Source organism: Lysinibacillus sp. RU7, from assembly GCF_057837305.1.
Map to the genome: position 1 here is coordinate 230,686 of NZ_JBYQFK010000001.1, position 54,346 is coordinate 285,031.

80 protein-coding genes and 1 pseudogene (2 of these 81 running past the window's edge) are annotated in these 54,346 nt (G+C 37.3%); 68 read left to right on the top strand and 13 right to left on the bottom strand.

Going from position 1 to position 54,346, the window contains the following annotated elements; all coding sequences use genetic code 11:
* The 6 genes from hrcA to AC3II9_RS01160 form a co-directional block, all read left to right on the top strand.
* Window positions 1-301 carry the end of a heat-inducible transcriptional repressor HrcA gene (hrcA, locus tag AC3II9_RS01135; RefSeq protein WP_489152645.1) on the top strand. Its footprint begins 722 nt before the window's first position, so only the last 301 of its 1,023 coding nucleotides appear in the window; the start codon falls outside the window, past its left edge; it ends in the stop codon at window positions 299-301.
* 18 nt (window positions 302-319) lie between these two features.
* A complete protein-coding gene (gene grpE / locus AC3II9_RS01140; RefSeq protein WP_489152646.1) occupies window positions 320-892 on the top strand; it encodes a nucleotide exchange factor GrpE in 573 nt (190 codons plus the stop codon).
* Window positions 893-952: 60 nt separating this feature from the next.
* Entirely contained in the window at window positions 953-2,797 is a 1,845-nt protein-coding gene (gene dnaK / locus AC3II9_RS01145; RefSeq protein WP_489152647.1) for a molecular chaperone DnaK, read from the top strand.
* A 175-nt stretch (window positions 2,798-2,972) separates the two neighbouring features.
* Complete coding sequence (gene dnaJ / locus AC3II9_RS01150; RefSeq protein ID WP_489152648.1) at window positions 2,973-4,091, top strand: molecular chaperone DnaJ; 1,119 nt, start codon at window positions 2,973-2,975, stop codon at window positions 4,089-4,091.
* 17 nt (window positions 4,092-4,108) lie between these two features.
* Window positions 4,109-5,050 carry a 50S ribosomal protein L11 methyltransferase gene (prmA, locus tag AC3II9_RS01155; protein WP_489152649.1) on the top strand — a complete coding sequence of 314 codons (942 nt, stop codon included), beginning with the start codon at window positions 4,109-4,111 and terminating at the stop codon, window positions 5,048-5,050.
* Between the two features lie 177 nt (window positions 5,051-5,227).
* Window positions 5,228-5,971, top strand: coding sequence for a 16S rRNA (uracil(1498)-N(3))-methyltransferase (locus AC3II9_RS01160; RefSeq protein ID WP_489152650.1), 744 nt, complete (start codon window positions 5,228-5,230; stop codon window positions 5,969-5,971).
* 136 nt (window positions 5,972-6,107) lie between these two features.
* Here AC3II9_RS01160 and AC3II9_RS01165 read toward each other — a convergent pair whose 3' ends face one another.
* From AC3II9_RS01165 to AC3II9_RS01175, 3 genes are all read right to left on the bottom strand, one after another.
* Complete coding sequence (locus tag AC3II9_RS01165; RefSeq protein WP_489152651.1) at window positions 6,108-8,012, bottom strand: recombinase family protein; 1,905 nt, start codon at window positions 8,010-8,012, stop codon at window positions 6,108-6,110.
* 153 nt (window positions 8,013-8,165) lie between these two features.
* Window positions 8,166-8,666, bottom strand: a complete 501-nt coding sequence (locus tag AC3II9_RS01170; RefSeq protein ID WP_489152652.1) for a helix-turn-helix domain-containing protein — start codon at window positions 8,664-8,666, stop codon at window positions 8,166-8,168.
* A 347-nt stretch (window positions 8,667-9,013) separates the two neighbouring features.
* Window positions 9,014-9,364 carry a hypothetical protein gene (locus AC3II9_RS01175; protein WP_489152653.1) on the bottom strand — a complete coding sequence of 117 codons (351 nt, stop codon included), beginning with the start codon at window positions 9,362-9,364 and terminating at the stop codon, window positions 9,014-9,016.
* 100 nt (window positions 9,365-9,464) lie between these two features.
* Between AC3II9_RS01175 and AC3II9_RS01180 the strand changes: the two genes are divergently transcribed.
* Window positions 9,465-9,758 carry a hypothetical protein gene (locus AC3II9_RS01180; RefSeq protein ID WP_489152654.1) on the top strand — a complete coding sequence of 98 codons (294 nt, stop codon included), beginning with the start codon at window positions 9,465-9,467 and terminating at the stop codon, window positions 9,756-9,758.
* Here AC3II9_RS01180 and AC3II9_RS01185 read toward each other — a convergent pair.
* Window positions 9,730-10,098 carry a hypothetical protein gene (locus AC3II9_RS01185; protein ID WP_489152655.1) on the bottom strand — a complete coding sequence of 123 codons (369 nt, stop codon included), beginning with the start codon at window positions 10,096-10,098 and terminating at the stop codon, window positions 9,730-9,732. The genes AC3II9_RS01180 and AC3II9_RS01185 overlap by 29 nt on opposite strands.
* A 132-nt stretch (window positions 10,099-10,230) precedes the next feature.
* Here AC3II9_RS01185 and AC3II9_RS01190 point away from each other — a divergent pair, with 132 nt between their 5' ends.
* On the top strand, window positions 10,231-10,383 hold the full coding sequence (locus tag AC3II9_RS01190) for a hypothetical protein (protein ID WP_489152656.1): 153 nt from the start codon (window positions 10,231-10,233) through the stop codon (window positions 10,381-10,383).
* A 115-nt stretch (window positions 10,384-10,498) separates the two neighbouring features.
* Window positions 10,499-10,630, top strand: a complete 132-nt coding sequence (locus tag AC3II9_RS01195) for a hypothetical protein (RefSeq protein ID WP_489152657.1) — start codon at window positions 10,499-10,501, stop codon at window positions 10,628-10,630.
* Here AC3II9_RS01195 and AC3II9_RS01200 read toward each other — a convergent pair.
* Complete coding sequence (locus tag AC3II9_RS01200; RefSeq protein WP_489152658.1) at window positions 10,625-11,320, bottom strand: toll/interleukin-1 receptor domain-containing protein; 696 nt, start codon at window positions 11,318-11,320, stop codon at window positions 10,625-10,627. The two genes, AC3II9_RS01195 and AC3II9_RS01200, sit on opposite strands and share 6 nt — an antisense overlap.
* A 217-nt stretch (window positions 11,321-11,537) precedes the next feature.
* Between AC3II9_RS01200 and AC3II9_RS01205 the strand changes: the two genes are divergently transcribed.
* Window positions 11,538-11,723 carry a hypothetical protein gene (locus AC3II9_RS01205; protein WP_489152659.1) on the top strand — a complete coding sequence of 62 codons (186 nt, stop codon included), beginning with the start codon at window positions 11,538-11,540 and terminating at the stop codon, window positions 11,721-11,723.
* Here the strand turns inward: AC3II9_RS01205 and AC3II9_RS01210 are convergent.
* Window positions 11,713-11,946: a hypothetical protein gene (locus AC3II9_RS01210; protein ID WP_489152660.1), complete on the bottom strand. Its 234-nt coding sequence runs from the start codon at window positions 11,944-11,946 to the stop codon at window positions 11,713-11,715. The genes AC3II9_RS01205 and AC3II9_RS01210 overlap by 11 nt on opposite strands.
* Window positions 11,947-12,187: 241 nt before the next feature.
* On the bottom strand, window positions 12,188-12,406 hold the full coding sequence (locus AC3II9_RS01215) for a hypothetical protein (protein WP_489152661.1): 219 nt from the start codon (window positions 12,404-12,406) through the stop codon (window positions 12,188-12,190).
* Window positions 12,407-12,464: 58 nt separating this feature from the next.
* Here AC3II9_RS01215 and AC3II9_RS01220 point away from each other — a divergent pair, with 58 nt between their 5' ends.
* The 12 genes from AC3II9_RS01220 (at window position 12,465) to AC3II9_RS01275 (ending at window position 18,000) form a co-directional block, all read left to right on the top strand.
* Complete coding sequence (locus AC3II9_RS01220; RefSeq protein ID WP_489152662.1) at window positions 12,465-12,644, top strand: hypothetical protein; 180 nt, start codon at window positions 12,465-12,467, stop codon at window positions 12,642-12,644.
* A gap of 25 nt (window positions 12,645-12,669) precedes the next feature.
* On the top strand, window positions 12,670-12,945 hold the full coding sequence (locus tag AC3II9_RS01225) for a hypothetical protein (protein ID WP_489152663.1): 276 nt from the start codon (window positions 12,670-12,672) through the stop codon (window positions 12,943-12,945).
* A gap of 2 nt (window positions 12,946-12,947) precedes the next feature.
* Window positions 12,948-13,205 carry an AbrB/MazE/SpoVT family DNA-binding domain-containing protein gene (locus tag AC3II9_RS01230; protein ID WP_489152664.1) on the top strand — a complete coding sequence of 86 codons (258 nt, stop codon included), beginning with the start codon at window positions 12,948-12,950 and terminating at the stop codon, window positions 13,203-13,205.
* 14 nt (window positions 13,206-13,219) lie between these two features.
* The gene (locus AC3II9_RS01235; RefSeq protein WP_489152665.1) at window positions 13,220-13,351 is read left to right on the top strand and encodes a hypothetical protein; all 132 of its coding nucleotides are present in this window, start codon (window positions 13,220-13,222) and stop codon (window positions 13,349-13,351) included.
* A gap of 277 nt (window positions 13,352-13,628) precedes the next feature.
* Complete coding sequence (locus tag AC3II9_RS01240) at window positions 13,629-14,570, top strand: rolling circle replication-associated protein (RefSeq protein WP_489152666.1); 942 nt, start codon at window positions 13,629-13,631, stop codon at window positions 14,568-14,570.
* Entirely contained in the window at window positions 14,521-15,285 is a 765-nt protein-coding gene (locus tag AC3II9_RS01245; protein WP_489152667.1) for a ParA family protein, read from the top strand. The genes AC3II9_RS01240 and AC3II9_RS01245 overlap by 50 nt, the downstream gene beginning before the upstream one ends.
* A 29-nt stretch (window positions 15,286-15,314) precedes the next feature.
* Window positions 15,315-16,283: a ParB/RepB/Spo0J family partition protein gene (locus AC3II9_RS01250; protein WP_489152668.1), complete on the top strand. Its 969-nt coding sequence runs from the start codon at window positions 15,315-15,317 to the stop codon at window positions 16,281-16,283.
* 39 nt (window positions 16,284-16,322) lie between these two features.
* Complete coding sequence (locus AC3II9_RS01255; RefSeq protein ID WP_489152669.1) at window positions 16,323-16,562, top strand: DUF2187 family protein; 240 nt, start codon at window positions 16,323-16,325, stop codon at window positions 16,560-16,562.
* 19 nt (window positions 16,563-16,581) lie between these two features.
* Window positions 16,582-16,830, top strand: coding sequence for a hypothetical protein (locus AC3II9_RS01260; RefSeq protein ID WP_489152670.1), 249 nt, complete (start codon window positions 16,582-16,584; stop codon window positions 16,828-16,830).
* Between the two features lie 15 nt (window positions 16,831-16,845).
* A complete protein-coding gene (locus tag AC3II9_RS01265; RefSeq protein WP_489152671.1) occupies window positions 16,846-16,983 on the top strand; it encodes a hypothetical protein in 138 nt (45 codons plus the stop codon).
* A 5-nt stretch (window positions 16,984-16,988) separates the two neighbouring features.
* Window positions 16,989-17,417: a hypothetical protein gene (locus AC3II9_RS01270; RefSeq protein ID WP_489152672.1), complete on the top strand. Its 429-nt coding sequence runs from the start codon at window positions 16,989-16,991 to the stop codon at window positions 17,415-17,417.
* A 13-nt stretch (window positions 17,418-17,430) separates the two neighbouring features.
* Window positions 17,431-18,000 (top strand): hypothetical protein, encoded by a 570-nt coding sequence (locus AC3II9_RS01275; RefSeq protein WP_489152673.1) that lies wholly within the window; start codon window positions 17,431-17,433, stop codon window positions 17,998-18,000.
* Window positions 18,001-18,305: 305 nt separating this feature from the next.
* Here the strand turns inward: AC3II9_RS01275 and AC3II9_RS01280 are convergent, their stop codons facing one another.
* Entirely contained in the window at window positions 18,306-18,446 is a 141-nt protein-coding gene (locus AC3II9_RS01280) for a hypothetical protein (RefSeq protein ID WP_489152767.1), read from the bottom strand.
* Between AC3II9_RS01280 and AC3II9_RS01285 the strand changes: the two genes are divergently transcribed.
* From AC3II9_RS01285 to AC3II9_RS01460, 36 genes are all read left to right on the top strand, one after another.
* Entirely contained in the window at window positions 18,409-18,615 is a 207-nt protein-coding gene (locus AC3II9_RS01285) for a hypothetical protein (RefSeq protein WP_489152674.1), read from the top strand. The two genes, AC3II9_RS01280 and AC3II9_RS01285, sit on opposite strands and share 38 nt — an antisense overlap.
* 115 nt (window positions 18,616-18,730) lie before the next feature.
* Window positions 18,731-18,916, top strand: a complete 186-nt coding sequence (locus AC3II9_RS01290; protein ID WP_489152675.1) for a hypothetical protein — start codon at window positions 18,731-18,733, stop codon at window positions 18,914-18,916.
* An 88-nt stretch (window positions 18,917-19,004) separates the two neighbouring features.
* Window positions 19,005-19,163, top strand: coding sequence for a hypothetical protein (locus AC3II9_RS01295; protein WP_489152676.1), 159 nt, complete (start codon window positions 19,005-19,007; stop codon window positions 19,161-19,163).
* 57 nt (window positions 19,164-19,220) lie between these two features.
* Window positions 19,221-19,376 (top strand): hypothetical protein, encoded by a 156-nt coding sequence (locus AC3II9_RS01300; RefSeq protein ID WP_489152677.1) that lies wholly within the window; start codon window positions 19,221-19,223, stop codon window positions 19,374-19,376.
* Window positions 19,377-19,400: 24 nt separating this feature from the next.
* Window positions 19,401-19,640: a hypothetical protein gene (locus AC3II9_RS01305; RefSeq protein ID WP_489152678.1), complete on the top strand. Its 240-nt coding sequence runs from the start codon at window positions 19,401-19,403 to the stop codon at window positions 19,638-19,640.
* Between the two features lie 51 nt (window positions 19,641-19,691).
* On the top strand, window positions 19,692-20,144 hold the full coding sequence (locus AC3II9_RS01310) for a hypothetical protein (RefSeq protein WP_489152679.1): 453 nt from the start codon (window positions 19,692-19,694) through the stop codon (window positions 20,142-20,144).
* Window positions 20,145-20,151: 7 nt separating this feature from the next.
* The gene (locus AC3II9_RS01315; RefSeq protein ID WP_489152680.1) at window positions 20,152-20,523 is read left to right on the top strand and encodes a hypothetical protein; all 372 of its coding nucleotides are present in this window, start codon (window positions 20,152-20,154) and stop codon (window positions 20,521-20,523) included.
* Between the two features lie 140 nt (window positions 20,524-20,663).
* Complete coding sequence (locus AC3II9_RS01320) at window positions 20,664-20,981, top strand: hypothetical protein (protein ID WP_489152681.1); 318 nt, start codon at window positions 20,664-20,666, stop codon at window positions 20,979-20,981.
* Window positions 20,982-21,295: 314 nt separating this feature from the next.
* Entirely contained in the window at window positions 21,296-21,676 is a 381-nt protein-coding gene (locus tag AC3II9_RS01325) for an HNH endonuclease (RefSeq protein ID WP_489152682.1), read from the top strand.
* 125 nt (window positions 21,677-21,801) lie between these two features.
* On the top strand, window positions 21,802-22,329 hold the full coding sequence (locus AC3II9_RS01330) for a phage terminase small subunit P27 family (protein WP_489152683.1): 528 nt from the start codon (window positions 21,802-21,804) through the stop codon (window positions 22,327-22,329).
* A complete protein-coding gene (locus AC3II9_RS01335; protein WP_489152684.1) occupies window positions 22,326-24,029 on the top strand; it encodes a terminase large subunit in 1,704 nt (567 codons plus the stop codon). Before AC3II9_RS01330 ends, AC3II9_RS01335 begins: the two co-directional genes overlap by 4 nt.
* 15 nt (window positions 24,030-24,044) lie before the next feature.
* Window positions 24,045-25,262: a phage portal protein gene (locus AC3II9_RS01340; protein WP_489152685.1), complete on the top strand. Its 1,218-nt coding sequence runs from the start codon at window positions 24,045-24,047 to the stop codon at window positions 25,260-25,262.
* Window positions 25,259-26,050: a head maturation protease, ClpP-related gene (locus AC3II9_RS01345; protein WP_489152686.1), complete on the top strand. Its 792-nt coding sequence runs from the start codon at window positions 25,259-25,261 to the stop codon at window positions 26,048-26,050. The genes AC3II9_RS01340 and AC3II9_RS01345 overlap by 4 nt, the downstream gene beginning before the upstream one ends.
* A gap of 144 nt (window positions 26,051-26,194) precedes the next feature.
* Entirely contained in the window at window positions 26,195-27,328 is a 1,134-nt protein-coding gene (locus AC3II9_RS01350) for a phage major capsid protein (RefSeq protein ID WP_489152768.1), read from the top strand.
* Between the two features lie 45 nt (window positions 27,329-27,373).
* The gene (locus AC3II9_RS01355; RefSeq protein WP_489152687.1) at window positions 27,374-27,604 is read left to right on the top strand and encodes a hypothetical protein; all 231 of its coding nucleotides are present in this window, start codon (window positions 27,374-27,376) and stop codon (window positions 27,602-27,604) included.
* The gene (locus AC3II9_RS01360; protein ID WP_489152688.1) at window positions 27,604-27,933 is read left to right on the top strand and encodes a head-tail connector protein; all 330 of its coding nucleotides are present in this window, start codon (window positions 27,604-27,606) and stop codon (window positions 27,931-27,933) included. The genes AC3II9_RS01355 and AC3II9_RS01360 overlap by 1 nt, the downstream gene beginning before the upstream one ends.
* Complete coding sequence (locus tag AC3II9_RS01365) at window positions 27,911-28,249, top strand: phage head closure protein (protein WP_489152689.1); 339 nt, start codon at window positions 27,911-27,913, stop codon at window positions 28,247-28,249. Before AC3II9_RS01360 ends, AC3II9_RS01365 begins: the two co-directional genes overlap by 23 nt.
* Window positions 28,250-28,672: an HK97-gp10 family putative phage morphogenesis protein gene (locus tag AC3II9_RS01370; protein ID WP_489152690.1), complete on the top strand. Its 423-nt coding sequence runs from the start codon at window positions 28,250-28,252 to the stop codon at window positions 28,670-28,672.
* On the top strand, window positions 28,669-29,013 hold the full coding sequence (locus AC3II9_RS01375; protein ID WP_489152691.1) for a hypothetical protein: 345 nt from the start codon (window positions 28,669-28,671) through the stop codon (window positions 29,011-29,013). The genes AC3II9_RS01370 and AC3II9_RS01375 overlap by 4 nt, the downstream gene beginning before the upstream one ends.
* An 18-nt stretch (window positions 29,014-29,031) precedes the next feature.
* On the top strand, window positions 29,032-29,616 hold the full coding sequence (locus AC3II9_RS01380) for a major tail protein (RefSeq protein ID WP_489152692.1): 585 nt from the start codon (window positions 29,032-29,034) through the stop codon (window positions 29,614-29,616).
* A gap of 72 nt (window positions 29,617-29,688) precedes the next feature.
* Complete coding sequence (gene gpG / locus AC3II9_RS01385; RefSeq protein ID WP_489152693.1) at window positions 29,689-30,006, top strand: phage tail assembly chaperone G; 318 nt, start codon at window positions 29,689-29,691, stop codon at window positions 30,004-30,006.
* A gap of 201 nt (window positions 30,007-30,207) precedes the next feature.
* The gene (locus tag AC3II9_RS01390) at window positions 30,208-36,204 is read left to right on the top strand and encodes a phage tail tape measure protein (protein ID WP_489152694.1); all 5,997 of its coding nucleotides are present in this window, start codon (window positions 30,208-30,210) and stop codon (window positions 36,202-36,204) included.
* An 11-nt stretch (window positions 36,205-36,215) separates the two neighbouring features.
* Window positions 36,216-37,106: a phage distal tail protein gene (locus AC3II9_RS01395; RefSeq protein WP_489152695.1), complete on the top strand. Its 891-nt coding sequence runs from the start codon at window positions 36,216-36,218 to the stop codon at window positions 37,104-37,106.
* Between the two features lie 8 nt (window positions 37,107-37,114).
* Window positions 37,115-38,227: a siphovirus ReqiPepy6 Gp37-like family protein gene (locus AC3II9_RS01400; protein ID WP_489152696.1), complete on the top strand. Its 1,113-nt coding sequence runs from the start codon at window positions 37,115-37,117 to the stop codon at window positions 38,225-38,227.
* Window positions 38,224-39,090: a hypothetical protein gene (locus AC3II9_RS01405; RefSeq protein WP_489152697.1), complete on the top strand. Its 867-nt coding sequence runs from the start codon at window positions 38,224-38,226 to the stop codon at window positions 39,088-39,090. The genes AC3II9_RS01400 and AC3II9_RS01405 overlap by 4 nt, the downstream gene beginning before the upstream one ends.
* On the top strand, window positions 39,090-39,674 hold the full coding sequence (locus tag AC3II9_RS01410; protein WP_489152698.1) for a hypothetical protein: 585 nt from the start codon (window positions 39,090-39,092) through the stop codon (window positions 39,672-39,674). The genes AC3II9_RS01405 and AC3II9_RS01410 overlap by 1 nt, the downstream gene beginning before the upstream one ends.
* On the top strand, window positions 39,674-39,856 hold the full coding sequence (locus AC3II9_RS01415; protein ID WP_489152699.1) for a hypothetical protein: 183 nt from the start codon (window positions 39,674-39,676) through the stop codon (window positions 39,854-39,856). The genes AC3II9_RS01410 and AC3II9_RS01415 overlap by 1 nt, the downstream gene beginning before the upstream one ends.
* A gap of 13 nt (window positions 39,857-39,869) precedes the next feature.
* Window positions 39,870-40,028 carry a hypothetical protein gene (locus AC3II9_RS01420; protein ID WP_489152700.1) on the top strand — a complete coding sequence of 53 codons (159 nt, stop codon included), beginning with the start codon at window positions 39,870-39,872 and terminating at the stop codon, window positions 40,026-40,028.
* A 103-nt stretch (window positions 40,029-40,131) separates the two neighbouring features.
* The gene (locus AC3II9_RS01425) at window positions 40,132-40,338 is read left to right on the top strand and encodes a hypothetical protein (RefSeq protein ID WP_489152701.1); all 207 of its coding nucleotides are present in this window, start codon (window positions 40,132-40,134) and stop codon (window positions 40,336-40,338) included.
* Between the two features lie 140 nt (window positions 40,339-40,478).
* Window positions 40,479-40,670, top strand: a complete 192-nt coding sequence (locus AC3II9_RS01430) for a hypothetical protein (protein ID WP_489152702.1) — start codon at window positions 40,479-40,481, stop codon at window positions 40,668-40,670.
* 51 nt (window positions 40,671-40,721) lie between these two features.
* Window positions 40,722-41,351, top strand: coding sequence for a hypothetical protein (locus tag AC3II9_RS01435; RefSeq protein WP_489152703.1), 630 nt, complete (start codon window positions 40,722-40,724; stop codon window positions 41,349-41,351).
* A gap of 73 nt (window positions 41,352-41,424) precedes the next feature.
* Window positions 41,425-41,649, top strand: a complete 225-nt coding sequence (locus AC3II9_RS01440; protein WP_489152704.1) for a hypothetical protein — start codon at window positions 41,425-41,427, stop codon at window positions 41,647-41,649.
* A gap of 162 nt (window positions 41,650-41,811) precedes the next feature.
* Window positions 41,812-42,012 (top strand): DUF4177 domain-containing protein, encoded by a 201-nt coding sequence (locus tag AC3II9_RS01445; protein WP_489152705.1) that lies wholly within the window; start codon window positions 41,812-41,814, stop codon window positions 42,010-42,012.
* A 104-nt stretch (window positions 42,013-42,116) separates the two neighbouring features.
* A complete protein-coding gene (locus AC3II9_RS01450) occupies window positions 42,117-42,539 on the top strand; it encodes a phage holin family protein (RefSeq protein ID WP_489152706.1) in 423 nt (140 codons plus the stop codon).
* On the top strand, window positions 42,536-43,309 hold the full coding sequence (locus AC3II9_RS01455) for an N-acetylmuramoyl-L-alanine amidase (RefSeq protein ID WP_489152707.1): 774 nt from the start codon (window positions 42,536-42,538) through the stop codon (window positions 43,307-43,309). The genes AC3II9_RS01450 and AC3II9_RS01455 overlap by 4 nt, the downstream gene beginning before the upstream one ends.
* A gap of 170 nt (window positions 43,310-43,479) precedes the next feature.
* A complete protein-coding gene (locus AC3II9_RS01460) occupies window positions 43,480-44,178 on the top strand; it encodes a hypothetical protein (RefSeq protein WP_489152708.1) in 699 nt (232 codons plus the stop codon).
* Between the two features lie 274 nt (window positions 44,179-44,452).
* On the opposite strand, the gene AC3II9_RS01465 is transcribed toward AC3II9_RS01460, so the two are convergent.
* Together AC3II9_RS01465 and AC3II9_RS01470 are read right to left on the bottom strand one after the other, a co-directional pair.
* Window positions 44,453-45,187: an Ltp family lipoprotein gene (locus AC3II9_RS01465; RefSeq protein WP_489152709.1), complete on the bottom strand. Its 735-nt coding sequence runs from the start codon at window positions 45,185-45,187 to the stop codon at window positions 44,453-44,455.
* Window positions 45,188-45,255: 68 nt separating this feature from the next.
* Complete coding sequence (locus AC3II9_RS01470) at window positions 45,256-45,477, bottom strand: helix-turn-helix domain-containing protein (RefSeq protein ID WP_391367115.1); 222 nt, start codon at window positions 45,475-45,477, stop codon at window positions 45,256-45,258.
* A gap of 171 nt (window positions 45,478-45,648) precedes the next feature.
* On the opposite strand from AC3II9_RS01470, the gene AC3II9_RS01475 reads away from it, so the two are divergent.
* The 9 genes and pseudogenes from AC3II9_RS01475 (at window position 45,649) to mtaB (ending at window position 51,731) form a co-directional block, all read left to right on the top strand.
* The gene (locus AC3II9_RS01475) at window positions 45,649-45,912 is read left to right on the top strand and encodes a hypothetical protein (protein WP_489152710.1); all 264 of its coding nucleotides are present in this window, start codon (window positions 45,649-45,651) and stop codon (window positions 45,910-45,912) included.
* A 77-nt stretch (window positions 45,913-45,989) separates the two neighbouring features.
* Window positions 45,990-46,244, top strand: coding sequence for a hypothetical protein (locus tag AC3II9_RS01480; RefSeq protein ID WP_489152711.1), 255 nt, complete (start codon window positions 45,990-45,992; stop codon window positions 46,242-46,244).
* Between the two features lie 71 nt (window positions 46,245-46,315).
* Complete coding sequence (locus tag AC3II9_RS01485; protein ID WP_489152712.1) at window positions 46,316-46,687, top strand: hypothetical protein; 372 nt, start codon at window positions 46,316-46,318, stop codon at window positions 46,685-46,687.
* Window positions 46,688-46,722: 35 nt separating this feature from the next.
* Window positions 46,723-47,616, top strand: coding sequence for a helix-turn-helix domain-containing protein (locus AC3II9_RS01490; RefSeq protein ID WP_489152769.1), 894 nt, complete (start codon window positions 46,723-46,725; stop codon window positions 47,614-47,616).
* A 249-nt stretch (window positions 47,617-47,865) separates the two neighbouring features.
* A complete protein-coding gene (locus AC3II9_RS01495; RefSeq protein ID WP_489152713.1) occupies window positions 47,866-49,164 on the top strand; it encodes an FtsK/SpoIIIE domain-containing protein in 1,299 nt (432 codons plus the stop codon).
* Window positions 49,165-49,168: 4 nt separating this feature from the next.
* Window positions 49,169-49,504: pseudogene (locus AC3II9_RS01500) on the top strand (replication-relaxation family protein); the annotation flags it as partial.
* Between the two features lie 3 nt (window positions 49,505-49,507).
* Window positions 49,508-49,696, top strand: a complete 189-nt coding sequence (locus tag AC3II9_RS01505; protein WP_489152771.1) for a hypothetical protein — start codon at window positions 49,508-49,510, stop codon at window positions 49,694-49,696.
* Between the two features lie 12 nt (window positions 49,697-49,708).
* A complete protein-coding gene (locus AC3II9_RS01510; protein WP_489152714.1) occupies window positions 49,709-50,275 on the top strand; it encodes a hypothetical protein in 567 nt (188 codons plus the stop codon).
* Between the two features lie 103 nt (window positions 50,276-50,378).
* Window positions 50,379-51,731: a tRNA (N(6)-L-threonylcarbamoyladenosine(37)-C(2))-methylthiotransferase MtaB gene (gene mtaB / locus AC3II9_RS01515; RefSeq protein ID WP_489152715.1), complete on the top strand. Its 1,353-nt coding sequence runs from the start codon at window positions 50,379-50,381 to the stop codon at window positions 51,729-51,731.
* Window positions 51,732-51,867: 136 nt separating this feature from the next.
* On the opposite strand, the gene AC3II9_RS01520 is transcribed toward mtaB, so the two are convergent.
* From AC3II9_RS01520 to AC3II9_RS01530, 3 genes are all read right to left on the bottom strand, one after another.
* Complete coding sequence (locus AC3II9_RS01520; RefSeq protein ID WP_489152716.1) at window positions 51,868-52,464, bottom strand: hypothetical protein; 597 nt, start codon at window positions 52,462-52,464, stop codon at window positions 51,868-51,870.
* A 191-nt stretch (window positions 52,465-52,655) separates the two neighbouring features.
* Window positions 52,656-53,177 carry a dihydrofolate reductase family protein gene (locus AC3II9_RS01525; RefSeq protein WP_489152717.1) on the bottom strand — a complete coding sequence of 174 codons (522 nt, stop codon included), beginning with the start codon at window positions 53,175-53,177 and terminating at the stop codon, window positions 52,656-52,658.
* 16 nt (window positions 53,178-53,193) lie between these two features.
* Window positions 53,194-54,012: a hypothetical protein gene (locus AC3II9_RS01530; protein WP_489152718.1), complete on the bottom strand. Its 819-nt coding sequence runs from the start codon at window positions 54,010-54,012 to the stop codon at window positions 53,194-53,196.
* Between the two features lie 213 nt (window positions 54,013-54,225).
* On the opposite strand from AC3II9_RS01530, the gene deoC reads away from it, so the two are divergent.
* A protein-coding gene (gene deoC, locus AC3II9_RS01535; RefSeq protein WP_489152719.1) for a deoxyribose-phosphate aldolase crosses the window boundary here: on the top strand, window positions 54,226-54,346 show its 5' portion. It continues 548 nt past the right edge of the window; the window shows 121 of its 669 coding nt (coding positions 1-121); the start codon lies at window positions 54,226-54,228; the stop codon falls past the right edge of the window.

Consider the following 54,346-nt stretch of genomic DNA (forward strand, 5'->3'; position numbering starts at 1 on the left):
CCAACCAGAGTTTCATGATTTAAATAAGGTCCGCATGTTGATGGATTTAATGGATAAGGAAAGTCAAATCCAAAACTTATTTAAGTCAAAAGATGCGAGTATTCAAATTCGCATTGGTTCGGAAAATAACCATTTAGCAATGGAAAACTGTAGTGTGATTACAGCATCATTTGGAGTTGGAGAAGAGAGTGGGTCTATTGCGATTATCGGTCCGACACGGATGGATTATCAACGTGTTGTCACGATTATTGATTTGATGCGCCGAGGGTTATCAAATGCCCTATCCCAGCGGAGTGACTGACTATAAGGAGGACATAAAGTGTCTAATACGACAAACGAAAAAGAAACAAAAGAAGAACTTGAGCAGCAGTTTACAGCTACAGAAGAAGTAGAAGATACAGAGCAAACAGAAGAAGTAGAAGAAACTGTTATCGATGAAAAAGAACAAACAATTGCTGAATTAACGGCAAAGCTTCAAGAAGAAGAAAACCGTTATTTACGTTTACGAGCAGATTATGACAACATGCTGCGCCGCAATAAGCTTGATCGCGAGGCGGCTGAAAAATACCGTGCGCAAAGCTTGTTAAATGACCTTTTGCCAGTGCTTGATAACTTAGAGCGTGCACTACAAGTACAAGTTACTTCTGAGGATGCCGTTTCATTATATAAAGGTGTTGAAATGGTACAGCGTCAATTTTTAGACGCTACAGCGCGTGAAGGTTTAGAGCAAATTGCCGCAGAAGGCGAAGCGTTTGATCCGAATGTGCATCAAGCGGTTATGCAAGAGCAAGATGGTGAAAAGGAAAGCGGTACGGTATTACGTGAGCTACAAAAAGGCTATAAGCTAAAAGATCGCGTATTACGTCCAGCAATGGTTTCTGTAAACGAATAGAACAATAACGAATAGATATAAACGCTACATAGGCGTTCAAATATTAGGAGGCAAATTCAAATGAGCAAAATTATTGGTATTGACTTAGGTACAACAAACTCTTGTGTCGCTGTATTAGAAGGCGGCGAACCAAAAGTAATTCCAAATCCAGAAGGTAACCGTACTACTCCATCTGTAGTAGCATTCAAAAACGGTGAAAAACAAGTTGGGGAAGTAGCAAAGCGTCAAGCAGTAACAAACCCAAATACAATTATCTCTATCAAATCAAAAATGGGTACTTCTGAAAAAGTAACGGTTGAAGATAAAGACTATACGCCACAAGAAGTATCAGCGATGATTTTACAATACTTAAAAGGCTATGCAGAAGAATACCTTGGCGAAAAAGTAACAAAAGCGGTTATTACAGTACCTGCTTACTTTAACGATGCACAGCGTCAAGCAACAAAAGATGCTGGTAAAATCGCTGGTTTAGAAGTTGAGCGTATCATTAACGAGCCAACTGCAGCAGCATTAGCATACGGTTTAGACAAACAAGACCAAGATCAAAAAATCTTAGTATTCGACCTTGGTGGTGGTACATTCGACGTTTCAATCCTTGAATTAGGTGACGGTGTATTTGAAGTATTAGCAACAGCAGGTGACAACAAGCTTGGTGGTGACGACTTCGACCAAAAAATCATTGATTTCTTAGTAGAAGAATTCCGCAAAGAAAATGGCATTGACTTATCAAAAGATAAAATGGCGATGCAACGTTTAAAAGATGCAGCTGAAAAAGCGAAAAAAGACTTATCAGGTGTGACAAATACACAAATTTCTTTACCATTCATCACAGCGGGTGCAGAAGGTCCACTTCACTTAGAAGTGTCTTTATCACGTGCGAAATTTGATGACTTAACACGCGATCTTGTAGAGCGTACAATCGTACCAACGCGTCAAGCTCTATCTGATGCTGGTCTTTCAGCTTCTGAACTTGACAAAGTCATTTTAGTTGGTGGTTCTACTCGTATTCCAGCAGTAGTAGAAGCAATCAAAAATGCAACAGGTCACGAGCCACACAAAGGTGTAAACCCTGACGAAGTAGTAGCGATGGGTGCTGCTGTTCAAGGTGGCGTATTAACAGGTGACGTGCAAGATATCGTATTATTAGACGTAACACCATTATCACTTGGTATCGAAACAATGGGTGGCGTGTTCACAAAATTAATCGATCGTAACACAACAATCCCAACATCTAAATCACAAGTGTTCTCAACAGCAGCTGATAACCAACCAGCTGTAGACATTCACGTATTACAAGGTGAACGTCCAATGGCAGCAGACAACAAAACATTAGGTCGCTTCCAATTATCAGATATTCCACCAGCACCACGTGGTATTCCACAAATCGAAGTAACATTCGATATCGACAAAAATGGTATTGTATCTGTAAAAGCAAAAGACCTTGGTACAAACAAAGAGCAAACAATCGTAATTCAATCTGACTCTGGCTTAACAGATGAAGAAATCGAACGCATGGTAAAAGATGCAGAAGCGAACGCGGAAGCAGATGCAAAACGTAAAGAAGAAGCAGAACTTCGTAACGAAGCGGACCAACTTGTCTTCCAAGTAGATAAAACAGTGACAGACCTTGGTGAGCAAATTTCAGAAGATGAGAAAAAATCGGTTGAAGATGCACGCGATGAACTGAAAAAAGCTTTAGAAGCGGGCGAAATCGAAGGCATCAAATCTGCAAAAGAAAAATTAGAAGGCATCCTACAACCACTTGTGATGAAAGTATATGAGCAAGCGGCAGCAGCAGCACAAGCAACTCAAGGTGCAGAAGGCTTTGACGGCGCAGCAGATGCTGGTAAAAAAGACGACGGCGTTGTAGATGCAGATTTTGAAGAAGTAAAAGACGACAAATAATTGTGAATGAAATAAAATGCTGAGCAACACTGCATCGGCAAGTGAGAAAGTCAAAGCCGCTTTTACGGACTTTGACTTTTTCACTGTAAAAATGCATGCGTGATGGATTGCGCATATACATCAAATTTTATACGTGTTAGAATATACGTTATGTAAAAAGAGCGGAGAGTGAACGATGAGTAAGCGCGATTATTATGAAGTGCTTGGCCTAGCTAAAGGGGCAAGTAAAGACGAGATTAAAAAAGCATATCGTAAGTTATCAAAACAGTATCACCCTGATATTAATAAAGAGCCGGGTGCGGATGAGAAGTTCAAGGAAATCGCAGAAGCGTATGAAGTATTGTCAGATGAACAAAAACGCGCACGCTACGACCAGTTCGGACATGAAGATCCACAAGCAGGCTTTGGCGGAGGCGGCTTTGGAGGCGGTTTTGGCGGCTTCGAAGATATTTTCTCTTCCTTCTTCGGTGGTGGTGGACGTCGTCAAGACCCAAATGCGCCGCGTAAAGGTGATGATTTACAGTTCCGCATGACAATTAGCTTTGAGGAAGCGATATTCGGTCAAGAAAAAGAAATTGAAATTCCGAAAGAAGAGAACTGTGAAACATGTAGTGGTACAGGTGCAAAGCCTGGTACAACACCTCAAAACTGTTCGCAATGTGGCGGATCAGGTGAAATTAACCAAGCGGTGGAGACACCATTTGGCCGTATGGTGAACCGTCGCTCATGTCCATCATGTCGTGGTGCAGGTAAAATTATTGTGGATAAATGTACAACATGTCGCGGTGCTGGAAAAGTGACAAATCGTAAAAAGATTAAAATTAATATTCCGGCTGGTGTCGATGATGGGCAACAACTGCGCGTAGCAGGTCAAGGGGAGCCAGGCATTAATGGCGGACCAGCAGGGGATTTATACATCGTCTTCACTGTACGTAATCATGAGTACTTTGAACGTGACGGAGACGATATTTACTACGAATTAAAATTAACGTTCCCACAAGCATCACTTGGCGATGAGATTGAGGTACCAACTGTTCATGGAAAAGTAAAGCTGAAAATTCCAGCGGGTACACAATCGGGTGCACAGTTCCGTATTAAAGATAAAGGTGTTAAAAATGTGCATGGCTACGGGCAAGGGCATCAATACGTTGTTGTCAAAGTAGTAACACCGACAAAATTAACAGAAAAGCAAAAACAGTTGCTGCGTGAATTTGCGGAAATTAGTGGCGATATTCCAGAAGAACATGGAAGCTCACTATTAGATAAAATTAAACGTAAAATTAAAGGCGAATAAAAAGGAGAAGATTGCAAGTGAAATGGACAGAGCTATCGATTTTAACGACGCATGAAGCTGTTGAAGCTGTTTCAAACATTTTACATGAGGCAGGCGCAAGTGGCGTTGTCATTGAAGACTCAAAAGAATTAACGAAAGAACGTATTGATCAGTTTGGAGAAATTTACGCATTAAACCCAGAAGATTTCCCAAAAAGTGGGGTTGTGGTGAAGGCGTATTTATCTGCAACGAGCTTTTTAGCAGAAACGGTAGAAGAAATTAAGCTTGCAATTGCTAACCTTATCAATTTCGATATCAATGTCGGTGAAAATATTTTAACGCTTTGTGAAGTGGATGAAGAAGACTGGGCTACGGCATGGAAGCAATATTATCATCCTGTCAAAATTTCGGAACGTTTTACAATTGTTCCGACATGGGAAGACTATACGCCAGTGAGTACAGATGAATTAATCATTGAACTGGATCCAGGGATGGCATTCGGTACAGGGACACATCCAACGACAGTGATGTGTTTACAAGCACTTGAAAAAGTCGTGCAAGCAGGCCAGACAGTTGTCGATGTAGGAACAGGTTCAGGCGTACTATCAATCGGTGCTGCATTACTTGGAGCAAAAAGTGTGCATGCTTTAGACCTTGACGAAGTAGCGGTTGCTTCTGCACGTGAAAACGTGACATTAAATAAAGTGGATCATATAGTCGAAGTATTCCACGGTAATTTACTCGATACAGTAAAAGAGCCTGCCGATATTGTCGTGGCGAACATTTTAGCAGAAATCATTATAACGTTTACAGATGATGCGTATTCGATTGTCAAACCGGGTGGCTTATATGTAACGAGCGGTATTATTGGTGCTAAAAAGGATGAAGTAAGGGCGGCACTTGAACAATCCGGCTTCACGATTGAAGAAGTATTAATGATGGAAGACTGGGTCGCAATCGTTGCACGTCGTCCACAATAAAATGTAGATAAAGCTTATGTAGACAAAGTCTTGGCGGGCTTTGTCTACTTTTTTAGTGAGGGTTTTACCGTTTTGGCGAGACTTTTCGAGGAAATGGCGAAACTTTTCAAAAAAGTGGCGAAACAATCGTACTATGACCAGTACTTTTAGCATTTTACGTATAAAGGAGGGATTTTCATGCAACGTTATTTTGTTGAACAACCCGTAACGGAAACAGGTGAATTTATGATAACGGGTGATAATGCTCGTCATATTGGTAAAGTAATGCGCATGACGGTTGGTGAAGAAATTATTGTTGTGCATAGCGGAGAAGCACAGATTTGTGAAATTACAGAAGTAGGAGCGGATATATTCGCAAAACCTACAGGAAAGACCATTCCTTCTCCAGAAATGCCCGTACATGTGACGATTGCTTGTGGCTTACCAAAGGGTGATAAATTAGAGTTAATCGCGCAAAAAGGGACAGAGCTTGGTATGTATGCGTTACTTCCATTTGCTGCTGAACGATCTATCGTGAAGTGGGATGACAAAAAAGGACGTAAAAATCAAGAGCGTCTTCAAAAAATCGCGCAAGAAGCGGCAGAACAATCACATCGTACATATGTACCAGAAGTGGAGATGCCGATTTCATTTAAACAGTTAGTAGCACGAGTAGCAGATTTTGATGTCGTATTCATTGCTGATGAGGAGGATGCAAAAGCATCTGAACGCACAAGGTTTGCGGATAAGCTAAAAAAAGTGTATGATAATAAATCGAAATCAATTTTATGTATTTTCGGTCCTGAAGGTGGTATTTCGCGCAAAGAAGCAGACGCTTTAGTCGCAGCGGGTGCGCAAATTATGAGCTTAGGACCTCGTATTTTACGAGCAGAAACAGCGCCTCTTTATGCGCTTTCTGCCATATCTTATGAATTTGAATGAAAGAGGTGTACAAGCCTTGTCAAAAGTGGCTTTTCACACATTAGGTTGTGCACAAGTAAATATAAATATGATTGCGTAGGAATACAGTAACATCAAGGCTTCAACGGCTTGGAAAAATCACTTAAAATGTCCGGTTTTAAGTGATTTTTTCGTTGTAATGATAACGTGTAGCTGTAGATTGTCCAGTTTTTATAACCATACCACGCTCAATTAATTCATTTAATAACGTAAAGATTCCATCACGAGAAATGTTAGTAGCCTTTTGAAGATCAGCTCGGGAAGCAGGTCCATTTGCTTTCAAGTAATCCAATACAGCACCTTCATAATTTCTGTATTGCATCCTAGTTGATGCAGTAGATTTGCTTTGTAAAAGTGACTTATATGCAAAGGTATGTGTGATACCATTCTTAAAAGTGATAGATTGTACACGCTTATCTAAAACGACAATTTTATCAATTATTGTGTGCATAAAATCAGATAATGCTTCTCGGCCAATTATATCCGATAAAGTACGATAATCTACATGACGTGCTTGCTGCATTTCCTTAGTAATTAAAAAGTGTTGGGCATTATCAACAAATGCGTCACTCGTTTTATCCTCGTTTTTCTGCTGCAATGTATTAATTTCAACTTCTATTTCTTCAAGGCGTTCTTGAAGGTCACGCTTCTTGAAGATATAGTCTTTCTGGCTAATGCCATCCTCATCAAACAAATACAAATCCTCTAAGCGTATTAGAGCCTTTTCATACTTTGTTTTTTCTTTTTGTAAACGCTCGATTTCCATATTAGGAATGTCAACTTCATCTTTTGAAGCAGCAGAATATTCTTGTCCAGACATACCGTTAGTAAGTGCGAAATAGGTTTCTTTTAAAGATTCGTTATCAACACCGACTACATCAATAAAAGCTTTACCTCGAAGTAAAGCTCGTTCCATATCACGTATGGAATGTCTAGGCGTTATGCGTTCTTGTAACCTAATTAGATTTGAAACATAGTTAAAAATAAACGGTCCAATAATAATATCGCTAACATAGTTACTACATCGTTTAGCACCACCGGATGTAACGCATGTATAACGAGAAGGACGATACCCATCTTTTCGAGCTGCATCTAAGCCAGCAGTTAATAAAGCGTTGCACTTACCACAGTAAAGCATTTTAGAAAATATATGTTTGTGGATATCGGCTCGCTGCACGTCAGTTAAACCTCTATAATTATCAGATAATAATTGATTAACTCGTTCAAATTGCTCCTTTTCGATGATACCAGGATGATTATTTTCAACGACAATCCATTCTTCTTTATTTTTTAACCTTCTACTTCCACTACTTTCACGCATGTTATAGCGATATGTCCCAATGTAAAAAGGATTGCGTAAAATATCGCGAACGGTCTTTGCTGTCCATTGCCCATTTCGTTTTGTAGCAATATTTTCTTCATGAAGACGATAGGCCACTTTTATTGTTGATCGTAAGGATTCATACAAGTTATAAATGTGTTGAACAATCTTTGATTCTTCCGGATCAATCACAGGGAATTTTTCTTCATCTGACCATACATATCCTAGCGGCACAGTTGCGCCATTCCATAAACCTTTTTCAGCGCGGGAAAGCATAATCGAAAATACACGTTCTGCAGTAAGTTTGCGCTCTAATTCAGCAAACACCAGGATTATTTTTAACATTGCTTCGCCCATTGCTGTAGATGTATCGAATTGTTCGTTTTTTGAAACAAACGTTACTTTATAATCTTTTAATTCCTCATACATTTCCGAGAAATCTTTAAGATTACGTGAAATCCTATCAATCTTCCATACAAGTAAATGTGTAAATTCTCCGTTGCGTATACGCTGCATCATTTGTTGATATTTGGGGCGATCAGTATTCTTGGCGGAGTAGCCAGCATCTTCAAAAATTTCTACATCCTCAATGTTCAATGCATACTTTGCGTAATTTTCTAACTCTTGGCGCTGGAAAGGCAAAGAATCCTTGTCTATTTGGTGCAACGTACTTACACGTACATATAATGCTGCCTTTTTCACTTCAATAACACCTTCCTAATAAGAAAAAAGTAGCAAATGAGCTACTCTCTTCTATGTAATTAATTTGCAAATTAACTATTTACTCATTTGCTAGATTATTTTTGCTTGTATCATAACGTTCTTATTTTTCTTACATCCAATATAAAAAACCTCTTAACCTATATCTTTCGCGTGCGAGGCTGATAACATTTGGGCTTTTTTCTCGTCTCTTAATTCTTGGCGAAGAATATCCAGATCTTTTTCAACTTCTGCCTCAATTTTATCCTCAACAACAGAAGCGGCAATTTCACTTTCATTCATCTTTGTAGCTAACGAGAGAATGTAGTTTTTAATAATTTTCCTATCATCGCTATCTAACTTTACATAATGTTCGATAATCATTTTATCGAAATTATCTAACCGATATTCACTTGCTAGTTCAGTAATGATGGTTGAATCATTTTCAATAAACATTTCACCGTAACCAGTGCGAAGCCAGTTTTCGTTGACGTTGAAAACCTTTTCTAACATCATGATATGTTTTTCGGTGACGCTTCTTGTCCCATTTTCTATGTTGGAAATACTAGATTTTGTGAGTCCAATTCTATTACCGAACTCCTCTTGCTTTAACTTCAACGCTTGGCGTAATTCTTTTATGCGTTCATTTTCAGTCAATCTATTCACCTCCCTTCCCGAAAACTATAACACAAAAAGGTTTCAAGAGAAAACTTTTTTGGATAAAATTGTTTACAAAGTTTCTTTTGTGTATTATATTGTATTCTATAGAAAACAAATTGTGCTATAAATTGTCACTTTGAAAACTAACTAATGCACATTATACCGAACCTATGAAGGTATAACTTATTGGGACTGATAGCTGATACGACGGTAGCAACGTTAATAGAAAAAGAAAGTGAGGTGCGAGATAGTGAAAGGTAATAAAAAATCCCCTTCGCTGGTGAAAACGAAAGGGATAGAACGATTGTATAAATTGGTGAATACTAGATTTCCTAATGATGTAATTATTCGAGTAAGCTACTCACGAACTCATCAAGAGTAGGGAGGAATTTATCGATAGTTGCATGTATCTGGTTACACAATTCATCCGAAAAACCATTTGTTTCGGCTGTATCAACCTTCTCTTTAAGTAAGATTAAGGCAATGTCTAATACTCTCATTTCATCTGCCGAAAAGCGGCTAGCTTTTACCTCGATTTTATTTATGGCTGATTTAGCTACTTTTTTGTTAAGAGCTCCAGCAGCGGGATCGTGTGTATATTGCTTAGCTGCTTTAGGAAATTCTTTGAGTGCGATAATGAAGACAGCTCGGTCGTTGTCGTTAATGTCACTCAATAAATTAGAGATTTCTTGCATGGTATAATTCACCTCACTTTCTAGGTTAATTATACCAAATAATAAAAGGACTGTAATACCGCCCCTATAACGGTATAACTTACTCAGACTCATAGCTTATATGACGGTAGCAACGTTAATAGAAAAGGAAAGTGAGGTGCAAGAGATGGGTGAAGAGTTGAATATTCAGGAAGCTCGTGAACGATATATGAAGTTACGTCATAAAATGCGTACGGATAGAGAGCAACTTATAAAGTACAAAGAAGCTTACTCATCAGGCGAGATGAGTAAGCAAGAGTATGACGCAATATTAGAGTCGTATAGAAAACAAACGCCTGTACTTAAAAGAGAAGGTTATACGATATTAGGTGCGATGTTGAGTGACGTTAAGAATTCATGTGGAGTTCATACGTAAAGTCATCCAAACGGCGAGTGAATATCTTTAAAGAAGTATACATTTTTTCTAACTCTTCTTTGCTGTATACAGCTGTTACTTCAGGTTCTTCCGTCATTATGTCTCTAATGAAAGAGTCTGTAGAGGTATGGAAGAGATCAAGCTCGTCAGACGAGAAGAATTGAACATTGGCACTGACTTTGTTTTTGAGTGAAGTGAACAACTTTCTTTCTTTAGTTTCTTGAGATGGGATGCCATTAGTATAGAGGCTAATATCTTCAAGGTATCTATCGAAAGCCCGGATAAATATTTCTCGGTCATAGTCAGTTGCATCGTGAAATATGGAATGTGTATTAATCAATTTGTATCACCTGCCTTTCTATGGGTGATTATACCAAATTAATCAATTAACGAACGGGATTTATTCAAATTCTAGCTGATAGCTTATATAACGGTAGCAACGTTTACTATTTTTCAATAGGAGGTGAGGGGGGTGGCTAATATGACCCTGCAAGAGAAGAAAGTAGATACAAAAGAGTTTGTGGAGATGTTGAGCAAATTGTCAGAGGAAGAAAAGTTCAGACTTTTTTACGTAATTAAAGGCGCTGTGCTTGTTAGTGAAAATAAAGATAAAAATTCAGCTTGAAAAGATACAAAATATCATAATGCGCTGTGATACCGAGCCAATGACGGTATAAATTATTCGGACTTATAGCTGATGTGACGGTAGCGACGTTAGATGTTTTTAGGGGAGTGAGAGAATGGAGCAGAAAGTTCAGGAATTCGAGAAGCGTATAGCAGCTTTGGAAGCGGAGTTAAAAGAGTACAAAGCCCAAATACAATATCTAATGGGCTTTGTGAAAGGATTGAGTTTGCATAAAAAACTATTATAGATTTTCGAATTTTTTTGCCATTTCAATAATTCCATCTGCTTTTGATGGATCATTCATTAGGATAGACAAGAAAGATTCCAACGCTTTATCTTGAGGGGAAACACTATTTTTTTGTATTTGACTAACTGCAAGGTCAACTGCTGTTGCAGCAACCTCATTATTTCTTGCAAGCATTATATTTTTCAAATCATTAATTTCGTCTTGGATTTTTAATAAGTGAGGTACTAGATTCGTTTGATGTGCTTCAGGCTGAGCTTCAGTATCGTTGTTTTCCGCAGAAAAATCAAACGACAGAATTGTTTCTTTTAACCGTTTTTTAGCATCTTCAGCTTTTTTTAAATTATCTGTCGCATAGTTGATAGTTCTCAAAGTAGCTAAATCAAATGGTATGTTTGTCCCTTCTTTCATAATAGGGATCAATGGTTTACCAAGTGCGTGTCGATAACCCATTTCATAAAAAGCATTAGGGTTGTGTTCTGACATATCAGCAATCACTAAATCTGCTTCGGAAAGGTGTTGATATATTGTGTTGTCAATTCTGTCGACACCAAACAGTTTATCAACTCGTGTAACCGTAAAACCAAGCTCATGACAAATTGGTTCAATAATAAACTCCAGTACAGTATCAGAGTTACTGCGAGTCTCAGAACCTTCGTTACCTATTGGACAAACAATAAAACATGTTTTCATATAAAATCCTCCTTATTTGTAATATTTTTCATTATATCAAATTAGGTCATGAGTCGTGAAGAGCATATCTATAAACAGCAGAGGAGCCAGCGCAGTGGTTGTCACATTCTTGTTTTAATGCGCTGTGATACCGAGCCAATGACGGTATAAATTATTCGGACTTATAGCTGATGTGACGGTAGCGACGTTAATAGAAAAAGAGAGTGAGGTGCAGTGGATGGGTGAAGAGAAGTCTGTAATTCAGGTTAAAAGAAATATAGATGATTCTGAGAAGCGGAAAATCACTTGGAAGATTATTCAGTTACTTCAAGAAGAAGAACTTTCGTATCAGCAAGCGGTAGATTTGCTGAGAGATACGAAAGTTCAGTTAAGAAACATCCCAATCAATATTTTCAATCAATAATAGCGAAGTTAAAAATATGAGTGTAACCTTGGGGAGTATTTTCTAAAGGCATTAAAGAACGACTGTTAACAATTAAAGCAACCCCTTGTTTTAACTGCTCGAAGCTTTCGTTTGGGAATTCCGAACTGCAATTCGGACAAACGACGGAATCTTTTTTAGCTAAATATTCGCTAGAAATACGAAAAGTTTCTGCGCAAATATTACAATGAATTTTAATTTTCATATGTATCACCTACCTTTCTATAGGTGATTATACCAGATTATAGAATTTGATAGATGCACAGGAAGGAGGGGAAGAGATGAAAAAAGCAAAAGAAGTGGCGGAGAACTTGGAGAATCTTGTTTCTCAAAAAAACGAAGTCACTTAATGAGCAAACAAGCCCAGAAGAGATTTTAGCTCTTGCTGAACTTGTACGCGCAATTACGAGCTATAAGAAAGTGAACAATCTAACGCTAATGTGACGCTAAATTTTTTCCCATTCATAGATATCGGTTGGAACATCATTCACTCTGCAGTCTAAAGCGTCCCACTTGTCATGACCTGTTGTATGTGTATAAACGTCATCTGCTGCTGCAACAGCGGAATTATAGTATCCTAACACATCGTTTGCGAAACATAAGGCATAGCGACCGTTTAATACGCGGATTGAAAATGTTCCAATCGGACTTCGATAAACAAACATATGTATCACCTCCTTTAGGTGATTGTACCAAATACTTCAAAATGAGGGAGTGTATAGCATGAGCGTTGAAGCTGAAAATAAGTCACCTATGGACGCGCGGCATGAAAAAATCTGGAAGGCATTGGCGAAATACGGGATTTATACAGAAGAGCAGTTAAACGAAGCGATTAAGAATATGAAGCCATTAAACATTGGCTGCATGGTTTCGCCAGTGAAAATAAAACGAGAAGTAATTTGATAACTACAACGGAAGGAGGAACTGGTTGAAAATAAAAATTCGTGATTGGCGTTTAATGTCCAAGGATGAACGAATTGAATTACTTCGCAAGCATGTTACGAAAACAGCGAAAGGGTGGATGTTGATGAGGGAAAAGCAAATTGAGCAAATAACCAAATCAGTGAATACACCAATTGAAATACTTGTTGAATTGTATCATCAAAAAGTGCCTGCGTATTGGGAAAGTCATCAAGAAGGGGTGCAAGCTGGAATACGATATGCGCTGTTAGCAATGAATAAAAAAGTAAAGGGGATAAATTAATAATGAAAAGTACAGGTATTGTTCGCAAAGTTGACGAGTTAGGCCGTGTTGTTTTGCCGATTGAACTACGTCGCACATTAGGAATCGAGGAAAAAGATTCATTGGAGGTTTTCGTTGAGGACGACCGAATCATTTTACAAAAATACGCACCAAATGCCGAAAAAGTAGACGTTGTAAAAAATCTTGAGCAGTTAGCAAGCAATGCAAATAGCGCATTCGAACAAGAGACGCTATTACGTGCTATTAAATTAATTAAATAGTAGAGGTTGATTTAATGTTAAGTGAATGTCTTTTAGATATTTTAGGTGATTATTTCGTTGCGCGGCAACTAGAAAAACAAGGTTGGGAGTTTCATGAATTTGTAGGGGCTTGGCAGCAAGGATATATCGAGTTTGAACAAAAATAGGACCAGTTGCTGGAACAACAGGTCCATAAATATAAAACAGAAAATGAAGCCTTTGTGTATCATCACAGGGGCTTTACACTTACAAAAATAAAAAGTGCCGCACATCGCTCTGACCAGCTCGCGCGGCTCGTTTGACTATTGCCAAACAACCTACAGCTATTATAAAGCTTTTCATGGCGGATAGTCAATTAGCGTCCTTGTAATGGATATTAGATTTACGACCACGGCAAATATCTAACAAGACTAATAGATTATTAATGTGCGGGAGAGAGTAGCCATGAAGAAAAGAAAAAAACAAACGAAGCATGTGTTAGAAGTGTACGAGGAAGCGTATGGCGAATCGGAAATCACAAAGATGCATGAAGATGGTTTACTGGATAAAGTTATAGCGGGATATCGTGTGAAAAGTATTTGGAGTGGTGCTGTTTTAGAAGTAGAAGCATATCCGTACTGGAAAGTTCCCCAAGGTAAACGTGCGAAAAGAGACAAAAATAGCAGTAAGGCACAAGAAAAGCTGAATGAAAAAAATAGGCAGAAGCATGTAGCTAGATTAATTAATGCAAATTTCTGCGAGTACAACGATTTGTATATGACATACACATACGCAGATGTTCATGTACCAGCAGACTATGATCAAGCGAAAAAAGATATGGTGAATCTTGTGCGACGTATGAAACGTTGGCTAAGGAAACAGACGGAGTATGAAAACTTTGAACTGAAATATATTTATTCCACCGAACACACAAGAAACGGAGAAAAAGTGCGCGCTCATCATCACATGGTAACAAATTTCCCAGATAGAGAAGTAGCGGAAGAACTGTGGAATAAAGGGTTAGCTAATTCAAAGCGTTTGAAAGCGAATGATTTTGGATTCACGGGACTTGGGATGTATTTAGTCAAAGAAAAGGGGCCGAAAACAGCAAAGGGCTATACGCCTAGTCGTAATTTAAAACAACCTACAGTTACAGTATCAGATAAAAAATTGACACGTAGACGCGCTGCCAAAATAGCAATAGAAGAAATCAGTGCGCAAGAAATATTTGAAAAAATGTATAAAAATTATCAGTTCAAAAAAATGGAAGTGTCATTTTCAGAATACGTAAGTGGAGCATACCTGTACGTACAAATGAAACGGATAGAAGATGTCACGAAAAGGAGAAGAAAAATATATGACGATGAAGACGGTCAGCATAATCAACTTAAAAGGCGGCGTAGCTAAAACCATTTCATCTATTAATATTGCGTATACGTTAGTAAAAAAACACGGTAAAAGAGTGTTGCTGATCGATAACGATAAGCAAGGGAACACGTCGAAGTTTTTCGATTTACACGGGTATGAGGATAAGAGTATAGCAGATTTGTTAACGGAGCGCGGCTTAGACATAAAGAGTGTCATCAAAGAAACAGCATATGAGCGATTAGACGTGATACCAGCCAACATGAACCTGCTGCGTGCCAATAAAGAAATATTGCTAGATGTATCAAGACCGCAACAAACGCGATTGAGCAAATATTTACGACAACTAGAAGGCGAATACGATTACTGCATCATCGACAATGCGCCAGACATCAATATGAGTGTAATTAACGCGCTTGTTGCGTCTGACGATGTTTTAGTGCCGATTAAGGTCGATAAATTTGCATTTGATGGCTTGGAGCAGTTAGTGGAGCAAATTGAAGATGTAAAAGAGTTTAACGATAAGCTCGTTTTTCGAGGCTGCTTCATTACGATGTTTCAAAAGAACGGTGTCAACATTCAAGGTGGGGAATATTTGAATTCATACACAGATTATCCACTTTTCCACACAAAAATTCGTAAAACGGTGAAGGTGGATGAGACAACATTCGCCGGGAAACCACTTTTAGATTACAAAAAGACAACTGCTGGCGAAGACTACGAGGCGCTTGTCAATGAATATCTACAAATGTGTTAGTTTCGGACACAAAAAGGAGGGACAAACACATGAAATTTAATTTAAACCAATTAATGAACGACAAATCGAAGGAAGCAGGAGAAAAGGAAGGGGTTGTGTTCAAAATAGAACACATCTCCATCGATAAACTACGACCATCTGAAATGAATAAATACACTGTTCACGATGTAGCGGAATTAAAAGCAAGTATTGAATTAATGGGGCTACAACAAAATTTATTAGTCCGTAAACAGGTGGATTATTTTGAAGTGATTAGCGGGCATAGGCGTTTAAAAGCTATGAAAGAGCTATTCGATGAAGGCAATGAACAATTCAAGAAGATACCTTGCAAAATAATCGCATCTACGGATGATATACAGGCAGAATTGCAACTTATATTGGCCAATGCAACGGCACGTGAATTATCGGACTATGAAAAAACATATCAGGCAGCGCGGCTACAAGAGTTGCTAAAGGATTTAAAAAGAAGCGGCTATAAATTTACCGGAAGAACAAGAGAGATCGTCGCGCAGCTCATGAATGTATCGTCTTCACAAGTAGCTCGCATGGAGAGCATCAATAAAAATCTCACGCCAGATCTAAAGGATGAATTTAGCGAGGGGAATATAAACATCACCACTGCATACGAACTATCGAAGTTGCCAGAAGAACAGCAACAAGAAGCAGCAGAGGAACACAAGGAAGGTAAATCATTAACGCCTACAATCGCAAAAGAAAAGCGCTTAGAGTCAGAGCAAAAAGAAAAACGCATAACGCACGAACTTAAAATCCATCCAGCGCCGTTTGAAGCGGTTTTAAAAGGACTGAAGACTTTCGAGTATAGATTCAACAATCGTTCGTATCGAGAGGGCGACACCTTGAAGCTGAATGAATATGATCCAGACAAAATGCTTTATACAGGTCGCGCGGTAGAAGCAAAGGTCACTTACTTACTGGAAGGTGGACAGTTGGGTATTCCGGAAGATTACGTCCTCATGAGCATTAAAAAAATAAGGTAAAAGGCAGGATTGAGCATTAACAAGAAAGGGTGATTTTTTATGGCAAAAGCAAAACCGGGCGACGTCATTGAATGGGAGGACAGGAAAACGAAAGTTGCTCTAACAGGCATAGTGCGTAAGTTGCTCGAAAAATCGGTCATTGTAGACATATGCGGAACGGATGACGCGACCGTCGTTTCGCATAAGCGTTACGAAATCATTAGCGAGGGAATCGATGCGGCTGCTGTGCCAACTAAACAGCATCCACACAGACGGAAATACCCTAGCAAACAAAAATAAGAGCGAGGGGGCTGGCATTATGTCAATTGCTCAGTTAAATATGTTTGATTATGACACCATCATAAAGAAAAATGACTGTATTTTTAGAAAAATTGATGCGCTGCAACCAGGGGACTCGTTATATGTTGAGGATATTAAAATCGAGCGCACCGAAAAGTTTTACATCGTGGAAAAAGAAATGGATTTCGAGGAAGTTTTTCGTAATGTAGAGCGCTGCTATGAATTTGTGAACCGAAATTTATTGGCGTTACCATACCAGGAGTTATGAAAGGAGCAATCAGATATGGAAGAGACGTTAACGCGAGAGGAATTAATTATGTACTTGCAAACTTTTAATGCAAAGAATTATGCAGATTCATATTTCGAGACGCTAACTGATGAGGAATTGCTAAAACTTTATAACGAAAAAATCGGAGGGTGATAGTTATGAATAGAGCAGAAAGACGTCGTTTTGAACGTGATTTAAAAAGCCCAAGAACGTCCGGCGGAAGATGGATTCAAGTATCTTCACCAGCACAAAAAAATTACGGACGCGGCTGGGTAAACGAAATGAATGTAGCATTACGGGAGGCCTGTATGCTTGAAATATTAAATAAACGAATGGTAACAACGAGGAAAGAACATGAATGCTATGGTTGCACTGGAATAATAAAGAAGGGCGAAAAATCTGTATATGTGCGCGGCAAAGAAGATTACCAGAGAGTTAATTTCCATCTACATCCAAATTGTCATGTTAAAGTGGTTAAACAAAAATTATTTATAGAAGGTTTTATAAAAGGTGCAGTCAAGTATGATGAAAATTCACTTGATGATTTTAGTTTAGATGAAACGGATAATGAGAATTTTTCATTTTGAAAGAAGGTGTGTTATGACCACGGTTGAAGAGGCAATTATGAATAACCAACAAATAATTGAACTGATAGTTGCGATTGCATCAGAGGTTGCATCTGAAAAAGCGATAGAAGAATACCAAAAGAAAAAGAAATCTATCGAGCAAGAAGAAAAAAACAAACGATTACACAATGTAGAAGAGTTGTTAAAAAGCTATATTATGCTGAAAGAATATGTGAAGCGTATTGACGAAAAAGCAAAAGCATCTATATCTAGTTCCGTTGTTATGAAAGAAACAGAAAGTTTGATTGAATTACTCGAATTTTCGGATGATATTGTTGGGGCGATTAAAGAAAGTTCGCAAAGAACTATAGTCATGATAAGGCATATGGACAGCGCTTTAGAAGCTTTGGAATTTATTTATAAGCGTGAAAATAATGAAAGAGACTTTAATATTTTGAAGAAGCGCTATGTAGATGCGACTATGCCAGCAGAATTGGCAGAGTTTTATCAATTCAACAAACGTACTATTCAGAAAATATTAAGCAGAGTAAGAGCGCGGTATTCAGTTTTATTGTTTGGTATATATGGGGTGAAGCTGGAATGATAAGGGCGCAAAATGGGCGCCACATGGGCATACCTTATGTGTTATGATGGTAGTGTGATATTTTTGTACACATCGCATGATCCATTTATTTTATGCACAAAAATAAAACGAAAACTATATCTTTTCCATAGTTGATTATGCGATTTGCTTTTTAATGTGAGGCAGTGGCGGAATAGGTAGACGCAATGATGGTTACGTAAAAGAACCGCTTTCCTAATCTGGGTTGTAACGTAGTCGCTTGATTCAATTGCGGGTAAACATCAAGCTTGCAAGGTTAGATTCCTTGCCTGTCTCTTAAAAATATTTCACAGTCGTACCATTTCGGTACGGCTTTTTATTATCAAAATTATATTACTGTTATCATCTTCCAGTTCATTTACAATTGTAAATGGATGGGAGGTGAAATAAATGTTTGAAGTAACATTATGTTTAGATGACCACGAAATGCTATCTTTTGAAACTTCCGATGCTTACGGAACGCTTAAATTAGCACAAGAAAGCGACATCGTGATTGGTGTTGAAGGTGTGTTTAAATACGATAGTCATAAGTGGAATAATTACACGGTTGATGGTGGTTATAAACAAGAATTGATTATTTATATTGAAAAAATATAAAGAATACATAAAAGGTCGTGCCAATTGCGGTACGGCTTTTTATTATATCAAAATTGTATCATTTGTTCTTATTTCCATTTCATTTACAATTGTAGGTGGATGGGAGGTGTTGATAATGAGTAAACATATTACGGGTGAATTAGAGTGTGGGTGCGGTAAAGTTGTGCGATGGATAATACCGCATAATATAAAAATGGATAGCAACGAAAATCCAGAATGGTATGCAGTAGGCGAACGTGTAGTTGTTGATAAAAATAATCAAGTTAAATGCGACTGCGGTTTAAAACATGATATTAAATAATACGATAAGTCTCACTCAATCGAGTGGGGCTTTTTATAAACCTTGTGATAATGTATTAATAAATACTTCTCAATGAAGAGGTGAAAAGATGAAATACTTACACAGGCTCATTTCCTTTTTCGGATATGCTTTAGGTGGCGCTGAAGCGTGTTTAAAATATGGATGCAAAGAATGTTGCAGCAGTAATCCTGTTGAACATATGAAGTTCCAACGTACAGACTGGATATCGAAAGTAAATGATAAATAATTTTAAGTCACGTTCAAACGAGCGGGGCTTTTTATATTGCTTGAAAGGGTGAATGAAATGGATAAAGAAGTAGTCTTAAAACCTTTAGAACGTTTAATCACTTTATTAAGAAACACTCAATATGAACCTGAAGCATTGAAGGTTAAAGAAGAAATCGATGAGCTTTGGGAAGAGGAAAAGTTTCAATTTTATGCAAACAATATTTGGGATTAATCTGTGGAAGGCGAGGTGAACGTCATGAGTAGATTCAATGTAAAACGTAGCTACAAACAATTAATGGCTGAACGTAATGCATTAGAACATTTTATCGCACACAAGAAAGTAACAACGCACACTGGAGAATTAACAGTAAGGCAAGTCGCTGAACTACGTTCTGATGAAGCTTTGCTTAAACAAATCAATCAAGACATTGAAAGAGCGCGTGAAGTACTTCAGATGGATTGTAAAGATGTTTACGGAAAGGCGAGGCGAACATGATGCGCATTCTAGGCGTAATAATGAACGTTTAAGCGATAAGGAGGAAATAGCGTGGCTTTTAATACAGTTGTTTCGTTTCAATGTAGTTGTGGAGAAATGTTAAGCACAACATTTAACACTGAACTTTTCAATTATCATCAATGTAACTGTTCGAAATGCGGAACAATATATGAAGTTTCGAGACCAGTTATCGATATACGAACGAACTTTTCAATAAGCGATAAAGTTTGGTTATTTGAAAATGGTTTCTCTGACGAAAAGGTAGAGATGCCTAAAGTTGACGAAAGTGTATTGCGAGCAATGCACGAACAATACCTCAAACAAGTAGCAGAAAACAGTAAACCTATTTTTGATTTGATAGAAGAAAGAGACGCAAAACTTAAGGCGATTTTAGAATCTGTTATGTTGCACTGTAATATTAAAATCGAAAGTCCAGAAGAATTTATGAAACTTTTAGAGCAACATGTACAAGAGCTTTCTTCATCAGAAAGAGCGGGAAGGTGAAGAGGAAATGAAACGACCGTATCAATTTAAAGCGCAATGCTTAGTTTGCGACCACAAAGGAACGGTATTGCACAACAGTAAAGAGGAATATCAGGAAGTGACTATTTGTCCTAAATGCAATGGCGCATTCGTTGATACTTGGAAGCTGCACAAATACCGAAACAACCAAATCGAAGTCATGATGACTAATCCAAATAAACCACCAAATATTAAACTGAATGGTCAAACTATCGAAGGTATTATCGAACTTCAATACAATTACGTAACAAAAGACGATGAATCACCAGGACAACATAATTTCATTGTTAAGTATTGTGATAAAGAATCGAATGTTGTTCGTACTGTCGGAACCAATAAAATTTGGAGGGATAAAGAATGAATGCAAACTTCATGATTATTGAATGCCAACAAGGTCATAGATTTAGGTTCGGATTGTTAGATGATGGATATAGCAAATGTCCTCGTTGCGATACCTTATTAGGCAATCCTTATTATGCACCACGAGAACAGGTGCAGCAGTTGACTCGTATCGGTCGAGCATGGCAAGAGAAGCATAGGGCTGAATCAAATAAACCTAAACAATCAATCCAAATCGACGTTGATATAGACACAAACAAAATGCAATTAAAGTTACGAGCAATTGCAAAGCACGCTGAAGCATTAGCAGATGAGTTAGATGCGATTGATAATGGTTGGCAATGTGAATGTGGTTCGACTGAATACACAACAACATTCGAAGATAACTTCCTTAAAGACAATGAGTGTAACGGTTGTGGAAAGAATTTTAGTTTCCCTATTGATGATGAACTACCAACACGCTTAGAAGGTAGTGAATAATATGGAACCAATTTATACAAAGTGCGACAACTCATGTGGACAAAGCTTTCATGTAAAACATTTAAAGACAGACAAACTTCATAACAATATCGAGAAGACATACTTCAACTGTCCTAATTGTGGATGTGAGTATGTCTGTTTTTATACAGACGATCAAATCAGGCAACTTCAAAATGAGCAACACAATATTAAAAACAAGCTTAAAAGAAAACGGATTAACATTTTCGAGAAAAACGGTTTAATGTTCAAATTGGATAAGTTGAACAAGGAGGTTAAAAAGTGTATGAGTTCACTTAAACAAGAGGTTGAAAAGCATGAACCAAAAACCTTTACGTCCATGTAACAAACCTGGATGCGGCAACCTTACGCGAAAAGGATATTGCGAATCACATTTGAATACCAAATCTGAAAACAATCGCTACTACGATAAGTACCATCGTAATAAAAAGCACGACCAATTTTATCATTCGGCAGCTTGGATTAAATGTCGTGATTATATTCGCATTCGTGATAACGGTTTGTGCCAGCATTGTTTAGCTGATAAACGAATCACAGTCGGTGTCATTGTGGACCACATCATCCCATTGTCTGTTGACTGGTCAAAGCGATTGGAAGAAGACAACTTACAATTGCTATGCGGTGGTTGTCACAACATTAAAACGAAAGAAGATTTACAGAAATACGGGAAATCATAGGGTAGCCCCCCTCCATTTCAATATAGAGAGGTCAATGCCCCTACACCGGTTGCCCGTTTTCCGTGCAGAAAAATCCGTTTTTGAAAAATTTTTTTATAGTAAAAAATCGAAAGTGAGGTGATAGCATGGCAGGGAGAAATAAGCAACCGTTACAAGTGATCATTGGAAAAGGTCGTTCCAATCATTTAACAAAAGACGAAATGAAAAGACGTCAAGATCATGAAGAAAAAATGAGAGGTCCGACAGAAAATATTGTTCCACCTTCATATTTAACTGCAGCTCAAAAAAAGGAGTTTGTAACGATTGCTGAAAAGTTAGTTGCATTAGATATTTTTAGTGAGCTCGATGTAGATACTTTAGCGCGGTACTTGGACTCTAAGCATCAATATTTGCAACTGGTAAAAGAGATGCGGAAGATGAAACCTACTATAACTTTAGAGGACGAAAAAGACGGGAAAATAATTCGAACAACGATAGCCAATGACGATTATCCGAAATTAGCACGTGTAAAAAGAGGGTTTTTCAGTGAGTGTCGTGCGGCTGCAACTGATCTAGGCCTATCTATCACATCTCGCTTGAAATTAGTTATTCCAGAACCAGTAAACAGACCTGGAAAGAGCGAAGCGGAAAAACGCTTCGGTGGTAGGCTGTGAATTGGGTATTAGAGCGCGTCTTTAATTACTGCGATGATATTCTAAACGGTCAAATTAATGCTTGTATAAAACATAAATGGGCAGTAAAACGCTTCTTAAAAGATTACGAGGATTGTCAAAATGATGACAGTCCTTTTTATTTTGATGAAGAAGTAGCAGAAGATTTTTATTGGTGGGCTCATGAATTTAAACACGTTGAAGGTGTATTAGCAGAACAAAACGTTGAATTAACTGACTTTCAGTTATTCATATCGGTTAATATTTTTTGCTTTAAAAAGAAACGTAACGGAGCACGTCGTTTTCGTAAAGTTTATATCCAGTTGGCCAGAAAAAATGCTAAATCACAGTTTTTAGCGATTGTGGGTTCTTATATTGCTTTTTTAGGTAACGAAAAACAGCGTATGTACATTGCAGGTTGGCAAAAAGATCAATCGGATGAGGTATATGTCGCTGTTCGAGATGGGATTAATTCTAGTGAACTTTTAGATGGCAAATGGAAAGAAGCTTACGGAAAAATTGAGGTTTTTAAAAATGGTTCTGTTATTGTTCCACTGTCTCGCGAAACCCGTAAAACAGGTGATGGTAAAAACCCATCTGTGGGCATTGTTGATGAATATCACAACCATTTGACATCCGAAATTTACGATGTACTGCAATCAGGGATGGTAGCACGTAAAGAGCCTTTAATGTTTGTCATTACGACAGCTGGTTTTGATTTAAGTCGACCGTGCTTTATTGAATATGAATACGTTAGTCGTATTTTGAATCCTGATGATGATACAGAAAACGATGATTATTTTGCCATTATCTGCGAACTTGATCCTGGCGATGACATTAAGGACGAAAGCAACTGGATAAAAGCAAATCCCATTGTAGCTACTTATGAAGAAGGACTTGAATCGATTCGTTCGGATCTAAAGACAGCGCTAGATGTCCCTGAAAAAATGCGTGCTTTTTTAACGAAAACTATGAATGTGTGGGTGGATATGAAAGAAGGAGGCTTTATTCCAGCTAACAAGTGGAAGGCTTGTGAAATTGAAGAGTTTGATATAAACGGTCGAGATGTTTATATCGGTGTCGATTTATCTAAGAAAATTGACTTAACATCTGTTGGCTATGTTTTCCCAACAGATTACGGTTTCCATGTTGGCCAACATTCGTTTATGCCACAAGATACATTGAATGAAAGACGCGCAAAAGATAAAGTACCATACGATTTGTGGGTGGAAGAAGGTTGGATGGATGTAACGCCTGGTGCAGTAGTCGATTATGCATATGTGGAACAATGGATAATGAATTTTATCAATGACTACGAATTAAATGTTATTCTCTTCTGCTATGATCCATATGGCGCTACACAGTTCGCGCAAAATATGGAAAATTACGGGCTCATCACTGTGGAGGTCCGACAAGGTTTTCCGACTTTATCGGAGCCTACAAAGGACTTCAGGGATTATGTTTATCAAAGTACAAATACGCATAAAAAAATCACTCACGTAGGCGACAAAGTATTGTCATGGGCGGTAGGCAATGCAATAGCTGAAATGGCAGCGAATGAGAGTATTAAGCTCTCTAAAGCTAAATCAAGGGAAAGGATTGACCCGATAGCAGCTATTATTACAGCATTTGTACAAGCACGGCACGCAACTGTAGAAAGTGGAGACGGAAACATCAGCTTCATTTCAATTCATGATTTATAAGAGGGAGGTGAGAAAGTGAAACTATGGCAACGTACTAAAAGAGCAGCTTACATGGCATACGCAGGCTGGAAAGGCGCAACATGGGACTTTTCGAATTGGTTTGGACGAACCTTTTGGGGCATCGATAACAGCCAATTAGCAACAAATGAAACAATTTTTAGTGTTATTACTCGTTTGGCCAACACATTATCAACGTTACCAATTAAATTACATCAAAATTATGATGTGGTGATGAATCAAGCAGCTGATGTTTTGATAAATGAGCCGAATCAAAATATGAGTTCGTTCGATTTTATAAATGCATTAGAAGTAAGTAGGAATGAACACGGGAATGGGTACGCGGTTATTCTTCGTGACATTCGATTACAACCGATGGAAATTATTCCATTGGATCCGTCATGTGTTACTGAATTTATCAATAAAGATGATGGCTCTTTGTGGTACGAAGTTCGTGGAGAATCAAAAAAAATGTATGTTCACAATATGGATATGCTTCATGTTAAGCATATTCGTGGTCCCAATCGATTGCGCGGTTTAAACCCATTGAAAGTATTGGCCAATACAATCAAGTATGATAAGGCAGTACAAGAATTCTCTCTTTCTGAAATGGAGAAAAAAGAATCCTTCATTTTGAAATATGCGGCTAACGTGGATGATGACAAAAAAGGTCGTATTATTAATGATTTCAGACGTTTTTATGCTGAAAATGGCGGTATTTTGTTCCAAGAGCCGGGTGTCGAGATAAATGATCTTGAAAAAAAATACTTTGCTTCAGATACGTTAGCATCCGAGAAAATTACTCGTTCTCGTGTTGCTAACGTTTTTAATGTTCCTGTTTCTTTTTTAAATGAAACAGATGGTGGTACTTTCGGAAGTAATGAACAAGAGATGATTCGCTTTGTCCAGATGACTTTATCGCCGATTGTACGACAATATGAACATGAATTTAACCGAAAAATGCTCACCAAAGATGATAGAGCAGCAGGAAAGTACTTCAAATTCAACTTAGGCGGTCTGTTGCGAGGTGATACTGCAGCACGTACTGCGTTTTATCAAATGATGTTACGCTCGGCAGGAATGAAACCTAATGAGGTTCGACAGTTTGAAGATTTACCACCGGACAAATCTGAAATGGCCAACACGTTATGGATTAGCGGTGATTTATATCCAATCGATTTACCGATTAGTGAGCGTAAAAGTACAACTACATCGGGAGGAGGTGAAAAAGAGTGAAAAAAGCAATCAAATATCCGTTAAATTTTCAGTTTTTTGGTCAAAAAAAGAAAACCTTTTTTGAAATTAAGGCATCTGCAAATGGTAAATCAGCAGATATTTTTATTATGGGTGAAATCACAAAGTATGCCTGGGAAGAGTACGGGGAAATGTCTTCAGTAGTTTTTAAAGAAAAGTTAGACGAGTGCGGCGACATTTCAACAATTAATTTGTATGTAAACAGTCCAGGTGGTTCCGTTTTCGAAGGAATTGCTATTTCCAACATGCTAAAGCGTCATAAAGCTCGTGTTATTGGCTATGTAGATGCTCTAGCTGCATCAATTGCGGGATGTATTGTTGCGAGTTGTGACGAAGTTCATATGTACGCAAATAGCATGTGGATGGTTCATAATGCGTGGAATATAGTTGCCGGTAATGCAAATGAGTTACGGAAGGCTGCAGATGACTTAGACAGGATAAATGAAACACAAATCGAAACTTTCATGGCGAAAATCGGCGATAAAACGCCAGAAGAAGAAATCCGAGCGTTAATGGATGTGGAAACTTGGCTTTCGGCTCAACAAGCATATGATTTAGGACTATGTGACGTAATTGAAGGGGCTAATAATGCAGTTGCTTCTATCAATAAGGAGCATATTGAATTATTTAAAAACGTACCAGATGCATTCAAAGCGTTAATCGATAGGACACAACCAGTTGCACAAATGTCAAATAAAGAAAAAGCATTACGTGAAAAAATTCTTGCAGATTCTAAGGCGAATCTTGCTTATTTAGAAACTATTCTTTAAAAAAAATGGAGGTATTTGCACATGTCAAATGCAAAAAAACGTTTATTAAAACAGGTTGCACAAAAAAATGCACCGAAATTATTGTTACCACAATTAAACATTCAATTTTTTAGTGACAAAACACTTTATGAATTAAAGCAAGCTATGGCTACAATCGGTCAACAATTAAAGAAAGTGGAAAGTGAGCTTTCTGCTAAAGCCATTGATCCATCTGCATCAATCGAAGATATTCAAGCGCAACAAAAATCTAAAGAAGATTTACAAGCTCGCTTTAATGTCATCAAGCAACAGCATGATGAATTGGAAGCAGAACAAAAAGCAAAATTTGAACAACAACAAGCAATGAAACAAGCAACTCTAGGCGGCATTGAAGATCCTCAACAAAAAGTAATTGCTGCCAAAGCAGAACTTATTCGAGCAACTATGTTTAATAAACCAATTTCTTCGGAAGTACGAGCAGCATTAGGGGACGATTCAAGTACTGGTGGCGGAAAGTTCTTGCCTAAAACGGTATCAAATGAAATCATTATGGAACCACTAGCAACGAACCCGTTGCGTGGGAATTCGGCTGTTACACACATTACAAATCTAGAAATTCCAAAACTTAGCTATACTTTAGATGATGACGACTTTGTTGCCGACAAAGAAACTGCTAAAGAACTTAAATTAACTGGTGATACGGTATCTTTTGGTCGTTTTAAATTTAAAGTGTTTGCAGGTGTATCTGAAACAGTTTTAAACGGCACTGATACGGCATTAGTTATGCATGTTGAAAACGCATTGAAATCAGGTGTGGCAGCAAAAGAAAAGAAAGTAGCATTTACGAAAACACCGAAAACAGGCGAAGAACATATGAGTTTCTATCGCACAGGTCCAACAGCGTTAAAGCGTGTTAAAGGTCTAACTAAATACGAAGCTATTATTAATGCATATGCAGATTTACACGAAGATTATCGTGAAAATGCGAAAGTAGCCATGTCAAAAGTGGACTATCTTCAAATGATTAAAGAATTAGCAAATGGAAATGCCTCGTTGTATGCTGCACAACCAGAACAAATTCTAGGTATGCCAACTATTTTTGTTGATAGCGCTACAGAGCCGATTGTTGGTGACTTTAACTATTCTCATTTTAACTACGATTTAGACGAATTATTTGATCGTGCTAAAGATATCAAAACAGGCGTTGAACAGTTTGTTGTTACGGCATGGTTAGACCACCAAATTAAATTAGCTTCTGCATTCCGAATTGCTGAAGTAGATACAACTCCTGTTCCTTAATCAAAGGAATAGGGGTTTTTATTTTACCGAAAGAAGGTGAATTAAGTGTACAAAGTGATTAATCGGTTCCAAGAGAAGAATCATGATGGCCATGTTTACGAGGTAGGCGATACCTATCCAACTGCTGGTAAAAAGCTAGTTAAGGCTCGTGCTGAGTTTTTAACGAAGGTTCATGGCAATTACGGAGTAGCGTTTTTAGAAGTTATTGAAGGACCTAAAAAGACGTCTGCAAAATTCAATACAGTACCTTCTACAGAAGAAAAGAGTGATGAATAATGACAACATTACTCGATGAATTAAAAGAATATTTACGGATTGATGGGGATGATGAAAATCAATCCCTTTCTACTTTTCTGCAAACGGCCATTTTGGTATTAGAAAACGCCGGAGTAAAGCAGCCTAGCAATTACTATCTGATTGTGGATGGGAAAGACATTTTTGCACAACATCGTTTGGCTATTATGATGCTGGCAACTCATTACTATGAAAACCGTATTGTCTATAGTAGTGGCAACAAAAATGCTAATGTATTGCCTTACGGTTTACAATCAATGATTTTACAGCTGAAGTGGGTGAATCCAGATGAATTATCAGCACAACAATAACGCAGGTCGCATGAATAAACGTGTAACTTTTTTTAATCCTCCTGATCCTGAAGTCATTAATGGTTGGCCAAATGAAGAATGGACTAAACATGAAACGGTATGGGCGGAGTTAAAGACTGCAAAGGGTTACAAATTATTTAGTTCTGATGCAACACAATGGAAAGGGAAATGTGTTATTGGTATTCGTTATCGCAAAGATATTCATGAAAATATGCGTGTGCGTATTGCGGACAAAACTTACGAAATGGACTCACCACCAGTTAACGATAATGGTGATAATCAATGGCTCACAATCTTTTTAAAGGAGGTACCATAAATGCGAATAGAAATGCAGGGGATGGACGCTTTAATACAAAATTTAATAAACCTGCCATTAGAAGAAGCCGAAGAAAACAAAGCACTCAATGTGGCAGCTAAAGTGGTCAGAGAGGCAGTCATTGAGGAAGCGCCACAAGATGAAAGAGAAAATCTAAATCATGCTTCGATTAAAAATAATATAAAGGCTAAACGTGCAAAAGATGGAGAAGCAAAAGTTCACTCAGGCGGCGCTTATCATGCACACATAGTTGAACTTGGACGTTCTGGAGGAAGTAAAGAAGCGATTAAAAATGGAAAACGACAAATCGTATCTTGGGGACCTACAGCACCAAATCCGTTTTTTACTCGTGGTTTTGAAAAGAGTAAAACAGATGCTATTAATGCGATGGCTGATGAAATCAAGAAGGCAAAAAATTTATGATTGATATTGTGGATCATGTTGTAAATATTTTATCCTCTACTGGTTTGTCAGTATCTTTTAACTCTGTTCCGACAGGTTCAAGTATTCCTGACCAATACATTACCTTTTTGGAAATTGTATCTAATCCAGCATTAGAAGCTGCAGATAAGGAATTTGAAACGAAACGACTGATTCAAGTTAATATTTGGTCAAAGCCAGATTATTATCAACTTGTAGAAGATGTAAAAAAGCTTATGGAATCAGCCGGATACGAAAGAACTTTTGAACACGATGTACCAAAACAAATGGGCGACTCGCACTTTAACAAAGTATTGCGATTCGTCTTTTTTGATGAATATTAAATTTAGGAGGTCATGTAAATGGCTATTACACCGGTAAATGAAAAAACTAAAAAAATTAGTTTAAAGCGTTTGTATTATGCTTTAATGACGGATGAAGAAGCTGAAACACATGCGGCTGATGTAAAAGTATTAGATATGCCTATTTCTCTTACTCAAACACCCAATTTTTCCGAAGCGTCCCTGGATGCTGGTGATCGAGTTGCTGATTCAGAAGCGCAATTAGATTCTATCTCCATTAGTGGAGAAGTAGCCGACTTACCGACAGAAGTGCAGGCTGATTGGTATGGTCATAAATTATCTTCGGACGGTGGGTTAATTGTGAGCTCAAACGATTCTCCACGCTTTTTAGCGATTGGTTATGAATCGGGCTCAAAGCTTGTGTGGTACTACAAAGCAAAATTTAAACCAGGTGAGGAATCAGCAAACACTCGTAAAAAAGGTGAAACAAGCTATAAGACTGATACATTCAGTGGTGAAGCTATTCCTCTTAAAACAGGCGAATTAAAACATGTCGTGGATACACGTGACGATGGCGTTACAGCAACACCGGAGACATTCTTTGCATCGGTTAAAAAACCTACTGAAGCAGTACCTATTCCTTAAACAAGAAGTCCTTTCGAGGGCTTCTTTTCTTTTTATCAAATTAAAGTGACTAACGAAAAGGATGGATGAATTATGCAAATTACATTAAAAATCGAGGGTAAAGATAAAACTTTTGTGAACGATTTTGTGCCAGCTCGATTATTACGAGAAGCGTTAAAAGTAAATGAAGATATGGCTAATAAAAAAGATGATGGTACCAATAGCGTTGCAGATCAGCTAGATGACTTGGCGGAATTTGCTGTAAAAGTATTTCAACATCAATTCACATTAGATGAGCTATGGGACGGTATTGAGTTGAAACAATTCCAACATGAATTATCAAGAATATTTAATGAAGTACTAGGACTTGGCGGATTAGCATTTAAAGGGAACGAAGATGAGGGAAAGTAAGTAGATTAACGCCATATCAAAGCGTCAAAAAGTTCTATCGGGACTTATTAAAAGCCGGTTATAAACTCCACGAGATAGACGCGATGGACATTATTTTTTGGTACGAACTATACGCAGATGAAGAAGAAATAGAAGAAGTCACAGCCAACGACATCGATTGGTTGTGATTTTTTATTTTGGCCAAGAAGGCGGTGAGGAATTATGGCGGAAATAGGTTCTTTAGCGGTCAGTTTATCTCTTAATGCGACGAATTTTAACGGTTCTATTGCTCAGGTAAATCGGCAAATGACAGCGATGGGTAGTGAATTACGGGCCTTGCAAGCGAGAGGGACAGAATACGAAAATTCACTAACAGGACTTTCACAAAAACAAAACATCTTATCACGATCATTTGACGCTGCAGGAATAAAGTTAGAAGAACAACGCCGACGATATGACCAGTTGGTAGCAAGCGGAACAGCAACACAGGCTCAAATTGAAAGACAAGCGAACGCAGTGAACCGTGCGCAAGCAAATTACAATCGCTTAGAACGTGAATTAGCCGAAGTCACAGAGCAATTACGTATTCAATCATCACAGTGGACCCAAGCAGGGCAACGTATGCAAGACGTAGGTGGTAAATTAAAATCTGTTGGCGATGGAATGGCTAATGTCGGTAAAAGCATGTCTATGTACGTTACTGCACCCCTTATAGCTATGGGAACAGCAGTCACAAAAACAGCTATGGACTTCGAAGCGCAGATGGATAGAGTAGGTGCTATTGCTGGAGCTACAGGCACCGAGATGGACCAGTTATCAGCAAAAGCGATGGAACTTGGCGCAAGTACTTCAAAATCAGCAACAGAAGTCGCGCTAGGTATGGAAAACATGGCGGCGATGGGCTTTGAAGTAAATGAAATCATAGGCGCCATGCCTGGAATCATAAGCGCGGCTGAAGCATCCGGTGCTGATATGGCACAGACAGCTGATGTTGTAGCAGCAGCATTAAACGCATTCCAACTTGAAGCGGGTGAAGCCTCACGAGTAGCCGATATTCTAGCACAAACAGCTAATCAATCGGCGGCAGATATTACCGATCTGCAATACGCATTTAAATATGCGGCTCCAGTAGCGCAAATGCTTGGTATTTCGATGGAAGAGCTATCGGCAGCAGTTGGAATTATGGCGGATAACGGTATGCGTGGTGAACAAGCTGGTACAACATTACGTGCGGCATTATTACGCTTAACTGATCCACCACGAGCAGCGGCTAATACGTTAAAGGATTTAGGTATCTCCATTACGGATGCAGAAGGGAAAATGCTTCCTTTCTCCGATATCATCGGGCAATTAGGTGATGCTACGAAAGGTATGGAGAATGCGCAAAAAGCAGCAGCTTTATCAACTATTTTTGGTACCGAAGCAGTATCGGGTATGTTATCCGTTATCGAAGCCGGACCTCAGAAATTCGATAAGCTTGTGGAAGGTTTAGAAAATTCAGCAGGTGCATCGAAAGAAACAGCTGACCGTATGAAGGACAACCTAAAAGGGGCCCTTGAAGAATTGGGCGGTAGCATTGAAACTGCCTCTATTCAATTAGGTAACACTCTTATACCTGTTATTCGAGATACTGCAGAATGGATACAGGGGCTCGTAGAAAAATTCAGTAAGCTATCTCCTGAAACGCAAAAAACGATTTTAGCAGTTGGAGGATTAGTAGCGGCAGCAGGACCTTTGCTAGTAATCGGCGGAACCATAATGAGTGGCATCGGTGGCCTTGTAACGACAGTGGGCGCTTTATCTACAGCGATTGGGACTGCAGGAGGGGCGTCAGCTGTGCTTGGTAGTACTCTAGCTGTATTAACAGGTCCAGTCGCATTAACTGCTTTAGGGATTGCGGCTATTGGAACAGCGTCAGTTGTTGTGGCAAAAGAAATGAATGAGTCCTCCATTCAAATACAAGATTGGTCAAAAAATGTTTCAGAAGCTACAGCAGAGGCAGTCGGCGGGTTTGTAAAAATATCTGATGATGTGGGGCAGTCGTTAAGTCAACTGCATTTGACATCTACAACAATAACCGATGAAATGGCAGCTGAAATGACATCAAAGTTTGATGCAATGCACGCTCAAATTGTGGAAGGCGCCAAGGTGAAGAATGAAGAACAAATGGAAAGTTTGCGTGGATTTTTTGCTAACTCTTCTGCGTTAACGTCTGATGAGGAAGCAAAAATATTAGAAAAACGTCAGCAAGCACATCAAACAGAGCTTGAAATTTTAGCAGCTAAAAATCAAATTGTGGCCGACATCATGAAGAAAGCATCGGATGAGAAACGAGAGCTCACTGATCATGAAAGAAATGTAATCAATAATATCAACGAGCAGATGAAAGAAGATGCCGTTCGTGTTCTTACTCAAAACGAAGTTGAGCAAAAAGTAATCTTAGAAAAGATGAAAGCGGACGCTAGTGAATTATCTGCACTACAGGCAGCTGAAGTAGTAAAAAATGCAGTTGAGCAAAAAGAAAAAGTTGTGGAAGAAGCGAACAAGCAATACGAAGAAGCCATCGCCAATATCACACGTTTAAGAGATGAAACAGGTGATATAAGTGCGGAACAAGCTGAACGGATGATTGCAGAAGCACAAAAGTCTCGTGACACAACGATTAAATATGCAGAAGAGATGCATGAAAATATTGTTTCAGAAGCTCAGGCGCAAGCAGGTGAGCATGTTGACCAGGTAAATTGGGAAACAGGCGAGATCAAATCGAAGTGGGAAGTCATGAAAACGGACGTATCCCAAAAAATGAAGAAACTTGGTTCAGATATCAAGCGTGATTGGACACAAGCCTATAACGATGCAAGAAAATCTGTGTCTGATATGAAAGATTCTGTTACATCTAGATTCACAGAAATGCGAACATCTGTTGAAACAAAAATGAGTGAAACAAAAACAAAAATTGAAACAAAATGGAAAGAGGCGCAAACTTTCCTGTCAAATATTAATCTAGCTCAAATCGGTAGAGATATAGTTGGCGGCCTTATAAAAGGAATTGGCGAAAAATTTGATGGTGTACAAACTAAAATCGAAGAACTGGCAGGGAAGATCCCTGATTGGGCTAAGAAAGTTTTGGGCATCAAATCCCCGTCGAGAGTTTTTATGGCCATTGGACGAGATACGATCCAAGGTTGGGAAATCGGTATGGCTGAGAGGGAAGAAAAACTCAATGCAGTCATGACGGGCTTAACAAACAACCTATTAGACATCACTGGTAAATATCAAAGTGAAGAAAAGAAAGTTATTGAAAAAGCGAATGCTGAAATAGCGCAACTAGAAAAACGATCTAAAGAAGATATCGATAAAATCTATCGAACAGCTGCATCTAAAAAGCGAAGCACTACTCAAGAAGAAAATATTAAAATTCAACGAATCCAAGAAGATGCAGCTAAGAAAATTGCTGATATCGAAAAGAAGGCTACTAAAGCTTCTTCTGAGTTGTTAAGTAAAATTCAAAAGGAAAATCTTGAAAAGATTAAATTGTATGTGCAAGATAAAAAATCTTTAGAAGAATTGAATTTAGAAGAAGAGGCGAAAATTTGGGAATACGCAATAAATCAATTTGCGGAAGGCACGAAAGAACGAGTAGAATCCCAAAAAGCGTATAAAAAAGCTATAGATGATATCAATAAAGCGGATTTAGAAAGCATTAAACAATATGTAACAGACAAGAAATCTTTAGAGGAACTGTCGTTAGTTGAAGAAGCACAAATTTGGGAAAGAACAATTGGATTGTTCGAAGAAGGTAGCAAAGAGCGAATTGAGGCCCAAAAAGCTTATCAATCTTCGGTACAAGCTATCAATAAAGAAATTACAGCTACCAACGTAGATTTCTCAAATCAGATTCAAAAAATAAATGAAGATTTAGCGAAGCAAGAAGAAACGTTAACAAAAGCTTATGTTGATGCAGTAGATAAGCGTGCGCAATCTTTAGTTTCTTTTAGAAGTTTATTTGACGAATTCAAAGTGGAAATCGATACAACAGGATCACAATTATTATCCAATCTACAATCCCAAGTCGGTGGCTTTAAAGAATGGCAAAAAGAAGTCGAGAAACTATCCGAGAAAGCAATCGACAAAGGATTACTCGAAGAATTACGTCAAATGGGTCCGAGAGCGCTTGGAGAATTAAAAGCATTAAATAGTTTAACAGATACTCAGTTACAACAATATAGCGCGCTTTACCAAGAAAAATCAGCATTAGCACGTAAGCAAGCCGAGTCCGAATTGATTGGTATGAAAACAGATACCGATAATCGAATTGATGAGTTACGTAAAGCAGCAACAGAAAAGTTAGATACACTTAACAATGAGTGGCAACAAAAAATTAAAAGCTTAACTCAGACGACAAGTACAGAATTATCTTCATTGAAACAAGTCGGTGTAGATGCTGGACAAGGCCTTTTAAATGGCTTAGGTAGTATGCAGGGTCCACTTGAAAATAAAGCTCGCGAAATAGCTGAATCCATTAAAAAGACGATGGAAGATGCTTTACAAATTAAATCACCTTCTCGTGTAATGAAAAAAATCGGCGTGCACGTTATGGAGGGTATAACGGTTGGCATGCAAAATGAATCCGTTGAAACTATCGCAGAGACAAAGAAAATTGCTGATAAAATCGCTGATTCTTTTGCGAATTTACAATATATCAATGTTGATGAGTTAATTACATTAAATCCCGATGCTACATCTAAAAAATTAGCTGAAGTGCATAACGACATACTTACTTATGACATGTTAACTTCTAAATCTCGTTTATCTATATCGGAAGACTTTAATAAAGAGCGCTTAAAAGTAGAAGAGAAACATGCTAACTTATTTGAGCGTATGGAGAAAAAGCGTCAAGAGATGATTGAAGCAGCGAATGAACAAATGACTAATGGTTCAATCATCGGTATGGATAGTATAAATAGGGCAATTGACTTTATGTTTTCTTCAGAGATGACAGATTATGCAAATCAACTTCATGAGGTTACAGTAGCGGAACAAAAAGCGTTACAAGAGTATGACAGGTATGCAAAGACAAAATTCGAAAAACAAAAAGAATTTGTGGAACTATCTAAGAAAACGAACGCTATTTCAAAAGCTGATGAATTACAGTTGTACGAAGAGTACGCAAAAATGTATGAGAAAGACTCTGAGCAGTATAAGTACTTCAACGAAAAAGCCGTAACAATTAGAACGGAAATAAAAAATAAACTTTTATCGTTAAACGATGAGTACGTAAATAAAATACAAGCTGCTAATAAAAAGTTGGAAGATAGCGAAAAGGCACTAAACGATCAATACAACCAAGCTTATACTAGTCGTGTTAATGCAATCAGAAACTTCATGGGCATGTTCGATGAATTCTCCGTCAAAACCGAGAAAACGGGTCAAGACTTAATCGGAAATTTGCAATCGCAAGTTGACGGATTAAAAGAATGGGAATCTGTCATGTCTAGTCTTGGCTCACGAATTAGTAACGAAGCGTTACTAGAAGAGTTGGAAGCACTAGGACCTAAATCTCTTGGTGAGCTTAAATCATTAAATTCTTTATCTGATGAAGAATTAGCGAAGTATGCAATGTTATACGAAGAAAAATTCGCCTTCGCTCGAAATAAAGCAGCAACCGAATTAGCCGGTATGCGTGAAGATGCGGATCAACAGATTGCGGATTTACGAGAAGAAACAGGGAAGCAGTTGGAACAATACCAAAATGAATGGGCTGCAGCTGTTGAAAATATTAGAAATGGTACAACAAGCGAATTAAAACAATTGGCGCAGGATACACCACAAATAGGAAGTGAAATTATCGCTGGATTGCAGAGCGGTTTATCTCAAATGACACCAGCATTAATTGCTCAAGCAAGTGCTATTGCAGATGCCATTAAAAATACGATTCAAAGTGCGCTCGATATCCATAGTCCGTCCCGTGTTATGCGCGGCTTTGGTGTTAACGTTGGTGAGGGTCTAGTGCTTGGCATGGACGATATGATGAGTAAGGTAGCAGCAGCGTCAAAACGACTAGCTTCAACTATAGAGGGCAATGCATCTATTAACAGTGGCAGCCATAGCAGTATTGATAATTCTAAACATTTTAAACAAGATGTAACCATCCACACGCATGATAGCGGTGCGCGTGAAATGGAACGTACATGGCGACGTATGGTATTCGGAATTTAGGAGGTGGCGACTTGATCATTAAAGATATGACAATCACGAATAATCGTGGCGACTCGATAATTTTCGGTCGTCACTTTTTTGTTCTTGATGATTTTGAAATTAGTGGATTAGGTGCAAATGTGAATATGTCTGAATCTACATCGGACGGTGCTCATTACCAATCGACAACCCTAACAACGAGAGATATTGAGATTCCGTTTTATATCAAAAAAACTAATGCAGAGCCTTGGTGGATTGAAGAAAAGAGGCAAGAAGCTTATAGAGTATGTAACCCGAAATTTAATCCAATGAGGATTGATTTTACTACAAAAGCAGGTGAAGCTCTTTATGTTAATGCAAATTTAACGGCAGCACCTATTTTTGCGAAAGGCTTTGAAAACGACAATAACAGGTGGCTTACCGGTCTACTGCAATTTGTAGCTAGTGATCCATTCATTTATGAAGCAACTTCAAGAAAAGTTGATATAGCATTGTGGGTATCAAATCTTGAGTTTCCTCTTGAAGTTGTGGAGGAAGGGGTTGAATTTGGCTATCGAAGCCCGTCGTTAATCGTAAATGTGTTAAATGAAGGTAGTGACTCATCAGGCATGTTTATTCGATTTTTTGCATTATCAGAAGTAATCAATCCGAAACTGCTGAATGTAAATACCTATGAGGCATTTAACCTTAATTTTACGATGCTACCAGGTGACGTAATTGAGGTATCAACTTACCGAGGAAGAAGGTCGATTATACTCACTCGTAATAACGTTAAGACAAAAATCTTTAACTCATTAGATTTTGCGACCTCCACGTTTCTGCAGTTGGAGCCAGGCGATAATTTACTACGCTACGATGCAGATAGTGGATTAGATTTTTTAGAAGTATCAATTGAATTCACACCGAAGAGGATTGGGGTGTAGATGTAATAATGATTGATTTATATGTATTTAACTTGCAAATTGATCTCGTTGGTGAAATCAGCGAATACAAACAACTCGAAATTGAACGTAATTATGACAAAGTAAGTCAACTAATTTTGCGTATTGCAAGCTCTCCAGAAGCAATTGAATTACTTCAGCATGACAATATTTTAACAACGCAAGATGAGGTTAATTACGGGTATATCATTGAACATTTCTATTACACCGACGAGAAAGAAACAGAAATCGAAATACACGCATACTCGTTGAATTATATATTGTCTTGGCGATCTATCATCGGCCAATTGAGATACAGTGGAAATGTAGAGGATTTAATCAAATATTTCATTAAAATGAATGCTATTACTCCAAGTAATCCAAATCGTATAATCCCGAACCTACGATTAGCTCCGAATAGCGTTATTCCAATAAATGATGAGAGCACGAAAATTGGAGGGGAAGTGTTAGAACACATCTTTGAGGTGTGCAACAAACATGAAATGAGCATTGATGTTTTATTAAATCACGAAGATAAAAAATTAGATGTTGTTACATGGCAAGGCGTTGATCGTAGTACTCTACAAGATGTCAATCCACACGTTATATTCAGTAAAGAGTATGACAATATCATTAGCCAAAATTATGTCCATAACAGAGTAGATTATAAAACAACTGCTATAGTTGCCGGAGAAGGGGAAGGGGCGAATCGTAAATATGTGATAAGTAATGATCAATTTAGCGGATTTAATCGACGCGAATTGTTTGTTGATGCACGTGACATACAAAGTGAATATTACGATGATAACAACAATTCTAAAACAATGTCGCCAAGTGAGTATAATCAAGCTTTAGAGAAGCGTGGCGATGAAAAATTAACGGAATTTCAAATCGTTGAAACATTTGAAAGTGAAGTGGATATGCACAGTCAGTTTACCTATGGTGTCGATTATGGATTAGGTGATCGAGTGAGTGCGAGGAACGATGAAATACAACGTATTATGCATCCTCGTGTTATCTCATCAACTTTAATAAGTAATAAAGAAGGGATTACATTAGGAATCAATTTTGGTAGTAATATTCCTACCATCTACGAGAAGTTTAAAAAGAAGGTGAAAAAATGACAATCTATAGCGGTATTTTTAATAGTGTTCGCGATTCCAATGGTGTTGGAGACCGTAAAATTAACGCATGGTGGATAGCGAAATACTTTAGTCTTTTTATCGGTAATGGCGTTTTTCCAAATCCAAGCACAAATCTACAAGTTGTGGAAGGCACAAACATGCAAGTCATCGTCAAACCTGGTGCAGGTTGGATTGATGGCTATTTTTTATATAGTGATAACGACCATGCTTTGACAATCGACCTTGCAGACGGTGTACTCAAGCGTATTGACCGTATTGTCATGCGACTAAATCATCTAAAACGTGAAATTGAGATTGTGGTCAAAAAAGGTACGTTTGCTAGTAATCCAGTTGCACCTGTATTGCAGCGTGATACAGATTATGTAGAGCTTGCTTTAGCTGATGTATTAATCAATAACGGTGCAACGCAAATCATACAAGCGAATATTACAGATACACGACTCAATAAAAGCTTATGTGGTATCGTCCACGGTACTGTAGATCAAGTTGATACAACAACTATTTTTAATCAATATTTAGCTTGGTTTAACTCTACGAAAACTAATGCCGAATTAGAATTGGCGGATTTCCAGCAAGCACTAGAAACGTCAATGACACAATGGATGCAACAAGAGCAAAGTGATTTTGAAACGTGGTTTTTATCCATTCAGGACATTTTGGATGAAAATATTGCAGCAACATTAGCAAGTCGAATGACGTTGATTGAAACAGATTTAGCAAACCATAAAAACGATTTAGCTAAGCACAGTCAATTTATGGACGGTAGTGTGAAGAAACAACTTACCTTCAGTTGGAATAACGAATTAAATTGTTTAAGAGTAGATATTAGTGAGGTGATATAATGACAGGGCAAAATTTCCCTTCATACGAGCAACAACAAGCTATTAAACAAGATACAGAACAAATATTGGCGCAGTTTCCTGTTAGCGGCGGGACTGATTGGAGTAGATATTCACCAATGAAACATTACTTGACGCCACCATCAAGTAATCAGGAAATAATTAATATACAAGGAGAGGGGTTTATAAATTGTTTGATATGTGCCACAACTTCTGGTGGGGGTGCTGTTGTTAAGACTTTGAAAATGGTTGTTACAATAGATGATATTGTCGTTGTAGACACAAACCAAACTTCTAGTCAAAGTAGTGGAGGATTCGGCTGTGGCATTCTAGATTCAACAACTGTTCGACAATCTTCAGTGAATTATACTCACGTTGCATTCGGTAATGGTTTTCAAAGAAACGCATCGCAAACAGAACCTATAAATGAAGTCAATTTTGAGACTAATAATTCTCAGGGAGAATTACCGTTAAGAACTGGATTATTACTTCTACCACATCCTATATTCTTTAAAAGAAATCTTAGAATAGAAGGTTATACTTTTGGAGGCGGCAGTAAAATATATCTAAGTGGAGGTTTGATTTAATGTCAGATATGTTATATACGACTAATATCTCAAAAAATGGAACTGTCGTAAAAATATTAAATGAATCAATCAATAATGTTGAAGATTTTGGTTCTTTAGAAACCCTATCATTAGAAGAAATGCAAGCAAAGATTTTATTAAACACGGAAATGATTTTATTACAAAAAGAAATTGGGATTTAAGGAGGAAAACTAAATGATGGTATATAAAGCTGCTAAAATCGTTATTAATTCTGGTAATTATAACTATGAGTCTATGGAATCAGATTTATCGTTATTTTTAATGATGAAACGTATCTCACAAGAACAATACGTTGAGCTAATCGGTTTAATGGACACTCAACAAGCACAGTAAACGCAGCAGTAGCTAGCGTTATTTTTTATGTCGTTTTGGCAGGAAATCCTCCCTTTTTGTCGAAATTAATGTAGTTAGTAGATAAAGAAAAGGGTGGAAAAATATGAGTAATGACGAAAAAGAAGTTCTTAAAATTATGTACGAAAATTATTTAGAGTCAGGAAACGATAGTGTAACTATGACTTTATTTTCAAAGCCAGCATTAGTGTTATTAGAAAATCGCGGATTAGTTAAAAATGAACCCGAAATGCCTATGGGGATTATTACAACATTAACTGCAGCTGGTAAAGAGGAAGCAAAGAATCTATAAATACAAAACCTTTCACATTAACTTGTGGAGGGTTTTTATAATACCCATTCGTTCCAAAATGCTTAGTAAGTATGAAATCAATTAAATAGCATAAAAATGATAACACCTGGAGAGGTGTATTTTTTTTATGGATGAAAGGAATGCTGATTATGAACATGGTCGAGTTAACAGATGATGAGTTATCAGTAATAATGACCTCATTGCAATACACAATTAACGGTCTTAATAAATATATGGATATAAATGGGGAAAGTAGTTTAGATAGTGTAACATTGCAGGCAGCAGAAGAAATGAAAGAACTCTATAAAAAAATAGAGTCAAAATATTATTAAAGGATTCCCCCTCTGATAAGTAGAAGTAATTTATTGGAGGGGAATGATTTTATGCATAATGCAATCAATACACTAAAAGATATAATCGGATTAGATCAAATAGAAATAGTAGAGGTACTTGGCGAAAGTGTACCTGATATGACTCCAATGCTAGGAAGTATTCTAACTAACATTAAAATTAAAAGATTGGCAAAAAGATTGACTTTGGTGGAAACTGAACTTAATCAAATTAGGGATAGAGTTGCTGAAGAACCAAATCAGGAAAAAGTTGAGCAAATGAAAGATTTTGTGTTACCAATTTTTTTGCAGAAATTATTAGAAGAAGATGAGGAACAAAAAATAAAATATGTAGTGAATTCTATTAAAAGATTTGCTGAAGAAGATGTATTGAATGACTCCCAATTGATATTGATATTCGATATTTTGGATAAGGTAAGATGTATTGAAATTAGTTATTTAAAATCTTTAAGGGATAATATAGAATTTTTACCTGGAGTGGAAGCTAGCCCTAATATTGTCACGTTTATCGAAAATAAACTTGAAGGGATCGGTCTCCTCCATATAGCTAACTTGGGTAAGCTTATAGCTGATCCTGATGCTGGAGCTCCGGCTGTTAGTTTCTCGGAAAAGACAGAAATTTCAGAACTGGGTAAAGAGTTTTTAAATTTCATTAGAGAATAAAGTTTAGTCATACCTCATTAAAGGAGATTTCATCCTTTTGTTGAATTTAGTAGATGAAAGGATGATTTAAATCATGGATGAAAAATTTAAAAGTTTTATTGGGACGCATATTACAGCTGTTGATTTTAGAATACTTGCTTTGAGTAATCTTCTAATGAAGAAAGGAATTATTACAGAAAAAGAGGTTCAAGATTCATATAAAGAAGTGTTTAGAGTTATGACTAATTTGGATGAAGTGCCGGAAGATATGACAGAAGAATTAAAGGCATTTTTGAAAAACTTCTTTCAACTAGATTAATACAAATTTTGTGAGCACATCCAATCGTGGTGTGCTTTTTATATTGCATCAAGACCCCAGCAACGCACTGTACCGAGCAGTGCTATTTTTTATGGTCAAAATCTTATTAGAGGTAAAGCTCCTTTATTGTCGAATTGAAGTAGATGGAAAGGGGGAATATTAATGATTTGGGAATACAAGACATTCACTTGGAATTCAGCAAACATCTTTGATAGAGAAGAAGACTTAGAAAATAACTTAAATGTTTTAGGTAAACAGGGATGGGAAGTAGTGAGTGCTATTAACACAAAGTTCCGTTGTGGAGATAACGGTACAGAACAAACAGATGAAGTTGTCTTTTTATTAAAAAGACCCACGGAATAGTTTTTCAGTTCGCTCACTTGATAAAACTTTTAATCCAAATATCTAGAAAATTGAAAGGATGCGCATTTGCGTGTCCTTTTTATTATGAAAAAGGAAGGTGTTTTATGAAAACAGACACACTATATACATCACTGGTAGGCGGCTCCATGGCATGGGTCGCTTATTTTGTTGGAGGCATTGACCACTTAATTAAAGCGTTAGTTATATTCATGACTATCGACTATACACTTGGCTTTATGGTTAGTTTGCTCTTCAAGAAAACGGAAAGTAAAAAGATGTTTAAAGGCTTAATAAAAAAGACGGCAATGGTATTGATGGTTATTGCTGCAGTGCAATTGGACAATGCAACAGACAGCGGTAGCTTCATGCGTAATGCGATGATTCTATTCCTAATAGGGATGGAAGGTATTTCGATGATTGAGAACTTAGGTAAACTCGGCATTAAGGTGCCGCAATTTTTATCAAGAGCATTCACACAATTACAGATGGAAAACGACGACAAGAAAAAGGAAGGTGAAGATAAATGATTACAATCAGTCCAGGGCATTGGAAAATCGGTACAGGCGCGAAAGACTTAATAGATGAAGTAACAGAAGCACGCAAAGTTGCAAAGTGTGTAACAGAAATTTTACGAGCAGCTGATGTAGCTGTAAATTATATTGAAGATAATGTTTCTAAAAATCAGCAACAGAACTTATCTTACCTTGTTACGCAACACAATAAATCATCACGGAAGTTAGATGTGAGTATTCATTTTAACGCTTCAGCAGGTCGCCAACAACGAGGTATCGGTACAGAGGTGCTTTATTACGATGCAAAAGATTTAGCGGCTAAAGTAAGTAAAGTTATAGCGGATGTATCAGGTCTAATTGATCGCGGTGCTAAACAACGTAAAGAGTTAGCATTTTTAGCAAATACGCATAAGCCAGCTATCTTATTGGAGATATGTTTTGTAAATAGTACAGTCGATGTCGCTATTTACAATCGAGATTTCGAAAAGATTTGTTATGCGATTGCAGAGCAGTTAGCGGGATATGTTGGTAAATCATTAAAGCCTTCCACAACTACAACTGCGGAGGTCAAACCGACTGCTCGTAATTTAAATATTAATAGTGCGGCATTGAATGACGTTGCAGATACTATTTTAGCAAGTAAGACTCACCGTGAAACTATCGTAAATTATGCAATTGAAGAAGGTTCACATGAATCGTGGCGCAAGAAATTAAATGACCTAACAATTACAGATGATGAAATTTTAGTGTTAGCTGCTAAAACGGTTATTGATATGAATAAATAAGTACAAGCCCGTTACCTAATTGGTAGCGGGCTTTTTTTGCGCTATATATACATATTTTGGTATAATGTAGTTTGATTTCAAGTTTAAAGATGTGCAAAAAAGGATGATAACTCGTGGATGGTTGGCCTGGTCTCATAGACAAATAAATTAAATAGGAGAGGATGGAATTAATGGAAAAAACATTATTAAATTATTTACCTATTATAGTGGCAATTGTATCGGCTACCATAGCTTATGTTTTAGGAAGATTAAGCGAGAAGAAAAAAAATTTAAATAAAATGGTTGAAGACAGTATACAAGTTCAATATTCAAAATTACTTCAAGAGATTATTAAGCTAGAGCGCTTGGAGGAAGATAAAATAGAAGGGATAAAAGAATTTCTTAGTAAAGTAAATGATGATAATGAAATCTATAAACTTTATCATAAAGAAATTAATTTTCTCTTATTAGAATTAAATATGATGATAAAACAAAATGCTATTGATGATAGAAAGTTAATGGAAGAATACAAAAAATTAACAATAATGATAGAAGACGAATATTGGAATAGACTATTGGTTTGTATGAAAGATTTGAAATGGCATGTGAATCAGAATGTAACTAATAGATGGGTTAGCGTTAGCTTAAACGCCTTATTTAAATTGAAGGACTTTTTGGAATATCTAAGTATTCTAGCTACTTTTTTATTGATAATGATGGTATATGACCAGTATCTTCAAACTAACGGGGCTAATCTTTTTAGTGATAAAATGCAATTTAATACGGGGTTAATTTCTATTTTTATATTAATAATTTATGTGCTTATATATATTACTTATATTACGGTTGCTGATAAGAGAATATCGAAAAAGCAAAGATTGTTTAAATAACTTTATTCTATGATTTTTGTTGAAATCTTTAATACCATCAAGGTTTCGCTAACGTTTTAAAAGATATCAATTTATAGCAGTAAATATGAGTTTTTTATTGTTCGTACTTAATTATTTAGTTACGTTTAAAGCTATATATCTTAAATATGTAGAATCATCAGAAGAAAAGGTCACTCAAAGAGGGTGGTCTTTTATTAATAATAGAGAGATACCATATACATAATAAATCGCTAGAAAATTAAAGCCCTGACACTGATGTGGAGGGCTTGTTTGTTTATTTTAAATTATCAATAGCGTATTGAGCTTCTTCTGGAGTGAATTTTTCTCCGTATTCTGAAATCAATTGATCATAAATAGCCGAATCTGACATATTCATCATTTCTGCGTATGATTGAGCTTTTTTCAATGCATTTTCTTTCCAATCAAAAACAATGTTATCGATAGCGTATTGAGCAGCCTCAGCAGGGAATCCCTCGCCATATTCCGATGTCAATTGGTCGTAAATACCTGCCTTTGACATATGCATAGTTTTAGCGTATGACTCAGCTTTTTTCAAAGCCGACTTATGTTCTCTAGGGACACTTTCCTCTTTAGCCTTAGCTTCGGCTTTAGCTTCGGCTTTAGCTTTGGCTTCTGCATCTGCTTTAGCTTTAGCCTCTGCTTCCTCTTTGGCTTTCTGTTCAGCTAAAGCTTTTTCTTCAGCTTCTTTCGCTTCACGTGCAACCTTTTCTTCTTCAGTTTCCTTTGGTTCTTCTTCCTTTTCTTGTTGCTCTGCATCATTCGCCGAGGTAGTTATGACTTCTTCGTCTTTAACTGTCTCTGATGGCTCAGAAGTTGAAATAAACGCTACGAACGAAACTACCATAACAGCTAAAGAGATACCTGTGAATTTTAATTGCTTTTTGCCTTTAATGCTATCCTTTTTAACAAATTGTAGAATCGCTAAAACAGCAAATACAAAAATCGCAATTAAGCTTAAACCCCAAATAATAAAAAATAAGCTATTCATAATATTCCTCCTTTTAACCATTTTAGGTAATAAATTGGTAATTGTACATAATAAAAAAACAGACAACTTTATTTGTCGTCTGCTTCTTCTATTGTAGTGAATAATTCTCCGATATCTTTTACCTCTAAAGCTACCATAATTTTTTCCATAGCTTCTTTTGGGTACATCTTTATTTTGTTATTAACAATCTCACTGATCAAACGTGTGGTAAGTCCTGTTTTTTCAGCTAAATCTTTTTGACTCATATCACGCTCTGCTAGAAGTACTTTTAATCTCGATTTTAAATACATTCCCACACCTACTCTCATACGAATTAGTTAATTAAATTATAAATCAATAAATAAAATTACGCAATTAGTAATTGACATTACGAATGAAGTAATTTACTATATGAGTAACAATATTATTTATAAAGTAATTTTATTATTTTTAAGTAAATAATAATGGGAGGCGGAATTGAAGTGAAAACAAAAGAAGAAAAACAATTAATGCAGTTACGCTACTTAATCAAAGAGTTTTATCCACATGCACACGGTTTTTATGTGGATGAAGTGGAAGAAAGAATTTACTTCACAGATTTATATGACGGCTACGAAATGCAAGCACGTATAGATCGCGAGCAAGAAGAAGTGACGTTCCAATATCAACAAGGTGAAGATTGGTATTTAGCTGATACGGCATCGTTTGAAGAAGTTAATGAAGTCAACGAAGTCCCGATTTTTTAAAAACTGAACAGCTGGTATTAAGTCGATTAGTACCAGTGATTGAGTTTTTAAAAATTTAAAAAGCGAGGTTATTCGAAATGATTAAAGTAAAAGTATTGTTTGTTGATGGTTCTGGATTGAAGGATCGTGAGGAAGTGTTTTCTACAACAGATAAAAAAGAAGCTGCTCTAATGATAGTGGAGAAAATGACAATTAAAGAAGTAAAATATCTGCTTAGCTTTGAATTTATAAAAACAAACAATGAACAAGAAGATTATTGTAAAATCTGCGGTACTTGTTTAACGGTTGACGATGACCACAAATTCTTATGTACAGAATGCGAAGCCATTTAAAAACTGAACAGGGAGCATCATTGATTGGTGCTCTCGATTGAGTTTTTAAAAATTATTAGGAGGTATCCACCGTGAACAAAGTCAACGAGCTTAAAGCAAAATTAGCAAAGCATCAAGCGTTTTATGATGGGAAACAAGCTGAATATCGTAATGCAGAATCAAAGTCATTACACCGTTTAGGTAGATTAATGGATTTAAGTAATTTAATCACGAAGCTGATTATGGAGCTTAACGGTGAAACGGCAACTGAAGCATTTAGCGATGGTGAAACATGCTGCATGTGCGGAGAGCGATCTAGTGAATTAGTGGAGCGTCAAGATGGTGATGTATTTTGCGAGGTTTGCCATACAAAGCACTGTGAACATATCAACAATGAGACTATTCCAATTCGTGGAACATTGGAAGCCATAACGGTATGTCACGATTGCGGTAGGGAGTTATAAAAAAATACAGGTGAACAGAAAGTGAGGTGAGAACGATGGCATTTGAATACTTAGCGGCATACGCAACATTTGATTCAGTTTCGGATATGGATGCAGCTGTAGAGCAGCATATCCAGCAACATTATTTTGGGTTGACAGAGAGTGAGCGTGCCATCGTTTTCAAGCTTGCATCACACGCTCTGGACTATCCGGGAGCATGTCACCTTAAAGCATCTACAATCGCTGATTCATTACAGATCAGTACTAAGACAGTTTATCGTAGCGTAAAGAAGCTGGTTGAGCTGGGCATCATCGAAAAGGTTGCTTCAACTAAGCTTAACGGTATAAAAGGGGCTAGTATTTATCGCATTTTACTTTATGTCCCATCGAGCGTGTCTCAACGAGTAACATCGGTTGAAGTCAATAACGACGCGGTTTGCAGACAACAATCCGAAAATCAACCATCTAATTCTTTTAATCTTTTAAGTTCTAAACAAGCAAGTAATAATTTATTTGATTTAGAAAATGAATTGGCTTTGCAAGCAGAAAAGAAAAAAGAATACATGAATGAGTACCAGCAGATGTTATTTGATTTCATGCATTCGTTGCCATTGGTAGATAAGTTGAAGGATGAATTGCACAGAGTCGTGTTAGCTGCACAAGTAAATTCTGTAGAGGACTTTATAAAAGCTAAAAATGTTCTATTTAAAATCGCTATGGATATTAAAGAAGGTACTTTAACGGTATCGAGTACACTACGTGCTGTGTTTGTAGGCGCGTATAGAAATGCTGTAGAACGTTTAAATAAGAAGGTAATCAATTTATCATCCGTGCAGGACAAAACGCACAGCGAGCGTCCAGTGCCTTTTTATGATTGGTTAAATGAGCGCGAAAATGATGCGTCTGTTGTTAATAATCATTCACCAATTGAAAATTGGTTGGTGTGGTAAAAGGGATTTCGTGTGCCCGATGTAGTGCCCGTTTGATTGCTCAGCGGGAATGAAGGTGGGCAACGATGAGTTATTGTCACATCAAGGCTTGCGCATTATTTTCGAAATGCCTACTTTGTGCAACTCTTACTTGTAGTAAGAGAACCGTGGCGCAAATGGTTTTTAAAGTGGATTTAAAAGTGAAGTAAAAATCACGAAAAAATTCTTTAAAAAATTTAGAAATGAAAAAGATGGAGAAAGGAGATCGACTTGCTCTTTGAAATTTTAACAACTGGTTTGATGGGCGGAATTGCAATCAAGGCTTATTCTAAGCGAAAAGGGTTATCAGCAAATGACAGCGGAAAGATTCAACGTATTATGTCTCTTAGTGGATTGAATGTACGGGATGGGAAAGACACTTTGATGACGCAACTTATCAAAAAGAAACAACACGAATGGGGCTGGGAATACAAATATCGCATTCCTCTTGGACGGTCGTTTAGCGACTACGAAGCAAAGCAAAAAGTGTTAGAAGATGGCTTAAATAATCGTCGTAAGCACATCACGTTGTCTGATTTGCGGCAATTAGATGTAGATCGTGCTATCATTCCGCAACTCCAAGAAATCCATAAGAAAAAATTAACTGAGCAAAAGGAAATTGAATTGTCCTATGACGGATTACTTATTGTTCGTGTATATGATAAACCACTAACTAAAGAAGTGTCATTCACATCAGGGACAGCTTGGAAAGTGCCTGTAGGTGTTACCAGGGCTATGAATGATTTTAAGTATCATGATTTCGAAAAGATACCTCACCTAGTGCTTGGGGGTGCTACGCGATACGGAAAAAGTAATTTCATTAATTCTTTGATTTGTAGCTTGTTGCAAAGTAAATCGGAACACGTAAATCTTTACTTAATCGATCTCAAAGGCGGGGTTGAGTTGTGCGATTACGAAAACATCAAGCAGACTGTTTCGATTGCATACGAAACAGAGGAAGCCCTTCGTAGTTTGCAGAGGGCTTATGATAAAATGCGTGATATTCAACGGAGACTTAAACGATTAGGTAAAAAGAATGTGCAAGAAGCGGGTATTAAAGAGCGCCATTTCGTCATTATTGATGAAGTCGGAGAACTAAATGCTGCAGAAGCTGTCACAAGGGCAGAAAAACAATTAAAACAAGAATGCCAGACGATTATGTCGCAGATTGCAAGGCTAGGTGCTGGACTAGGTTTTAGATTGGTCCTCGCAACTCAATATCCAGTAGGTGATGTTATTCCAAGACAGGTAAAACAAAATGCAGACGCAAAGCTGTGCTTTAGGGTGCAATCAGCAGTTGCATCAAGGGTTGTATTAGATGGCGAGGGAGCAGAGTCTTTACCAATGATTAAGGGACGTGCCATTTATCAAACGGCAGATAAACGTGAAATACTACAAACCCCATTAATTACACCACAAATTATCCACGATACTATACAGCCTCACATAATTGACAAGGAAGGGGAACGCGTTGAAGAGGCAGCTATCAAACCGAGACGAACAGATACTGTTACTTTTGAGGAAATTTGATTTCATGACGCGCGATCAACTTAACCGATATTTCAAATTAGGCAAAAAAAGAAATACCAACCGGATACTCAAAGACCTATCTGATTACCTAATGTGCATACGAGGTGAGCACCAAAGTGTATATTACCTGAGTAAAATTGGCCGTGAGTACGTTGGTTGTGATAAAGTGCGCCGTAAAACAAGTCGAGTGCAGCATACCGTTATGCGTAATGAATTTTGGTTGTTCTACAAGTGCCCGATAGATTGGAAAAATGAAGTCAAGATTTCGGACGCAAATACCTCTGTGGTTGTAGATGCTATGTTTTCGAGGAATGGATTTCGGCATTTCCTTGAAGTGGACAATATGCAAACAATGAAAGAGAACCGAGAAAAAATTAAACGTTACAAAGAGCTAATGCCAGGCATCGTGAAGCAAATCGGTTATTATCCGACACTTATTTGGCTTACTACGACAGAATTAAGACGTAAGCAACTGGAAGTTTCGTGTGAAGGGCTAAAATGCCAAGTGTACACACTAGACGAAATTAAATAAGGGGGAAGCGAAATGTTCTTTAAAAATAAAACGAGAGTAGTTGCAGCTGGAGAACAAACGGATTTTACAGAGCGCTTTGAAGCATTAGATAAAATTAAAGAAGAGTCTAGATATGCTACTCGTAAAGATTTGTTGATTATGAGTGGGATTCCGACGGTCGGAGCTGTTGGTCTATTCGCGTATAACAAGGCTGCTAATACGCTTCCTGTAGCAAATAGCGCGGCAACGGTACAAAGTATACAACAACCGATTCAAGCGCCTGTAGAACATATTACACCTCTTGTTGATTCATACTCTTCTATAACCATTCCAGTTAATGCGTCTGTCCAAAAAACGGGCCTAATCGCAGACACGTCGTTGGAAATGCTTGCGACGATACTAGATCCAGTCATACAAATATTAGTAGCAATATCGTTTCCGGTAGCTAGCGTAATAATGGTTGGGGCCTGCTTCTTTTTCATGCTCGGAAAAGGCGAGAAGGCGTGGACGATGATTATGAATGCTGGTTTGGGCTATGTGCTAATACAGCTATCACCACTGTTTTTAGACATACTACGTGTTATCGGAGAAGCTGTTTAATATAAACGAGCCTAAACTAAAAAGTTAGGCTCATCATATCTATTTATGCTATTATAAGACACGTTGATAAATTTGAACTGTAATTGAAAGGATGATATAGATTATGAGTTACGAGCGTCCGAAAACCGTATCTCTATATACTTTAGGTTGTAAGGTAAACCATTACGAAACAGAAGCGATTTGGCAATTATTTAAAGAGCAAGGCTACGAGCGTAACGAGTTTGAACAACAAGCTGATGTTTATGTGATTAATACATGTACCGTAACAAACACAGGCGATAAAAAATCTCGCCAAGTCATTCGTCGTGCCATCCGTCAAAACCCTGATGCTGTTATTTGTGTAACAGGCTGTTATGCACAAACATCACCAGCGGAAATTATGGCGATTCCAGGTGTCGATATTGTCGTCGGTACACAGGATCGTCATAAACTATTAGGGTTAATCGATCAGTATCGTGAAGAGCGTCAGCCAATTAACGCTGTACGCAACATTATGAAAAACCGTGTATATGAGGAGCTAGACGTTCCTGCCTTTACAGACCGTACACGTGCTTCTTTAAAAATCCAAGAAGGATGTAACAACTTCTGTACATTTTGTATCATTCCTTGGGCACGTGGGTTGATGCGTTCGCGTGATCCGCAAGAAGTAATTCGTCAAGCACAGCAACTAGTTGATGCCGGTTACCTAGAAATTGTGTTAACAGGTATTCATACAGGTGGCTACGGTCAAGACTTTAAAGATTATAATTTAGCTCAATTATTGCGTGATATGGAAGCGAATGTGAAAGGGTTAAAACGTTTACGTATTTCTTCTATTGAAGCGTCCCAGTTAACAGATGAAGTGATTGAAGTATTGAAAAACTCGAATATTGTCGTAAACCATTTGCATATTCCAATTCAATCTGGTTCAGATACAGTATTAAAACGTATGCGTCGTAAGTATACGATGGAATTCTTCTCAGAACGACTGCGTAAATTAGAAGATGCATTACCAGATTTAGCGGTAACATCGGACGTCATCGTTGGTTTCCCAGGTGAAACAGAAGAAGAGTTTATGGAAACGTATAATTTCATTAAAGATCATCAATTCTCAGAATTACACGTATTCCCGTTCTCACCACGAACAGGTACGCCCGCAGCACGTATGCAAGATCAATTTGTCGATGAAGAAGTGAAAAATGAACGTGTACATCGCTTAATTACATTAAACGATCAACTGGCAAAACAATATGCTTCTCGCTTTGAAGGGGATGTATTAGAAGTGATTCCAGAAGAACGCTTTAAAGATGGCGATAACGAAAATCTGTATGTAGGCTACACGTCTAACTATTTAAAAATCGTCTTCGAAGGTACGGAAGATATGATTGGGAAACTAGTTAAAGTGAAAATTACAAAAGCAGGCTATCCATACAACGAAGGACAATTTGTGCGTATGTTAGATATGGTGGAAGCTTAAATTGAATAGCAATAAATTGTATTTTATCCCACGTAAAGTATGATTTCATTAGTTTGTCACCTCTCATGACTGAGTTTCTAAGTTATAGGAGGTGACATTTTTTATGCAAAGGAGCGTGTGATATTTTAATAAAGATTTATTCTACCTTAATATGTATTAAATTCGTGTCGATTTTTAATCGCTTTTTTAGTTCATCTGTAATGTGAAAGGAGAACTGTTGTCCAACTTTTACATTTGCTAATTCGTAACCTCGTGCGGTATTAACAGTCCCGTCTAAGGCAATAGGCTCCCAATTTGTAGTATCAAAATTTAATACATGGTCAATATAGTTTCCGGTAATGCTTCCTTTAGCAACCCATTCTTCTGGTAAAAAATCGCTCCCAAAAAACATTTCAGATAGTAAAATTGTAATATCCCCTTCTGAAATCGTTAATTGCCCATTTTTAGGGATGGATTGTTCGTTTACTTTTAAATCATAGGAAAACTGATTTTGTGACAATGCTAGCATTTCTTCATCTGATAAATTTTCCATTATCTGCTTCAGCGCTGTGACTAAATATTGATGGCGTTCGTTTAAAACTTCATTTTCTATTTTTAATGATTCAATTTCACTTTCATCCACTGCAACTTCATCTACTATGTTTTTAGCCGGTTCTTCTTTTTGCTCATTACTACAGCCCACTAATAAAAATAGCATGAGTGTTATGACAGGAAGTAATAATTGTTTCAACATTTTTATCCCCCTCTAAACATTTTTAAATTAGAAATGTTCCACGTATGTAAGTATAGCATATGTTTTGGAATAAAAATGGAAAAAACTTATGTAAGCGTTTAGTGAAATCGTTATAACAAAAGCACTTGCCTATATAAGTTTTGCTCACATAGGCAAGTGCTAGATTAAGTGGCTGTTTCGAGCTTGTAAGTTTATTTTTTGACATAATGTAATTCGATAAATTGATTATAAATATGACTTCCTTGTAATTTCCAAACGGAAGTGTAGTTCCCTTCTGGAAATAGTGGGATGCCTTTTCCTAATAAGACAGGTGCTACTGTTACAATCATTTCATCGATTGCATGGGCTTCTAAAAATTTGGCGATTAGTTGACCACCGCCCACAATCCAAATGTCCTTGCCTTCTTCTGATTTTAAGCGTTCTACAAAGGCATTTATATCTTCATTTGTAAAAGTTACATCTTCTGATAGTAGGGGATGTTGGGAAGTGAATACATAGCCTTGCTTATTCAGATAGGGGTACTTTCCGTTCATTTCAGCCATCACCCAATCATACGTTTTTCGCCCCATGACAACCGTATCAACTGTTTCATAAAAAGAGCTATAGCCGTTATCGCCTTCACCTTCTACCTCCATTAACCATTGTAATGATTCTTCTTTGGTTGCAATATAGCCATCTAAGCTTTGCGCAATAAATATTTTCAACTTTCTCATGATAAAAACTCCTATCTTATAAAAATCTTCTACTAATGAAGCTAATCGTAAAGGTAATGAATAATGTGATCAGCGATAAAAACAATACGAAGCTCATCCAACCAATGAGATAAGCATTGTACTGAATGAGTGCAGAAACGAATTGATTTGTATCCAAGCCGGTAAACAGGGCTATTAAGTTAATAACAAAAAGTAACAAAGTCATAGTTATAAATCCACTAAACGCCCCGCGCAAATCAGCGGGACTTAGTGAAATATGTGTGCAAATGCCAATCGCTAAAAGTAAGAATACCCAAAATCTAATCGATGTAAAATTGTCTACTACAAAGATTGTAGAGATGACTTCGAAAGAGGCTTTTACAATCATCATGATATTTTCAATAGTAAGTGCAGATGGTTCAATGGATTTGGTGAAAGTAGAAAATTCAGCGTAACTAGCCGGTAATAACATATACAACAATAATGCAAGTGCCAGTAAGCCGGAAAATAAAGGGCCAATGCTAATAAAGAACACGCCGATTCGTTGATAAAGGCTACCGCTATTATAGCGATGTGCTACATAACCTAATGTGCTGGCGTGCTTATCCTTTGGAAACCATTGAACATCTATTACTTTGTGATTAAAAATTTTACACATCATATAATGACCGAATTCATGAACAGGTGTGCCAATCCATGAAGTAAAAAGAAAGCCTTGTTTACCGAAACTTTGTTGAATAAATTTTACGGATTGCCGTTCAATGATATTAATGCAAAATCCGACAATGATAATAATCCCAAACAAGGAACTTAATTGTAGAACAGTAAGGATGATTAAATCCAACATTAATGTCATACTCGCTCTCCTTTCTAGCTATGTAAAGCTATTTTGAAGTGGGGAAAGCACTAATTTCATTTATTATGATAATACGTTAAGCCGTATTATAAAACCATTAAGAGGGAGCTGTCGTTGGAAAATTGAAAGAGTAGTTTGTCTTTTTGTGTCTTTTCGATTCAATGGTATGATATAGTTGTACGTACAACTTATAAATAAAAGGAGTAATTGGACATGACACAAAATTATGCTGCTATGATTGATCACACATTATTAAAGGCGGATGCGACACGTGATCAAATTGAAAAATTATGCGCGGAGGCAAAAAAATATGTATTCGCTTCTGTATGTGTAA

Excerpts from the sequence above, each read along its gene's own strand:
- AC3II9_RS01210 (WP_489152660.1), bottom strand. The coding sequence starts at position 11,946 with ATGAAAATTAAAATTCATTGTAATATTTGCGCAGAAACTTTTCGTATT.
- AC3II9_RS01220 (WP_489152662.1), top strand. The coding sequence starts at position 12,465 with ATGAGCGTTGAAGCTGAAAATAAGTCACCTATGGACGCGCGGCATGAA.
- AC3II9_RS01275 (WP_489152673.1), top strand. The coding sequence starts at position 17,431 with ATGACCACGGTTGAAGAGGCAATTATGAATAACCAACAAATAATTGAA.
- AC3II9_RS01245 (WP_489152667.1), top strand. The coding sequence starts at position 14,521 with ATGACGATGAAGACGGTCAGCATAATCAACTTAAAAGGCGGCGTAGCT.
- AC3II9_RS01405 (WP_489152697.1), top strand. The coding sequence starts at position 38,224 with ATGACAATCTATAGCGGTATTTTTAATAGTGTTCGCGATTCCAATGGT.
- AC3II9_RS01460 (WP_489152708.1), top strand. The coding sequence starts at position 43,480 with ATGGAAAAAACATTATTAAATTATTTACCTATTATAGTGGCAATTGTA.
- AC3II9_RS01425 (WP_489152701.1), top strand. The coding sequence starts at position 40,132 with ATGAGTAATGACGAAAAAGAAGTTCTTAAAATTATGTACGAAAATTAT.
- gpG (WP_489152693.1), top strand. The coding sequence starts at position 29,689 with ATGCAAATTACATTAAAAATCGAGGGTAAAGATAAAACTTTTGTGAAC.
- AC3II9_RS01365 (WP_489152689.1), top strand. The coding sequence starts at position 27,911 with ATGAATTATCAGCACAACAATAACGCAGGTCGCATGAATAAACGTGTA.
- AC3II9_RS01370 (WP_489152690.1), top strand. The coding sequence starts at position 28,250 with ATGCGAATAGAAATGCAGGGGATGGACGCTTTAATACAAAATTTAATA.
- AC3II9_RS01465 (WP_489152709.1), bottom strand. The coding sequence starts at position 45,187 with ATGAATAGCTTATTTTTTATTATTTGGGGTTTAAGCTTAATTGCGATT.
- AC3II9_RS01530 (WP_489152718.1), bottom strand. The coding sequence starts at position 54,012 with ATGACATTAATGTTGGATTTAATCATCCTTACTGTTCTACAATTAAGT.
- AC3II9_RS01505 (WP_489152771.1), top strand. The coding sequence starts at position 49,508 with ATGCAAACAATGAAAGAGAACCGAGAAAAAATTAAACGTTACAAAGAG.
- dnaK (WP_489152647.1), top strand. The coding sequence starts at position 953 with ATGAGCAAAATTATTGGTATTGACTTAGGTACAACAAACTCTTGTGTC.
- AC3II9_RS01270 (WP_489152672.1), top strand. The coding sequence starts at position 16,989 with ATGAATAGAGCAGAAAGACGTCGTTTTGAACGTGATTTAAAAAGCCCA.
- AC3II9_RS01255 (WP_489152669.1), top strand. The coding sequence starts at position 16,323 with ATGGCAAAAGCAAAACCGGGCGACGTCATTGAATGGGAGGACAGGAAA.
- AC3II9_RS01260 (WP_489152670.1), top strand. The coding sequence starts at position 16,582 with ATGTCAATTGCTCAGTTAAATATGTTTGATTATGACACCATCATAAAG.
- AC3II9_RS01360 (WP_489152688.1), top strand. The coding sequence starts at position 27,604 with ATGACAACATTACTCGATGAATTAAAAGAATATTTACGGATTGATGGG.
- AC3II9_RS01175 (WP_489152653.1), bottom strand. The coding sequence starts at position 9,364 with ATGCAAGAAATCTCTAATTTATTGAGTGACATTAACGACAACGACCGA.
- AC3II9_RS01295 (WP_489152676.1), top strand. The coding sequence starts at position 19,005 with ATGAAATACTTACACAGGCTCATTTCCTTTTTCGGATATGCTTTAGGT.
- AC3II9_RS01230 (WP_489152664.1), top strand. The coding sequence starts at position 12,948 with ATGAAAAGTACAGGTATTGTTCGCAAAGTTGACGAGTTAGGCCGTGTT.
- AC3II9_RS01250 (WP_489152668.1), top strand. The coding sequence starts at position 15,315 with ATGAAATTTAATTTAAACCAATTAATGAACGACAAATCGAAGGAAGCA.
- AC3II9_RS01390 (WP_489152694.1), top strand. The coding sequence starts at position 30,208 with ATGGCGGAAATAGGTTCTTTAGCGGTCAGTTTATCTCTTAATGCGACG.
- AC3II9_RS01435 (WP_489152703.1), top strand. The coding sequence starts at position 40,722 with ATGCATAATGCAATCAATACACTAAAAGATATAATCGGATTAGATCAA.
- dnaJ (WP_489152648.1), top strand. The coding sequence starts at position 2,973 with ATGAGTAAGCGCGATTATTATGAAGTGCTTGGCCTAGCTAAAGGGGCA.
- AC3II9_RS01305 (WP_489152678.1), top strand. The coding sequence starts at position 19,401 with ATGAGTAGATTCAATGTAAAACGTAGCTACAAACAATTAATGGCTGAA.
- AC3II9_RS01375 (WP_489152691.1), top strand. The coding sequence starts at position 28,669 with ATGATTGATATTGTGGATCATGTTGTAAATATTTTATCCTCTACTGGT.
- AC3II9_RS01215 (WP_489152661.1), bottom strand. The coding sequence starts at position 12,406 with ATGTTTGTTTATCGAAGTCCGATTGGAACATTTTCAATCCGCGTATTA.
- AC3II9_RS01330 (WP_489152683.1), top strand. The coding sequence starts at position 21,802 with ATGGCAGGGAGAAATAAGCAACCGTTACAAGTGATCATTGGAAAAGGT.
- AC3II9_RS01325 (WP_489152682.1), top strand. The coding sequence starts at position 21,296 with ATGAACCAAAAACCTTTACGTCCATGTAACAAACCTGGATGCGGCAAC.
- AC3II9_RS01195 (WP_489152657.1), top strand. The coding sequence starts at position 10,499 with ATGGAGCAGAAAGTTCAGGAATTCGAGAAGCGTATAGCAGCTTTGGAA.
- AC3II9_RS01420 (WP_489152700.1), top strand. The coding sequence starts at position 39,870 with ATGATGGTATATAAAGCTGCTAAAATCGTTATTAATTCTGGTAATTAT.
- AC3II9_RS01285 (WP_489152674.1), top strand. The coding sequence starts at position 18,409 with ATGTTTGAAGTAACATTATGTTTAGATGACCACGAAATGCTATCTTTT.
- AC3II9_RS01510 (WP_489152714.1), top strand. The coding sequence starts at position 49,709 with ATGTTCTTTAAAAATAAAACGAGAGTAGTTGCAGCTGGAGAACAAACG.
- AC3II9_RS01480 (WP_489152711.1), top strand. The coding sequence starts at position 45,990 with ATGATTAAAGTAAAAGTATTGTTTGTTGATGGTTCTGGATTGAAGGAT.
- AC3II9_RS01455 (WP_489152707.1), top strand. The coding sequence starts at position 42,536 with ATGATTACAATCAGTCCAGGGCATTGGAAAATCGGTACAGGCGCGAAA.
- AC3II9_RS01180 (WP_489152654.1), top strand. The coding sequence starts at position 9,465 with ATGACGGTAGCAACGTTAATAGAAAAGGAAAGTGAGGTGCAAGAGATG.
- AC3II9_RS01240 (WP_489152666.1), top strand. The coding sequence starts at position 13,629 with ATGAAGAAAAGAAAAAAACAAACGAAGCATGTGTTAGAAGTGTACGAG.
- AC3II9_RS01525 (WP_489152717.1), bottom strand. The coding sequence starts at position 53,177 with ATGAGAAAGTTGAAAATATTTATTGCGCAAAGCTTAGATGGCTATATT.
- AC3II9_RS01470 (WP_391367115.1), bottom strand. The coding sequence starts at position 45,477 with ATGTATTTAAAATCGAGATTAAAAGTACTTCTAGCAGAGCGTGATATG.
- AC3II9_RS01300 (WP_489152677.1), top strand. The coding sequence starts at position 19,221 with ATGGATAAAGAAGTAGTCTTAAAACCTTTAGAACGTTTAATCACTTTA.
- AC3II9_RS01445 (WP_489152705.1), top strand. The coding sequence starts at position 41,812 with ATGATTTGGGAATACAAGACATTCACTTGGAATTCAGCAAACATCTTT.
- AC3II9_RS01315 (WP_489152680.1), top strand. The coding sequence starts at position 20,152 with ATGAAACGACCGTATCAATTTAAAGCGCAATGCTTAGTTTGCGACCAC.
- AC3II9_RS01490 (WP_489152769.1), top strand. The coding sequence starts at position 46,723 with ATGGCATTTGAATACTTAGCGGCATACGCAACATTTGATTCAGTTTCG.
- AC3II9_RS01410 (WP_489152698.1), top strand. The coding sequence starts at position 39,090 with ATGACAGGGCAAAATTTCCCTTCATACGAGCAACAACAAGCTATTAAA.
- AC3II9_RS01235 (WP_489152665.1), top strand. The coding sequence starts at position 13,220 with ATGTTAAGTGAATGTCTTTTAGATATTTTAGGTGATTATTTCGTTGCG.
- AC3II9_RS01450 (WP_489152706.1), top strand. The coding sequence starts at position 42,117 with ATGAAAACAGACACACTATATACATCACTGGTAGGCGGCTCCATGGCA.
- AC3II9_RS01265 (WP_489152671.1), top strand. The coding sequence starts at position 16,846 with ATGGAAGAGACGTTAACGCGAGAGGAATTAATTATGTACTTGCAAACT.
- AC3II9_RS01400 (WP_489152696.1), top strand. The coding sequence starts at position 37,115 with ATGATTGATTTATATGTATTTAACTTGCAAATTGATCTCGTTGGTGAA.
- AC3II9_RS01415 (WP_489152699.1), top strand. The coding sequence starts at position 39,674 with ATGTCAGATATGTTATATACGACTAATATCTCAAAAAATGGAACTGTC.
- mtaB (WP_489152715.1), top strand. The coding sequence starts at position 50,379 with ATGAGTTACGAGCGTCCGAAAACCGTATCTCTATATACTTTAGGTTGT.
- AC3II9_RS01440 (WP_489152704.1), top strand. The coding sequence starts at position 41,425 with ATGGATGAAAAATTTAAAAGTTTTATTGGGACGCATATTACAGCTGTT.
- AC3II9_RS01290 (WP_489152675.1), top strand. The coding sequence starts at position 18,731 with ATGAGTAAACATATTACGGGTGAATTAGAGTGTGGGTGCGGTAAAGTT.
- AC3II9_RS01205 (WP_489152659.1), top strand. The coding sequence starts at position 11,538 with ATGGGTGAAGAGAAGTCTGTAATTCAGGTTAAAAGAAATATAGATGAT.
- AC3II9_RS01160 (WP_489152650.1), top strand. The coding sequence starts at position 5,228 with ATGCAACGTTATTTTGTTGAACAACCCGTAACGGAAACAGGTGAATTT.
- AC3II9_RS01350 (WP_489152768.1), top strand. The coding sequence starts at position 26,195 with ATGGCTACAATCGGTCAACAATTAAAGAAAGTGGAAAGTGAGCTTTCT.
- AC3II9_RS01520 (WP_489152716.1), bottom strand. The coding sequence starts at position 52,464 with ATGTTGAAACAATTATTACTTCCTGTCATAACACTCATGCTATTTTTA.
- AC3II9_RS01430 (WP_489152702.1), top strand. The coding sequence starts at position 40,479 with ATGCTGATTATGAACATGGTCGAGTTAACAGATGATGAGTTATCAGTA.
- AC3II9_RS01200 (WP_489152658.1), bottom strand. The coding sequence starts at position 11,320 with ATGAAAACATGTTTTATTGTTTGTCCAATAGGTAACGAAGGTTCTGAG.
- AC3II9_RS01380 (WP_489152692.1), top strand. The coding sequence starts at position 29,032 with ATGGCTATTACACCGGTAAATGAAAAAACTAAAAAAATTAGTTTAAAG.